The following is a 57,671-nucleotide window of genomic DNA, read 5'->3' on the forward strand; positions in this document are numbered from 1 at the left end:
TGGCTCATGATGTCCCTCTGGGATGCGCTCCGGATGAATATGATGATCTCATATCAGGAACTTGTTCGCACCTTCCCTAACCCACTGGGTCGCCAGAAAAACTTAAAGCGTGAGCGAATGGCTAAATTGAGCACAGCTGAATTGTCCGTGACGCTATTCTTATCCGCGGAAGGAATATCCAGTATGTTAAGCCACCACATAGACTCACGGTCGGTGGCGACAATATTTTTATCAACGGCTTTTTTTATTCTGAGTGATTGCCCATTGCCTGCGTCAACGCGGGCAATGGGTGGAGAAATAATAAATGGAGTGGAAATTTCTTCCGGTAACTTTTCTGGATTTCCCTCATCCAACCATACCTGGGCTAACGATGGATAGTTTCCCGTATTCGTCATTTGTATCGTGATTTCTGCGGAATCTTCAGAGTAAATAAATCGGGTGCCATTGACAATGATATTATTTGCATGTGCGGTAGAGAGAGCAAATAGAGCTAATAAATAAATGAAAATTTTCATGAAGCCTCTATTAAAATAAATGCTATAGCGCAAGGCAGCTATAGCATTGTGTATTTAGAGATAAGTAATGCTATAGTTTGCCTGAGCGCTTACCGGTCCCGGTTGAACATATGATGAACCACTATTTTCACGTGGTATAATGTAACCCACGCTGAATTTATAAGTTAAAGTCGGGCTATCATTGCCATGTAGGAGATAATCTTTCTCAGGCTCAAATCGGTCATTCTTATTACTCAGGTTAATATTTTTTTCACGATTATCCTTAAGGACTAGCGCTACGTTTTGGGCTCCACCCCTTGTCGTATTTTTGAGATATCCATCGTGAGTTAGAGGGGAATTAACATTCCAGGCTAATTTGGGAACTATTTTTTCATTAATATAACAACCCTTCACTTTAATACTGAATTGCTGGAGTTGTGTTGCATGTAATTTGCTAACTACTGTATTGAGAACTGGGTTTAATTTTACCTGTTTATCTTTATCACCTGCTTCAATTATGCACGAATTGGAATAGACATGACCGGAAAAATTAACAACGCCTTTTTGATCCCTGTTGGGACCATGTCCAAAATCTGCCATAGCGGAAGGAATTGCGATGGCACAGCTAATTAAACTTATAATGGATAGTTTACTCATAATGCGCTCCTCATTTAGAGATAGATCGTCCCTATTATCAGTAACATTGTCTGGGCTCCTTTTTTCTTGCGCCCTGTAAGGCTGTCGCCCGCTATCAATTATGTTAGATAAATTATTGTTGTACATCGTAGATTGGACGTATTTTACTCATCCTATAATATTAATAATGATCATTAACTATGAGTATTAATGAATTATTATTATCTATAAGCAGATTGTGATTGAGATAGTTCTCAACTCTAAGGTTAAATAAAAACACTTGGAATACAATATGTTATGTTTGTATTGTTATGCTTCTTTAAATGCTATAAAGAAAAATCGAATCCTGCGCTCGGAAAAAGCGAATGATCGAATTGCACAATTAGCTAAATTCTTATAATTCAATCAGATTATCTTTAATCTTAAGTAGTGACTTGTTATTGGCTTGGCATGCAATAACGATAAGGAATATTGTCAATCATCATTTGAATGAAGGCTACATATGCTTAACATGGACAGTAAGATAATACTCATTAGCAACCAATCAATACAGACGCAACTCTTGCTGGATTATCTCAATAAGCAAAACGATATCTTGGTTGATTTTGTTAACATTAGCAGACCAGACATGTCATTTATCGTTGAGGGAAGTATCATCCTCTATGATATACAGGCATCAAGCCGTAAATTAAAAAATGTCTGGTCAAAATTACTCAATGACAGCGCATATAGTTTGCGCGTTTATATTATTAACTGCCTGCGGTCGCTCCCACTCTATGAGAGCATGCTATGGCCAAATTTTGAGTCGATCGTACCAAATAATTGCTCTACAGAATATTTGTTAGAACTCCTTAAAGAGGGGCTAAAAACCTCCCGTCCACCACGCTCACTGTCACCGCTGCCAGAGTATGTAAACCTCACGCCATCAGATAATAACTACGGCATTTTAACCGAAAGAGAATATGAAATTTTAACTGAGTTGTCGAAAGGTGCGTCTAATGTAGAAATTGCTAACGCATTTTTTATTAGTGAAAATACAGTGAGAACGCATATTTATAATATCTTTAAAAAGATATCTGTGAATAACCGAACACAGGCAGCCTGCTGGGCCAATTTGCATCTAAGAAGCCTGGCTCTCGATCAACTGCCGCGGAAGGAAATGTAAGCCGTACTACTGGCGCAAAGTTTTGAAGCTTACTTTGCGCCAGCATGTCATCGTGCCGTTACTCAGTCTTTTTTCGCAGCGTTTGCAAAGAAGATATCAGACTGAATGTCTTTAGTGCGGATGGTAAAGAGCTGATTAGTCAGATCTTCCGTCAGCTTCTCGGCATCGGCCATGATGCGCAAGTTGAAGTCATTCAGCATCTTATCTGCGGCAGGTTTATCGGTTTTTGCCATCTTCAGATATTTTGCTTCGACCTCTTTTTGCTCCTTCGCCACTTTATCTTCCCATGCTTTGTAGGCTTTTTTGACGATTGGCGCGAGCTTCGGATAATCGGTCATCGTCAGCGTCTGTAACTTACGGTATTTCCAGTAAATGGACTGATCGTCCGCTTTATCGGTACCCATCGTATAGTTTGCCGGATACGCTTTCAGGCCGCTGTAGTACGGAACAAACGCGGTGAGGTCGGCCATACCCAGACCAATGTAGGTCGTTTCACCAATCTCTTTTGGCAACCACGGACGGACCTGCATCACGTGTGCTTCATAGGTGCGGAAGACGCTAACCGGACGCCATGGCTCTTTGCCGTTCAGACCGTTGGTGTACGGGTCATGGCTGGTGCCTTCGTAATGGTTACGCAGCACGGCCTTCACATCATCCAGCGTCATCTTCTTCTCTGGCGTCATGAACACCGGGAATTCGCGCCCTTTGGCCATATCCTGATTTACGGAAGGATTGAACTCTTTCTGGATGGTCCATACGCGAGGATCGTTATACGTGCGGTCACGCTCATCATCACGAGTATAGGCTTTGGAGAAGTTGAATTTGCCATCTTTTGCCGGTTCGTACAGACCTTTTTCGGTCGCAAATTGAATCAGGTTTTTTGACGCCATCATGTCTGGGTTTTTAGGGTCGTAATCCTGTAAGCGGCCCTGATTACCGGTGGCAAAATACTGGTTATTCGGCAGGCGCTGCGCCATCCACTGGTGACCGCTGCCGGTTTCCAGGTACCAGATTTCGTTATCGTCGACGACGGCCACGCCAAAACCTTCCCCAGCGCCGGCGGTCTCAACGATATGACCCAGTAACGCCACGGCTTCACGCGCGGTTTTGCTCTGGGACAACAGAATATCCGGGATATCATCTTCGGTGATCCCTTTATCTTCAACGTAGGGGTCGGCAGCCAGCGCTTTTGCTGAGGCAAAAATAGATTCTGTACCGCTCACGCCAACGCCCAATTCGTTAAATCCGGTCGCGCCGTGCAGTTGGGTTTTCCAGTTTGGAACGGTGGTATAACGCAGAGAGTTTTTGGGTAGCGGCCAGGTAAAGTCATTCGCGCCATTATGTGCTTTGGTGCTGTATATCCCGGTCTGATTCTGCTTGGCCGGATGAATGACAAAATGCTGCGCTTTCAGGGCATCGCTGTCAGCGCTACGGGCTACCAGCATGGAGCCGTCCGCTGATGCTTCATTACCGACCAATAGGGTCGTACAAGCAAAACCTGATGAAACAACGGCCAAATTTATAGAAAGTGCAATCAGGCACTTTTTAAAAGTAAACATTACGTATCCCTCATATGTACGCCAAAAATACACCGGAAACACACCGTTTCCTGAAATGCGATAACGCCTGAACGCTCAGACATTGCTCGCGAGAGAGATAAACGCCCCTGTCCACGTCTTCTCCAAATATCCATCCGTAGGTTGAAGTCTTCTGGGCAAAATAAAACGCCCATTTCGCTTAATTATTGCGCAATGGATATCGTGGTATTCAGGATGTTTCCTGATTCGGGATGAAGAATAGCAATGGGATATGAGTGGATTCAGTGACCCATGTCGCGTAAGTCGATGATGGCAAATATGAATTCTATTGAAGGGGGCGTGCTTTTTGTATCCGGATATGACGTTACCTTTTGCGGCAATACAGCGAGGGGACATTTGAGCTGGCAAAAATCCATGCGCCCTTATACTCCTCCATAACCAGGCTCAGGTTTCGTCCGCTTTGACGGTAAAATCCGGGTAATGTGTTGTTAATATCAGCTTCATCGGCGCTATCAGCGAAGGTTTTGACCACCTGCATTGCCTGTAGCACTCGGGCTTCGTGCTGCCGGGTATAACTGAAATAGATGTTCCTGCTAATGTCTGAGGTATTACGTCCGTACAGTTTTCCGGTAATGGTCGCTAGCCCTGCATCTTTGTACATCCGAAATGAAACCGTACCTGCAAAGCGGTTGCTGCCAATATTCCATTCGACATTTCCAACGCAATTTAGCTGCTTTTCGGCATAGCGTGAATGCCATAGCCATCCGCCTGAGCCGAGCAATGTCGCCACGCCGATTACGATTAAAATAAGGTGGTGTATTTTTTTCATTGCCCGCGCATCCAGTAATAATGGGTAGTACAAAACGCGTACGCATCTACCCGTGCATCTTTATCACAAACAAATGCCACGATCCTCTCCGCTTTACGGTAGCCAGAAAGGAAAACATGCTTGTTGTTTTCACAGAGAGAAGGGTGCAGTTGCATCAGATTGAAATAATTTTCCTGATCGTGATCATTCAGTGAGTAATAAATTTTACAGTTTTGCCGAGATGGGACCTGCATAGAAACAGAAATGAATTTACTAAACGGCATAACAGGACGTGTCTGATACCACACCAGCCAGATAATCAATGTGGCAATAACGATGCCAGCGCTAAATATAATATTCCACCAGGGGACCCGCGTCGTTTGTTGTGTCGCGGGAGTAATTATCTTTGGGGGCGCGTATTCCTCTATTAGCGGTGACTGGAAAACTTCACTCTGAGGATGCGTTATCGCCTCTACCTGCGTATTTCCATTTAATCTGAGTCCGCGTCGTGAAATAGTTTTCACCGTATCACGTGGCAGACCCACATCCGCCAGCGCGTTACGTAGCGTCAGAATAGCCTGGTAAAATGTGTTGGTTGTGGTCACATTATTTCTCTCACCCCAACCCACTTTTATCAATGTGTTCTGCGAAACAATGTCACTTGCGTGAGTAATTAAATAGAGAAAGCAAAGCGAAGCTGGGAGCTGAAGTTGTATTGCGCGCCCGGTCTGACGATTGACCAGACTTTTGCTGTCAGGATTAAATTCGACCAACTGATTGATAAGGTACAATTGCCCAGCCCTCAGTAACTATAACGTATCACCGCATGTGCCTACACATACCTTAAATTTTACATCCAAATCGTGAATATGCCTCACTCTTTGTACGTGATCGAAGATAAGAATTTCACTTAAGGATTAAAAATGCTTTAAATACAATGTGTTACGTGTGTAAATTCTTAGGTGAGTATTAACTAATGTTAAATAATGAGAATTCATTACAGTTTTATCTGAATTCTCATTATATTTATCAACAGCACTTCAAGGGGGATTGAGTTATCAGAATTGTGTAATTTATAAGTACCCCTTTCATTGGTTAATTTTTAGCAAATAGTGCTGTTTTAATGTTTATTCTGGGATTTGGATTTATGCATAAAATTCCTAATACCCAGACTGTTATTCTGAGATAAAGCAGAAAAAAGCTTAGCGCAATCGCATTGCTTACAGCCTATTCATAATAGCGTATCAGGAGTTTATTACATTTTTTAAGTGTCACTGTTATTAACTGACAAGGAATGTCATACGTGTCGGATTGACACATTTATTTACCAATGAAATATTTATGGAAAAATAACAGGAGTCATTTTTGATGAAGAGATCACCATCACAGAGTGTTCGTTGCATAAGCTGTGAATTATCCTGTCAATTATTTCCGGATACTGTGGTACGCGCCAACTACTGTCACCGAGCCACTTTTGCGATCTGGCCAGAGGGAAATAGTTTTCTGCAAAAAGGAATTATTGAAAAACTTCTCCTTAATAATCAAAATCATTTGTCGCGTGGGTTTATTTTTGTGGACTTTTCCTTCCCAAACTTGCGCCTGTTCGCCGATCCGCAATGGGTTGACCGGCTGGCCTACAGCGGTATGTATATTGTGTTGATAGCGGACAGGAATCTCGCGCCGTTAGCCAACTACTGGCTGTCGAAAAGCAATAAAATACAAGGGATTATATATTCCGATGATGATGATGAAGTTCAGCATCAGAAAATTCGCCGATTATTTACCGGCCACCTTGCGAACAGTAAACGCGGACGCTCACTCAACTATACAGAAATGATATTACTGAAGCGGTTTGTGTCAGGGAAAAGTATTCAGCAAATTACCAAAATAGATAATATAGATATTAAGAAAATATATGTCTACAAGCTCAGGCTTGAAGATAAATTAGGCCATAGCATTCATCAAATACTGTCGAATATTTTATAACGCATTTTTGATTCTTACTATTTTCACATCTTTGCGATGTGGTGGACGCCCTACGCCCGAAAGCAGGAGGCTATTATGAAAAAACCTAAGCATTACTCACGCATTGCGATAGCGGTATCAACCGCGTTAACGTCAATGGTATTTTCAACCCACGCGGCCTGGATTGATATTGATAGTCTTCCTGCCAGTGGATTGGTGAGCAGTCTTTCGCCGGAGTTGCAGGCTTTATTTCCTGCACAGACGAATGACAGTTTCAAAAAAAACAGCGATACGCCGAATTATGTTTATCAGTGGAGTGCCGGTACCATTCCCGTTTATGGTCATGGATTAACGCTGAATGGGCCAGGAGGAGAAGCCTTCGAACACACCATTACCGTTATTCAGAACAGCGCGACGGGTAGCCCGGGCGTTATTTTCGGTGACGACCTTACGATTCGCACACAGTCAAAGAATGCCGCTAATAATGGTAAAGATGTTGACGGTATCCGCACGCACGGGGCTAATACGCCGGATAATCCAGTCTTTATTATCACCGGGGATCGCACCAGTATTTATGTGGACGGCCAGGATGGTGATGGTATTAACGCCGGATACAACGCCATCGGTCAGGGTGGGATAGGCTCAGCAAACATCTACGTCGGCGACGATCTGTATATTCAAACCACCGGTAACCAGGGACGTGGCATCACCGCCAACGCGTTTAGAGACGCAACGCTTGCCAAAAATACGATTATTGTCGGCGATCGTGCCCACATTGTGACTACCGGTAACAGCTCAGAGGGAATCCGCTCCGGACAGAGCGGGTCCTCAATCCGCCTTGGCAATGACGCCACCATCGAGACATCGGGCACTTCCTCAATAGGGGTCTACGCCGCCTCATCTTCCAAAACGGAACTGGGCAATAACGCCACTATTTCGGTGAGCGGAGCCAGCGCCCATGCGGTCTATTCCTATAATGCGACGGTGAATCTGGGTGATAATGCGACGATTCGTGTTAACAGCATCGATAAAGTTTACTCATTCAGCAAGGCCCCACGCGGCCTGTATGCGATTTCACGCGGCACGGTAAATCTCGGTGGCGGCGCTACTATTGCTATGGCGGGCAATCACAGCAATGAAAGCTATGCCATCAGTACAGAAACGGGCGGCATCGTCGACGGTTCTGCTGGCGGGCGTTTCCTTATCGACGGCGATCTTCACGCCGCCGGTGCTACTGCCGCAAACAACACCCAGCCGCAGCAAAACAGTACCATCAAACTCAATATGACTGACAACTCGTTGTGGAGTGGGGCGTCATACGTCACCAGCGCCACTGCCGGGACGGGGGTTATCTCGCTGCAAATGAGCGATGCGACCTGGAACATGACCAACAGCTCAACGCTCACCGACCTGACGCTGAACGGCGGGTCAGTGGTGAACTTTGGGCATGCTGACGGCGAACCGTGGCAGACGCTTACTATCAATGAAGATTTTACCGGCAACGGCGGAAAACTCGTTTTCAATACCGTCCTGAATGACGATGCCTCTGAAACCGACAAGCTGAAAGTGCTCGGCAACACCGCGGGTAACGCATTTGTGGCAGTGAACAATATTGGCGGAACCGGGGCGCAGACCGTTGAAGGTATTGAGATCATCGAAGTGGCCGGTAATTCTGACGGTACTTTTGAGAAAGCGGGCCGTATTGTTGCCGGTGCGTACGACTATAACGTGGTGCAAAAGGGCAGCAACTGGTATCTGACGAGCTTTATTCCTGCTCCGCCGGATCCGGAAGAGCCGGACCCCGTCGATCCGGACCCGGTTGACCCTATTGACCCAGATCCCGTTGACCCGGACCCGGTTGACCCTATTGACCCAGGTCCTGTTGACCCAGACCCGGTCGATCCTGTCGACCCGATTATCCCTGAGCCGGAAGAACCTGTTGCGCCCCCTGTCACTGAGCAGCAGTACCGCCCGGAAGCAGGCAGTTATCTGGCGAACAACTACGCTGCTAACACGCTGTTCATGACCCGACTCCACGATCGTCTGGGGGAAACGCAGTACGTCGATATGCTGACGGGCGAGAAAAAAGTCACCAGTCTGTGGATGCGTAACGTCGGGGCACATACCCGCTTCAAAGACGGTAGCGGGCAGTTGAAAACCCAAAGCAACAGCTATGTCCTGCAGTTAGGCGGTGACCTGGCGCAGTGGAGTAGCGACGGTCTCGACCGCTGGCACCTCGGCGCGATGGCTGGTTATGCCAACAGCCAGAACCGCACGCAGTCCAGTCTGACCGGCTACCATTCACGTGGTCAGGTCACCGGTTACAGCGTGGGGCTGTACGGCACCTGGTATGCCAATGACGCTGACAAGACCGGCACTTATGTAGACACCTGGATGCTGTACAACTGGTTTGATAACAAGGTGATGGGTCAGGAGCAGGCGACGGAGAAATATAAATCCAGCGGGATCACCGCTTCTGTTGAAGCCGGTTACAGCTTCAAACTGGGTGAAAACGAGCGCAACAGCTATTGGCTGCAACCGAAAGCTCAGGTGGTGTGGATGGACGTGCAGGCCGACAGCCACCGCGAAGCGAACGGCACCCGCGTGAAGGACAACACCGATGGCAACCTGATGACCCGTCTGGGGGTAAAAGCCTTTATCAACGGTCACAACGCCATCGACGACGGTAAATCTCGTGAGTTCCAGCCGTTTGTTGAAGCCAACTGGATCCACAACACGCAGACGACTCGCGTGAAGATGGACGATGTGAGCAACGACATGCGTGGCACCAAGAACATTGGTGAGCTGAAAGTCGGCGTTGAAGGTCAAATCACTCCGCGCCTCAACGTGTGGAGCAACGTGGCCCAACAGGTTGGTGACAAAGGCTACAGCGATACTCGCGGTATGCTGGGCGTGAAATATAACTTCTGACGTAGTTGCAGGTAATGGAAAAGCCGCTGATTAATGGGTCAGCGGCTTTATTTTTTGTGGGGGGAGGCCGGATAAGCGTTAGCGCTATCCGGCATCTGGTAAATCTGTAATTAACGCTTACAGGCTCAGTCGTACTTCACTGGAGAGTCGCCAGTGTGCTCTCAATTCTGTTCAGCTTCTGATTTGCCTCTTTCAGCTCATCCTGCAGGCGTTGCTCCTGCTCGCCATAGACCATCAGGACGATACAGCCATTCATCACTTTTACGGTAATCTGTTGGCCGGTATCAAACCCCGCTTCGCGTAGCCACTTGCCAGAAAGAATAATTTTTGGTGTGGATTTGTCGAAAACATTCGGGCGATATCCCACAATTACCGAACGCTCGGTTCCGGTTTGGTCGGTGTCTGGGGTAGAATGCGAATCAGCCATAATCAACTCCTTGATAGTTGGTGAGGTTAGACGCTCCGGCTGTGTTCCCGCACAACGGAGCGTTGCTGGTGTAGAAGGCTTTTAGGTGGCCTCCTATGTGGTTAAGATAGTTGGATAGGTGGCCCCATGTCAATCATATCGCGCGAAAAAAAACCAAAAGGCGGCGGTCAGTCACCGCAGTTCAAAATGCGTATTGATCCGGCATTGAAGGAGCAACTTGATGCTGTGGCGGCGGAGGAAGGGGTAAGTCTCGCCAGTTGGTTGAAGGAACTGGCGAGGGAGGCGCTAAGGGTAAAAGGAATTAAGCCCAAGGCCTAGCTATTAGTTGCATCTACGTCCTCTGTGCATTCGTGAGGCTCCTCAGTTCTTACACTCGTATTATTAAACGGAATATTTGTAATATTCATTGGTAATGAACTTTTACCTGATAGAATTTTCTCTAACCCTTTTAGAATATTAGCCTGTGTGGTTTCTAAATCGCCATGAGCAATTGGTCTGTAGCAATCTCTTTGTAATTGTACCTTATCAAAGTCATAATTCATTGCTTGAGCAATTGCATATAATAACTCAGTGAATAAATCTTCCGACTTTGATATCCATATATTAATGTCGGGATATTCGTTTGCTTTATTTAGATGATTGTTGTAGCTTTTCCAAGCATGAGTTACAGCTTGTTCTTTGCTAGTCTGGTACTTTGTTTTTATTAATGGTATTTTTCTACCATAAAACTCTATATCAATCATGTTGAGAGCTTGAACATGGTCTCTGTGTAGTTTTTGGGCCCGTGTTGACATAAGAGTTCTGAAAATATGTAAGCGATTTCTTTTTTTCTCGCGAAATTGTTCTAATATTTTTTGGATTTGTACTGCTAATATAGGACCGACAATTACGGATGCTGTCATTATGACATCTTTATTTTCCATGCCGAGAAACATACTCATTCTTTTCCCTTTTAAAATTAATAATCACTATAGATATAGTATAAAATTTAGAATAATTAACAAGAGAGTTGCGGCATAGTACTTTGTGAATTTTGGCGGAGATCACAAGAGTCGCATTTTATTGTTAACCTATTGATTTAATAAAAATGTTTTGTGTTGGATAAATGAGTAACCCCCATAAGTACCCCCAAATGATTTTCCTTGTGGGGTTTGGGGGCGTTCTGAGCTACTTTTTAGGCTCTGTTTTCCACTGTAGCAAAGCGGCAATATCCTTCTCGCCTTCGGCTTCTTTTAAGCGGCGCTGCTGCTCAGCAAACTGACTATATTCCGCCTGGGCTTTTTCATCGGCCATTTTCTTACTGACCGTACCGGTACCTTGCAGAACCTCACGGTCGTTAAATTGCAGGAACTGATCCAGCTTATCCTGCCAGTCGCGCAGAAATACCTGCTGACGGCGGCGGGCCTGATCTTCGGCAAAATCCAGCCACATGTTAACCACGCGGTTAAGTTCGCTGACCTCATCCTGGCTGAGATAGTTTTTCGCCACCGTCACATCACCTTTACGCACTTCTTCACCTTTATAGCTGGTCAGCCCCATATGCGGCTGGCTGGCGTCAGCTCGTCGATGAATGAGTTCAGCAGCGGTATGACCGGTACAGGCGAAATGCAGCTTATTCTGAATAGTTTGAAAAAACTGTGTGGTTTCTTTCAGCGATGGTTGATAGTCTGCCGCTAATGCAAAGATCTCCCGAACTCGTAAATAAACCCGGCGCTCGCTGGCGCGAATATCGCGGATGCGTTCGAGCATCTCATCGAAATAGTCAGGTACAGCCGATGAACCAACAGGCGGATTTTTCAGCCGCTCATCGTCCATTACAAAACCTTTTATCAGGTATTGCTGGAGCGTCTGGGTTGCCCACTGGCGGAATTGGGTGCCGCGAGGGGAACGAACGCGATAACCGACAGCAAGTATTGCTTCGAGGTTATAGTGATCTATCTCTCTGGAAACCTGACGTTTTCCTTCCTGGCGAACTATCCGGAATTTCCGGATAGTTGAGTTTTGACCAAGTTCCCCTTCAGAAAAAATGTTGATTAAATGCTCGTTAATGGTACGAACATCTTTATCGTACAGATCAGCCATTGATGCCTGGGATAACCAGATTGTGTCTGATTCAAAGCGACATTCAACACGCACACTCCCGTCATCACTGGCAAACATAATAAATTCGCCTGTTGGGGATTGTGATAGGTGTTTATCTGTCATGTCGCCTCCGTTTTAACCAGACCTATAACGCTACAATCAACGTAGTATGCCAGAGATCGATCCTGGATAAAGAAAGCTAAAAAGAGATGTGATTTAAGAAGATCTTACTTGAGGAACTTTGGCGGAAGATCACAGGAGTCGAACCTGCCCGGGAACGCTGGCGTCCCCAACTGGATTTGAAGTCCAGCCACCTCACCGGAGATGACGATCTTCCGCGCCTCGATTGCTACATGGAGGCGGGGCGCATTATAGCTACTTCCAAACGTTTCCACACCCCCTCACTCACTTTTTTAACTTCCGTTTCTCTATACCATGACCAGTTTCAAATAAATCCCCGCAAAATCCATTACTTACACTTAGACACATTTTTAGACGCTACGCTGATCACAGAAAACAAGAATCGTAATTTGATAACGAGATATCGGAATACCCGCGCTCACAGGGATGGTTTACAAGAACTGTAACCGGTATCAGGGCGTGTGAAAGTGCTAACAAGGATGCGTAATGAAAAGTGAAATTCTGTCTGTTAAAGAGAAGATTGGCTACGGAATGGGCGATGCTGCTAGCCACATTATCTTCGATAACGTCATGTTATATATGATGTTCTTCTATACCGATATTTTTGGTATCCCAGCCGGATTTGTCGGCACCATGTTCTTACTGGCCCGCGCGCTGGATGCCATCTCAGACCCTTGTATGGGGTTGCTGGCTGACCGTACCCGTTCGCGCTGGGGGAAATTCCGACCATGGGTGCTGTTTGGCGCACTTCCGTTTGGTCTGGTTTGCGTGCTGGCCTACAGCACGCCGGATCTCAGCCTGAACGGCAAAATGATTTATGCCGCAATCACCTACACGCTGCTGACCCTGCTTTATACCGTGGTCAATATTCCCTACTGCGCGCTGGGCGGCGTGATCACTAATGACCCAACGCAGCGTATCTCCCTGCAATCATGGCGCTTTGTGCTGGCGACGGCGGGCGGCATGCTCTCCACCGTGCTGATGATGCCGCTGGTGAATCTGATTGGTGGCGAGGATAAAGCGTTCGGCTTTCAAGGTGGGATTGCGGTGCTCTCCGTGGTGGCGTTCCTGATGCTGGCGTTCTGCTTCTTCACTACCAAAGAACGCGTGGAAGCGCCGCCGAGCACCACCTCTATGCGTGAAGACCTGCGCGACATCTGGCAAAACGACCAATGGCGCATCGTCGGCCTGCTGACCATCCTCAATATTCTGGCCGTCTGCGTTCGTGGCGGGGCGATGATGTATTACGTCACCTGGATTTTGGGTAAGCCGGAGGTGTTTGTCGCCTTTCTCACCGCCTATTGCGTCGGCAACCTGATCGGCTCTGCGCTGGCAAAACCGCTGACCGACTGGAAATGCAAAGTCAGCGTCTTCTGGTGGACCAACGCTGCGCTGGCGGTAGCGAGCCTGGCGATGTTCTTTGTGCCGATGCACGCCAGCATCACCATGTTTATCTTTATTTTTGTCATTGGTGTATTGCACCAGCTCGTTACGCCAATCCAGTGGGTAATGATGTCCGACACCGTTGATTACGGCGAATGGTGCAACGGTAAACGCCTGACGGGGATCAGCTTTGCGGGCACGTTGTTCGTGCTCAAGCTGGGTCTGGCGCTCGGCGGGGCGCTGATCGGCTGGATGCTGGCGGGCGGGGGCTACGACGCCGCCGCGAAAACCCAGAACAGCGCCACCATTAACATCATCATCGCCCTGTTCACCATTGTCCCGGCGATTTGTTACCTGCTGAGTGCCGTGATTGCCAAACGCTTCTATACCCTGAAAACGCCGTATCTGACGGAAATTATGAGTCAGTTGGCTCAGGGCGCGCGCCGCAACCAGCAGGATTTCACGACGAAAGAATTACAGAACTAAGGAACTGACGATGAAAATTAGCGATGGAAACTGGCTGACCCAACCTGGACTGAATTTAATACACCCAATTCAGGTGTTCGACGTTGAACAGCAGGGTAACGAGATGATTGTCTACGTTGCGCCGCGCGACGTGCGTGAACGTACCTGGCAACTGGATACCCCACTCTTCACCCTACGCTTTTTCTCGCCGCAGGAAGGGGTGGTGGGCGTACGTATGGAGCACTTCCAGGGCGCGCTGGATACCGGCCCGCATTACCCGCTGAACGTGTTGCAGGACGTCAATGTTGAGATGCGAAACACCGCTGAATTTGCCGAACTGAAGAGCGGCAATCTGAGCGTTCGGGTGACCAAAGGTGAGTTCTGGTTGCTGGATTTCCTGCGTAATGGTGAACGTATTACCGGCAGTCAGCTAAAGAATAGCGGTTACGTGCAGGATACCCACAGCGGGCGTAACTATATGTTTGAGCGTCTGGATTTGGGCGTGGGGGAAACGGTGTACGGGCTGGGGGAGCGTTTTACCGCGTTGGTACGTAACGGTCAGACGGTGGAAACCTGGAACCGCGATGGGGGTACCAGTACCGAACAGTCTTACAAGAACATCCCGTTTTATCTCACCAACCGCGGCTACGGTGTGCTGGTGAACCATCCGCAGTGCGTGTCGTTTGAAATCGGCTCTGAGAAAGTGTCGAAAGTGCAGTTCAGCGTTGAAAGCGAGTTTCTGGAATATTTCGTCATCGACGGCCCAACGCCGAAGGCGGTGCTGGATCGCTATACCCGCTTTACAGGCCGTCCGGCGCTGCCGCCAGCCTGGTCGTTCGGTCTGTGGCTAACCACATCGTTCACCACCAATTACGACGAAGCGACGGTGAACAGCTTTATCGACGGCATGGCCGAGCGCAATCTGCCACTGCACGTCTTTCACTTCGACTGTTTCTGGATGAAGGCCTTCCAGTGGTGCGACTTTGAGTGGGACCCGGTGACCTTCCCGGACCCGGAAGGCATGATCCGCCGCCTGAAAGAGAAAGGGCTGAAGGTGTGCGTATGGATAAACCCCTACATCGGTCAGAAATCCCCGCTGTTCAATGAACTGAAAGCGAAAGGGTATCTGCTCAAGCGCCCGGACGGTTCCCTGTGGCAATGGGATAAATGGCAGCCGGGCCTGGCGATTTATGACTTCACTAATCCACAAGCCTGCGAGTGGTATGCCAACAAGCTGAAAGGTCTGGTGGATATCGGCGTTGACTGCTTCAAAACTGACTTTGGCGAACGCATCCCCACGGATGTGCAGTGGTTTGACGGTGCCGATCCGCAGAAGATGCACAACCATTATGCGTACATCTACAACGAACTGGTGTGGAACGTGCTGAAAGAAACCGTCGGTGAAGAAGAGGCGGTGCTGTTCGCCCGTTCGGCCTCCGTGGGCGCACAGCAGTTTCCGGTGCACTGGGGCGGCGACTGCTACGCCAACTATGAATCGATGGCGGAAAGCCTGCGCGGTGGCTTGTCTATTGGCCTGTCCGGCTTTGGCTTCTGGAGCCACGATATCGGCGGCTTTGAGAATACCGCTCCGGCGCACGTCTACAAGCGCTGGTGTGCGTTTGGGCTGCTCTCCAGCCACAGCCGCCTGCATGGCAGTAAATCCTACCGTGTGCCATGGGCGTACGATGACGAATCCTGCGATGTGGTGCGCTACTTCACCGAACAGAAATGCCGCATGATGCCGTACCTGTATCGTGAAGCAGCGCGCGCTAATGCGCAGGGCACCCCGATGATGCGCGCGATGATGCTGGAGTTCCCGGACGATCCGGCGTGTGATTATCTCGACCGCCAGTACATGCTGGGCGATAGCGTGATGGTCGCGCCGGTGTTTAGCGAGGCGGGCGATGTGCAGTTCTACCTGCCGGAAGGACGCTGGACGCATCTGTGGCGTAATGATGAGGTGCCTGGTAGCCGCTGGCATAAGCAGCAGCATGACTTCCTGAGTCTGCCGGTTTATGTGCGTGACAATACCCTGCTGGCGCTGGGCAGCAATAACCAGAAGCCGGACTACGCCTGGCACGAAGGGACAGCGTTCCAGCTGTTCCATCTGCAGGAGGGGCGGGAAGCACTCTGTGAAGTTCCGGCTGCTGACGGCTCGGTTATCTTCACGCTGAAGGCGACGCGTGTAGGTAATACCATCACTGTGAAAGGGAATGGTGAGGCACGTAACTGGACGTTGTGCCTGCGAAATATTCAGAAAATTGGCGGCATTAAATGCGGGTCGCATATGGGCAGCGAGCTGGGTGTAGTTATTACTCCACAGGGCAGTGAGCTGACGATTACCTTGTAAGCATGTGTCGACGTGGTGCCGGATGCGTCTTATCCGGCCCACACCGCGAGCAGCGTTCCAGATCTGAAAATCAAAAACATCCCGACTTAAATTTTTACCTCACCATATTTGCGAGCGCTATCACTCTGATTCCCGCGAAAAATGTGATCTGCGCCGTAAATATCTCACTATTTCCTCTTTTTGTCTTATTTCTGTCCGGAATACAGGACACGATTTAGTATTGTTGGCGCATCGTAGTCCTCTTATATTTATCATCACGGATTACACGTGGAGCATAAATGCTTCTTTATTACCTAAATAATTCGAGTTGCAGGAAGGCGGCGACGCAGCGAATCCCCTGAGCGTACATAAGTACGTGACAGGGGTGAGCGAGGAAAGCCAACGCACATGCAGCTTGAAGTATGACGGGTATAGATATTTAATCTGGTATGTAATAAGGGTAAATAATGCAAATGATTACCTCGCGACAAAACAGATTATTAAAGTTTCTTCTGTCCCGGAAGGAATATGTTACGCTGCTAAAAATTGCCGAATATTTATCTGTTTCAGAGAAGACCGTCCAGCGCGATCTGCGGTTACTGGAACAATGGTTATCGGAATGGAAAATATCTATCGATAAACGTGCCGGTGCGGGCGTGATATTAAGTGCCGATAACATTACTGACCTTTTATATCTGGATCAGTTATTAGGGTCGGAGGGTGATGATGCTGACGGCATGATGAATAATTCACGGCGGGTTAAGATAGCCTCGCAATTATTAAGTGAAACGCCGCATGAAACATCGATCAATAAATTATCCGAACGTTATTTTATTAGTAGTGCATCGATTGTTAACGATCTGAAAGTGATTGAATCCTGGATTACCCCGCTGGGCCTGTCGCTGATTCGCAGCCAGAGCGGCACACACATTGAAGGCAGCGAGAGCGGCGTGCGCCAGGCGCTGGCGTCGCTGATTAACGGTGTGATTAACCATAATGAACCTGGAAGCGTGATTTATTCACGACTTGATCCGGGCAGTTATAAAGCGTTAGTGCATTACTTCGGCGAAGAAGACGTTTTATTTGTCCAGACGCTGTTGCAGGAAATGGAGAACGATCTGTGCTGGTCGCTGGGCGAGCCTTATTACGTCAATATCTTTACTCATATTCTGATCATGATGTACCGCATTACGCGGGGCAATGCGCTACCGAGAAAAGAAGAAAGCATCACGTCATGTGATGAGAACATCTTTTCCATTGCCAGTCGCATGATTCAGCATATCGAAAAACGCATTGCCCACCCGCTGCCGGAAGACGAAGTCTGGTTTATTTATCAATATATTATCTCCTCCGGTATGGTGATTGAAGAGCATAACGATGTGAGCGTAATTGGCCATTTGCACTCCAGCGACGAAGCACGCTTGATTACCCATCGGCTGATTGCCACCTTCGCCGAAATGGTTGACTGCGATCTTAGCCAGGACACTGCGCTGTATGACGGATTGCTGATCCATATTAAGCCGCTGATTAACCGCCTCAACTACCAGATCCGCATTCGTAATCCGTTGCTGGAGGACATTAAAGGCGAGTTGCAGGACGTCTGGCGTCTGACTCAGCGCGCGGTGAATCGGGTGTTTAGCGGCTGGGGCGAGCGGGCCGTGTCGGATGATGAGGTGGGATATTTAACCGTGCATTTTCAGGCCGCGATGGAGCGTCAGATAGCGCGTAAACGTGTGCTGCTGGTCTGCTCAACCGGCATCGGCACCTCTCACTTACTCAAAAGCCGCATTCTGCGCGCCTTTCCGGACTGGACCATCGTCGGCGTGGTGTCGGCAGGCAGCTTGCCCTCCGTCCTGACGGACGATATTGAACTGGTGGTATCGACGATCAATTTACCTGCCGTTGCCATGCCGGTCGTGTATGTCACCGCCTTCTTCAATGATGCGGATATTAAGCGGGTAACAGAAACGGTTATTACGGAAAAATTACATCGGGCGACGTCGCTGGTCGTTGAAAATTAATGTCTGAACTCCATGAGGTATGATTTATGGACATCACGAAAATACTCAATACAAATCGCGTTATTTTGGATATGAAGGCCACAAACAAAACGGAGGTTATTGAGGAACTGACGGATATTCTGCAAAAAGATGGGGCAATTAGCTGCCGGGAAACGTTTATTCAGGATGTCTGGCAGCGTGAATCAGAAGGCTCGACCGGATTCGAAAATCATATTGCGATTCCGCACGGGAAATCCTCGGCGGTGGTCAATACCACGCTGGCGATTGGGCGTACCCGCCAGGATATTCCCTGGGAAACCCTGGACGGCAGCAACGTGCGCTGCATCATTCTGTTTGCCGTACGCCTTGAAGATCAAAACACTACCCATATTCGTCTGCTTTCGCAGGTTGCTGGCGCGTTGGCGGATGACGACATTATTGAACAACTGTTAGTCGAAAGCAGTCCACAGAAAATTATTGAGCTTTTTAGCCAATATGCTGAATCCAATGTCTGCTAAATAAAACGTGGAGCATGTTATGAATATTGTTTGTGTTGCCGCCTGTACGGCGGGTATTGCGCACACCTATATTGCCCGTGAGAAGTTAATTAAAGGTGCTAAAGCGCTTGGTCATAATATAAGAGTAGAAACCCAGGGGACTATCGGCACGGAAAACGAACTGCTGACAGAGGACATTTCTGCTGCTGATGTCGTGATTCTCGCTGTGGATGTAAAAATAAAAGGGGAGGAACGATTTTTAAATAAACGTATTGTGCGAGTGAAAACTGAAATTGTCATAAAGTCGCCCATTCAGTTTCTTGAAAAGGTCGAAAAATCATTAGTTAATAATAACCAGTAGCGATCCCCATTCTGGAGGGATTTCACATGAGTGAAAATAAAATTCCGCTATCTCAGGAAATAAAAAGACATTTATTAACGGGGATTTCGTGGATGATCCCGTTAATTGTTGCCGCCGGGATCTGTATTGCTCTCGGGCAAATACTTGGCGGCACTAACGTGGGTGAAAAAACAGGAACCATACCCTGGATGCTCAACCAGATTGGCGGCTGGGGGATGGGGTTAATCGTACCGCTGATTAGCGCGGCGATTGCGTACTCTATTGCTGACCGCCCCGGATTCGCACCGGGTCTGATTGTCGGCTTTGTCTGCGGTGAAATTCATACCGGTTTTATCGGCGGGATGCTGGGCGGTTTTCTGGTCGGTTATACCGTCCTGCTGCTCAAGCGCTATATCCGTTTGCCGCAGTCGATGCAGGGGTTGATGCCCATCATGGTGCTGCCGGTACTGAGTACCGTCATTGGTGGCCTGTTGATGATGACGCTCATTGGCAAACCGATAGCCTGGCTGCAGGACGCGTTGATTCATCTGCTGGAGTCCATGCAGGGCGGGTCACGCTTTTTAATGGGGGCCATCCTTGGCGCAATGGCGACGTTCGACTTTGGCGGGCCGGTGAATAAAACCATGTCGCTATTTGCTGACGGCATGTTAGTCAGCGGCGTGTACGGTCCGGAAGCGGTGAAGTTTGTCGGTTCGATAATCCCTCCGTTCGGCATTACGCTCTCCTTTTTGCTGACGCGTCACAAGTACACCCGTGCGGAGCGCGAGGCGCTGAAAGCGGCATTCCCGATGGGGATCTGCATGATTACCGAAGGGGTCATTCCCATTGCGGCGCGCGACCTGCTGCGCGTGGTGGGGTCCTGCGTAGTGGCCTCGGCGATAGCGGGCGGTCTGATTATGGTGTGGGGCGTCGAAAGCCCGGTACCGCACGGCGGCATGTTCGTGGTCCCGCTCTTTACGCATCCGCTGCTGTTTTGCCTGGCGCTGGGGATCGGCACGGTGATTTGCGGCGTCATGCTGTCGTTGTGGAAGAAACCGGTGACCGAACGTGACGAAGAGTTTGATGAACTTAGCGATCAAAAGCTGAAAGACGAAGAGATCACCTTCACCCTGGAATAACCGGAGGCCGTATGTTTGCCGATATGAAAAGCATGGTGACGAAAGCCTGGCGCGAGCAGTACGCGCTGCTGGCCATCAACTGTATGAATCTGGAAAGCGCCCGTGCGGCGGTGCGGGTGGCTGAGAAACACCGTGCGCCCATCATTCTGAATCTGTATCAGGGGCATCTGGGCCATTTTCCTGCACCGATAGCGGTGGCGGTCGTCAAAACGCTGGCAGAGGAAGCGTCGGTACCGGTCGCGCTGGCGCTGGATCATGGAAAGGACCCAGTGCGCATTCGCCAGGCTTTTCGCGCCGGATTCAGCGGGTTAATGATCGACGCCTCCGCCTTTGCGCTGGAGGAGAACATTCGCCAGACCCGGGCGGTGGTTGAGCTCGCGACCAGCGTTTCTCTGTGCGTGGAAGGTGAGCTGGGGCATCTGGCCGACGCCCCGCGCTATGATCACGCAGCTAACGCTGATTTGATGACCCAGGCCGCCGATGTGGAGCCCTTTATCCAACAGACCGGTATCGATTTACTGGCGGTCTCGGTCGGCACGGCACATGGCATGTACGCGCCCGGTGTCATACCCGCCATTGATTTCCAGCGACTGGAGGAAATTGCCCGTTTATCAACGGTGCCGCTGGCGCTGCATGGCGGCAGCGGGACGCCGTTTGACCAGCTACAGCGCTGCCCGACGTTTGGCGTCGCCAAGATAAACGTTGGCGCGGCGGTTTTCGAGGCCGGAAAGGCTGCTCTGCTGCATACCCTGTGTCGCGACACATCCGGTGAACTCGTTGATGCCCTGGCCCTGATGGAGCAGGCCTGCGAGGAAGCCATTATTCCGTACCTGCAGGCCAGCGGCGCTATCGACAAAGCCTGATTCATTTTCTGTAACGCCTTCTATGCCTCTGCGACGACGCACTGGCAGGGCTTTCTACACCCTGAAACTGGAGAATTAACATGTTAGTTTCGATGAAAGAATTACTGCAACCTACCCGTCAGCACGGTTTCGCCATCGGCGCATTCAACGTGGCGGACAGCTGCTTTGTACGTGCAGTAGTGGAAGAAGCGGAAGCAACCAATACCCCGGCGATTATCTCCATTCACCCCAGCGAACATGATTTTGTAGGCGATGCGTTTTTTAGCTACGTCCGTGATATCACTCTGCGCAGCCCGGTTCCCTTTACTCTGCATCTGGACCACGGCGCTTCGGTCGAGCATGTCCTGCGGGCGATTCAGTGTGGGTTTACCTCGGTGATGATTGATGGCTCGCTGTTGCCGTATGAAGAGAACGTGGCGCTGACCCGCGAAGTGGTCAAGCTGGCGCATGCGGTAGGCGTTTCGGTGGAAGGGGAACTGGGTACGATTGGTCAAACCGGGACGTCAGTGGAAGGTGGCGTATCGAAGGTCACTTATACCGATCCTGATCAGGCACAGGATTTTATCGCCCGTACCGGCGCGGACACGCTGGCGGTGGCGATTGGAACCGCACACGGCATCTACCCGAAAGGGATGCAGCCAGAGCTGCAAATGCACATCCTGCGCGAGATTGCCGGGCGAGTAGACATTCCGCTGGTGCTGCACGGAGGTTCCGCGAACCCGGATGCGGAAATTGCCGAATCCGTTACGCTGGGCGTTGGCAAAATCAACATTTCCAGCGATATGAAATACGCTTACTTCCAGAAAGTCCGCGAAATCCTGGCGAAAGAAACCTGGTGGGACCCGAACGTTATTTACCCGGAAGCCATTAGCGCCGCGCGGGATGTGATCCGTCACAAAATGAAACTGTTCGGCTCAACCGGCAAAGCGTCACTTTACTAACCGCATACAGGCGGGGTGACCCGCCTTTTTCGCAACAAGGAAAAGTGGAATGAAGCGTTCACACATTAATTATGCCGTCGATAAAGCGCATGCCATCGCCGAGACTTTTCGGGTTTGCCTGCCTGACTTTGCGTATTTTACGGCTGATGCCTGGCGGCAACAGGATCACACTCTGTGGCGTGAAGTGCTCGATCTCCAACTGGGCTGGGATATAACCGACTTTGGGCGCGGAGATTTTGCGCAAACGGGGCTGACGTTACTGACGTTGCGCAATGGTCAGTTAGGGTCAGCCAGCTACCCCAAACCGTACGCCGAAAAGATGCTGCAGATTCAGCAGGATCAGCAGACGCCATGGCATTTTCATCGCCATAAAATGGAAGATATCGTTAACCGCGGCGGCGGTGATTTATGTATGCAGTTGGCGTGGGCTACGCCTGATGACGGGTATGATGCCCGGCGCATTGTTGAGGTTAGCGTCGATGGTCAGCGGCGTTCCGTTGACGCTGGCGAGACGCTGGTATTGAAACCGGGGCAGGGGGTATGCCTGCCGCCGCGGTTGTATCATCGCTTTTGGGCGGAGAAAGCGTTCGTGCTGGGCTGGGAGATCTCGATGGTCAATGACGACCTGCATGATAATCACTTCCTTGAGCCAGGCGGTCGCTTCCCGGCGATAGAAGAGGACGAGCCGGTGAAGTGGCTGTTGTGCAGTGAATATGCGCGCTTACAGCGATAATCGGCGACCCGGCAGGCAAAGCGCCGCCGGGCCGTCAGATTTTACTGCGCAGCGGGTGGGGCGGTAACTTCACTACCGGATACCACGCCCGCCTGCATGGTTTGCGTTACCTGCTGTTTCTCCACGTTCACCGCATGCAACTGGCCGCTGACCGTTGGCTTGAGTGGCGCATCGGCTTGAATATTGCCGCTGGCGGTAAGCTGGATGTTACCGTCGCCGGAAAGCGGCAGTGCGGGCCATCCCCACTGCTGCAGAATCGTCATTGGCACGCCGCGCCCGTTCAGGCTGACCTGAGTTTGACGCTGAGGCAACTGTGAAATACTGGCAGTGGCCTCCAGCAACCCTTTTTCCGTATAGGCGCTTAGTTCGCTGATATTGATGGTGCTGCTGTTCGCCGTCAGCGCCAGCGAAGGACGACGCACGTCGGTGCGGTTAAAGGTGCCGGCAGCGGCGTTGAGGTTAGCGCTCCCGCTCCAGATCCCCCACTGATTGTTCTGCACCAGCCCGAGGTTAGCACCGTAGCCGTCCAGCGCGGTGAGCTGCCATGGGAAGCTCGGGTCGATATCAATCACCAGATTACGGCTGGCGCTGAATTTCTTCAGCGTCAGGCTGGCTAGCCAGCCTGGTAGAGGTTTCATCCACAGCTGTTTCCAGTTTTCCGGCAGCGTGTACTCCAGACCGGCAATGGCAGCATCATCGAGGACCAGCGCTTTGTTGTTGCGCTGCCAGTTTCCGGATGTTCTGACCATTCCCCCTTCCCAGCGGGTGGTGAACTGACGCAGCGCTATGCCCTGCGGCGAGAACTCGGCGTTCATAATCGGATCGAAAAAGTGCAGAGAGCCGTAGATAAACTCGCTGGCGTTCATCGACAGTTTTCCTTCCTGAGTTTGCCAGTCGTCCTTGCTGAAGGTCATGTTGCGCAAGCTCAGATCGAGATCCGTCACCGCCCAGTCAGGGCCTTGCAGACGGGCATCTGTTACTTCCAGACGACCAATTTGCAGGGAAGGAATAGTGCTTAACGGAGCAAAAAACTCGGCCAGCGATTTATCGCTTTGCAGCCGAATATCGTTCAGGCGCAGATTCTCCACTACCCAACTACCGTCGGCATTGCGTTGTGCCACGCCGGTTAATGCGCCACGCGCCACGTCTGCGCCAATATTGCTCAGCGTCACACGGTCATGGTCAATACTGCCTTCAATCAATACGTTGGTCGTGGGGACGTCGTTCAGAGTCAACGAACTGGCGCTGAGCAGAATTTGCGCTTTACTCCCGAGAATTTTACCCGCCTCAGGACTCCAGGGAATGACTCCGCCGTTAACGCGCTGCGCGCTCAGGGTCCACTCGCTACCGGGACTGTTAAGCGCCATATCTTGCAATTGCAGGCGATCGGCCTGGAACGGCAGCGGCGCAGTTTGCTGGGAAAGATTCAGCGTGCCGTTTTGCAAAAGAATGGTGTCTACGTGCAGCGGGTCGGTGATTTGGCGGCTGCTCAGTCCAATATCGACCGTTTTGGCGACCAGCGTTGCGGGCTGACCATCCCGGCCAAAGGTGACGTTTTCCAGCAGAATATGGGAAGGAGAAGAAAACCGGTGATCGATGGCATCAAATGCCAGATGGTAGCTGCTGTTCTGCGAAACCCAGGCGCTGACGTGCTCTGCGCCCCAGCGGGTTTGCAGTAGAAAATATAAGCCGAGGATCGCCACTGCAAGGGCGATCAGCACGTAAAGAAGCAGCTTTCCAATAAATTTCATGGTCTTCCATCCCGCGAAGTGCACATAGTCAAGTTATGCACGATTTAGGCGCAATGCTCAAGGCGGGAATGGTGAAAGAGCGTTACAGCGGCGTTGATTCAGAACCAACGCCGCATTTTGCTTATTGCTTCTCTGGTGGGAACACCAGATTCAGAACGATAGCGGTAATACCGCCTGCGGCAATGCCGGAAGAGAGCAGGTTTTTCACCCAGTCCGGAGCGAACTGCAGGATCAGCGGCTGCTGGGAAACGCCGAGGCCGACGGCCAGCGACAGCGCGATAATCAGAATTGCGCGGCGGTTCAGCGGTTCGCGGGATACGATACGCACGCCGGATGCCGCGATAGTACCGAACATCACCAGCGTTGCGCCGCCGAGTACCGGCTCAGGAATATGCTGTACAAAACCGCTGACCGCCGGGAACAGGCCCAACGCGATCAGCATCAGCGCAACCACAAAACCAACGTAGCGGCTGGCAACACCTGTTAACTGAATAACCCCGTTGTTTTGTCCAAAGCAGGAGTTCGGGAAGGTGTTGAATACGGCTGAAACAAACGAGTTCAGACCGTTCGCCAGTACGCCGCCTTTCAGGCGTTTCATGTACAGCGGACCAGAAACGGGCTGCTCGGAGACATCGGAGGTGGCCGTAATATCACCGATGGTTTCCAGCGAGGTAATCATAAACACTAGCATCAGCGGCAGCAGTAAGCTCCAGTCGATACCCAGGCCATAATACAACGGCGTTGGCACCATCAGCAGGTCCTGACTTACCGGCGCGGTATTTTGCGGCAGCATATCCATAAACCACGCCAACAGGTAACCTGCCGCCATCGCAATCACCAGTGACGCAACGCGCAGGTACGGGTTGCGCTGGCGGTTAAGCAGGATAATCAGCGCCAGCACGACGCCAGCCAGCAGTAAATTCTTTGGTGCGCCAAAGGTGTTGTCGCTCATTGCCGCATAGCCGCCGCCAATCGACGTCAGACCTACCTGAATCAGTGACAGGCCGATAATCATCACCACCACGCCTGAGACCAGCGGGGTAATGATACGACGCGCCAGATGCAGTACGCGTGAGATAACCATCTCAGTGCAGCTTGCCAGCATCAGTGTACCGAACAGCGCCGCCATCATGGTTGGGACATCTGCACCACCGGTTTTTAGCGCTGTACCGCCCATAATCAGTGGCGCAACAAAGTTAAAGCTGGTGCCCTGAATGGATAATAGCCCTGAGCCGACCGGCCCCCAGGCTTTGATCTGAATGATAGAAGCCACGCCGGAAGCGAACAGCGACATACTGATTATGTGTTGAGTATCCTGAGCCGGTAAACCGAGCGCCTGGCAAATTAACAGCGCTGGGGTGATTACCGCGACGAACATGGCCAGCAGGTGCTGACAGGCGGCAAACAGGGTCTGGGCTAGTGGGGGGCGATCTTCAAGACGGTAAATCAGTTCACTGTTGTGAGTCTGCGCAACCGGTTGCGCATTTGTTGACTCTACGGCGTTAACGGACATCAGAGGCAATCCCATGGTGGAAAAGCGGTGATTTTATCTGACCATGGCGGAAATGCAAACGTTTGCTACCAGGTGTTCTTAATATTTAAAACGGATAAACAAACATTTTTATATAACTTTTCATGATTTTCTGCTTAAAATCCACACCGAAAACTCAATAAGAGCTAAAAATCGGTCTGGAATGCATCGTGCGTGATTGTGCTAAACGCACTAATGGAGTTGTAAATGTTTTATCTCGATACGTTATCAACGCTGGTTGCGGCAACCCTTGTGTTGCTGCTGGGACGTAAGCTCGTCCAGTCTGTTTCCTTCCTGAAAAAATACACCATTCCCGAACCTGTAGCTGGCGGATTGCTGGTAGCGATTGCGCTGCTGGTACTGAAAAAAAGCATGGGTTGGGAAGTGAACTTCGATATGACCCTGCGCGATCCGCTGATGCTGGCATTCTTCGCCACTATCGGCCTGAACGCCAATATCGCCAGCCTGCGCGCGGGTGGCCGTGTGGTGGGTATCTTTCTGATTGTGGTTGTTGGCCTGCTGCTGATGCAAAACGCCATCGGTATTGGTATGGCGACCCTGCTGGGTCTGGATCCGCTGATGGGTCTGATCGCCGGTTCGATAACCCTCTCTGGCGGGCATGGAACCGGGGCCGCATGGAGCAAACTGTTTATTGAGCGCTATGGTTTCGCTAATGCGACGGAAGTGGCGATGGCTTGCGCAACGTTTGGCCTGGTGCTGGGCGGATTGATTGGCGGCCCGGTGGCCCGCTATCTGGTCAAACACTCTACCACGCCAGACGGCATGCCGGACGATCAGGCTGTGCCTACCGCATTTGAAAAGCCGGATGTCGGACGCATAATCACTTCGCTGGTGCTGATTGAAACCATTGCGCTGATCGCTATCTGTCTGACGGTGGGTAAAATCGTTGCACAAATGCTGGTCGGAACGGTGCTGGAACTGCCGACTTTCGTCTGCGTGCTGTTTGTTGGGGTGATCCTCAGTAACGGCCTGGCGTTAATGGGTTTTTATCGGGTGTTCGAGCGCGCGGTTTCGGTGTTGGGTAACGTTAGCCTGTCGCTGTTCCTGGCGATGGCGCTAATGAGTCTGAAGCTGTGGGAGCTGGCTTCTCTGGCCCTGCCGATGCTGGCAATCCTGGTTGTGCAGACCATTTTCATGGCGCTGTACGCGATATTCGTCACCTGGCGCATGATGGGTAAGAACTACGATGCCGCCGTGCTGGCAGCCGGACACTGCGGTTTTGGCCTCGGTGCGACACCCACGGCGATTGCCAACATGCAGGCAATTACAGAACGTTTTGGACCATCCCATATGGCGTTTCTGGTGGTGCCGATGGTGGGGGCGTTCTTTATCGATATCGTCAATGCGCTGGTGATTAAGCTGTATCTGCTGCTGCCGATTTTTGCGCAATAATGTCTGTGCGGCGGAGTCACATCCGCCGCCGCTATGAATCGACTATGCGTTGGAGTAGCGCTCGGTTTCCGGCATCCAGCGTTCAATCAGCGCCACAGCCTGTTGCGGGTAACGTTCGTGAATATGACGGGCAATGCGCTGAACTTCCGGGATAATCGCCTGATCGCGCAGCAAATCTGCGACTTTGAATTCTGCCGTTCCGGTCTGGCGCGTACCCAACAGCTCGCCGGGCCCGCGGATCTCTAAATCTTTTTGCGCGATCACGAATCCGTCGTTGCTGTCGCGCAGAACTTGCAGGCGTTTTTGCGCGGTTTTTGACAGCGGCGATTTGTAGAGCAGGACGCAGTGGGAGGCCACCGCGCCACGACCTACGCGACCACGTAGCTGGTGCAACTGCGCCAGGCCCAAGCGCTCCGGGTTTTCAATAATCATCAGGCTTGCATTAGGTACGTCTACGCCCACTTCAATCACCGTGGTGGCAACCAGCAGCTGCAGTTCGCCCTGCTTAAACGCCGCCATTACCGACTGCTTCTCTGCGGGCTTCATACGGCCGTGTACCAGGCCAATATTCAGTTCTGGCAGCACCAGTTTAAGCTCTTCCCACGTGGCTTCAGCGGCCTGAGCTTCTAACAAATCAGACTCCTCAATCAGCGTACAGACCCAGTACGCCTGGCGCCCTTCATGGGTACAAGCGTTGCGCACGCGGTCAATAATATCGCTGCGGCGGGTATCCGGAATCGCCACCGTGGTGACCGGCGTACGCCCCGGAGGGAGTTCGTCAATGACCGACGTGTCGAGATCGGCATAGGCGGTCATCGCCAGCGTACGCGGGATTGGGGTGGCGGTCATGATTAGCTGGTGTGGATGGAAACCCTGCTGCTGACCTTTCTCCCACAGCGCCAGGCGCTGATGTACGCCAAAACGGTGCTGTTCGTCGATGATAACCAGCGCCAGTCCGTTGAACTGCACCTGTTCCTGGAAAATTGCGTGCGTGCCGACAATCATCTGCACCTCACCGCTGGCGATAGCTTCCTGCTGTGCCAGGCGCGCTTTGCCTTTCTGTTTACCTGCCAGCCAGCCAACTTCAATACCCAGTGGCGCGAACCAGTTGCGGAAGTTATTGGCGTGCTGTTCAGCCAGCAGTTCGGTAGGGGCCATCAGTGCAACTTGCTTACCATGTGCGATGGCACGTAGGGCGGCCAGCGCCGCAACCAGCGTCTTACCTGAGCCGACATCGCCCTGTACCAGACGCATCATGGGGACATCCAGTGCCATATCGCGTTCGATCTCAGCGGTAACGCGGGCCTGGGCGCCGGTGGGTTTAAACGGCAGAGCCGCCAGCAGCTTATCTTTCAGCGCGTTGTTTGCGATCAGCGGCTGGGCGTGGAAACGTTGCGCCCCGGCGCGTAGTGCCAGCATGCTGAGGTTATGCGCCAGCAATTCTTCCAGAATCAGACGTCGCTGTGCTGGATGCTGACCGGTTTCCAGATCGCTCAACTGCAGTGACGGCGGTGGACGGTGCAATGTGCGCAGAGCTTCTGGCAGGCTCATCATACCTTGCAACAACTCTGGCGGCAGCAGTTCGGCAATGGCGCAGGTATCGAGCAGGTCCAGAGCTTGATCGGTCAGTTTGCGCAGCGTGGCCTGCTTCACGCCTTCGGTGGTTGGATACACCGGCGTGAGCGTTTCCTGCAATTCCGGCGTGCTGAGATCGCCCTGCACGCGATACTCCGGGTGGATCATCTCTGCGCCGTATTTTCCGCGTTTGGCTTCGCCATAGGCCAGCACCCGGCGACCGGTGGCGAGACTATTTTTCATTGCGGCGCTGAAGTTGAAAAAGCGCATGGTGAGAATGCCGGAGCCATCACTGATCTGACAGGTCATCATCCGGCGTCCGCCGAAGGTGATATTGCAGTTCAGCACTTCGCCTTCTACGGTGGCGTAAACGCCCGGCAGCAGTTCGCCAATCGGGTACAGGTGCGTGCGGTCTTCGTAACGCAGAGGGAGGTGGAGCAGAAGGTCCTGCACGGTGTGCAGGCCAATTTTCGCCAGTTTACTGCTTTGCGCTGCGCCAACGCCGGTCAGAGAATTGAGTGGGATGGCATCCAGTAAACGGCCTTTCATCGCGTTTATCTCGCAGATTGCATAGTGGCCCACCATGTTGCATCGGCTTCAATTTCGCCCTGCGTGTTTACGTGGGGGTAGGGAAGACCTTTGCGCTTAGCGACATTCGCCAGCACCGGATAACCGCCTTCAAACAGCAAACGCTGCTGCTCATCTTGCGCAAGCATGCTGTTTTCTCGTTGGTACATGCCGGCGTTTTGCCGCTGGCGCTGTGCTTCGTACAGAATCAGCGCGGAGGCGACCGAAACGTTCAGCGACTGCACCATGCCAGTCATGGGAATGATGATGTCCTGATCCGCCAGATCCAACGCTTCCTGAGTGATGCCGGTTTTCTCCTGGCCCATCAGGATGCAGGTGGGGCGCGTGTAATCAATCTCGCGAAAATCCACGGCTTTATCTGACAGATGTGTTGCCAGAACCTGCATGCCCTGGCTTTTTAAATGTGTGACCGCATCGCCAATAGTGCGGTGAGTCTTCACCTGTACCCAACTGTTGCTGCCTGCGGCAGAAGAGGCCATGGTGCGCATACGGCTACCAGGCCAGACGGCGTGGACTTCATGCACGCCGACCGCGTCTGCAGTACGAATGATTGCAGAAACGTTATGAGGTTTGTGGACCTGCTCCATGCAGACGGTCAGATCGGGCTGACGACGTGCGAGCATCTCGCAAATACGTGCATAACGTTGAGTATTCATAAAACGTGTTCTAGTTACGGTTACGGGTGACTTTTATCACGTCCGGCATGACGCGGATTTTGCGCATGATATTCGCTAAGTGCACGCGATCGCGAGCGGTCAGGCGAATAAAGGCGCTATAGACGCGGCCATCTTTCTCTTCCGTATTCAGACTTTGAATGTTGGAGGTGGTCGTGTTGATTGCCGCCGTCAGGTTCGCCAGAGCACCCTGGTGGTTAAACATATCCACCTTAATCTCGGTGATGAACTCCTGCTCTGTCTCTTTATCCCATTCCACCGCCATAAACTTCTCTGGCTCTTTTTGATAGCCACGAATGTTACGGCAGGATTCATGGTGAATCACCAGACCTTTACCCGGACTGACGTGGGCAATGATTGGATCGCCAGGAATCGGACGACAGCATTTCGCGAAGGTGATCAGCACGCCATCTGCGCCTTTGATCGGCAGATGACCGTGACCAGATTGCGCTGGCACGTTTGCCGTTGCTTCGCCCTGCTGGAGGTTTTTCGCTACTACCACGCTCATGGCGTTACCCAGACCGATTTCCGCGAGCAGATCGTCAAGCGTGGCGAGCTTCATGCGTTCAAGCTCACGCTGGATGCTCTCTGGCGGGATCTCAGCCAGTTTACGGCTACCGCCTAAGGCATGGTTGAGCAGTCGACGACCCAGACTGACGGAATCATCGCGCTTGAGGTTTTTCAGCAGTTGGCGAATTTTTGCGCGCGCTTTCGAACTGACGACGAAGTTGAGCCACGCTGCATTCGGACGGGCGCCCGGAGCGGTAATAATCTCAACGGTCTGGCCACTAAAGAGCGGCTGCGAAAGCGGGTAAGGTTGTCTGTCGACGCGTGCGCCGACGCAGGCGTGACCGATATCGGTGTGCACGGCGTAGGCGAAGTCGACAGGCGTTGCACCGGCAGGCAGTTCGACAATGCGCCCTTCCGGTGTGAAAACATAAATCTCATCCGGGAAGAGATCAGATTTGACGCTTTCAATAAATTCAAACGAGCTACCGGCGCTCTGCTGCAGTTCCAGCAGGCTTTGCATCCAGCGTTGAGCGCGGATTTGTGCGGTGGTGCTGCTTTCGCCGCCGTGCTCTTTGTAAGCCCAGTGCGCTGCTACACCCATTTCTGCCATCTGGTCCATGTCTTCGGTACGAATCTGTACTTCAACCGGGACGCCGTGAGGGCCGATCATTGAGGTGTGCAAAGACTGATATCCGTTCGCTTTCGGAATGGCGATATAGTCTTTCACGCGACCAGGACGAGGTTTGTACAAGCTGTGCATCTGGCCGAGTACGCGATAACAGGTATCGGAATCATGAACGATAACGCGAAAAGCGTAGATATCCATGATGGAGTGAAAACGCTGCTCTTTGAGCACCATTTTGCAGTAAATAGAGTACAGGTGCTTCTCGCGGCCACTTACGCGACACGGAATACCTGCCTCTTGCAAACGCCCTTCGATTTCCGAGAGGATTTTTTGGATCATCTCTTTGCGGTTGCCACGAGCGGCTTTAACCACTTCTTTAATCACGCGATAGCGGTTCGGGTACAGCGCTTCAAAACCCAGCTCTTCCAGCTCGGTTTTAATGTGATGAATACCTAAACGGTGTGCCAGCGGACTATAGATTTCGAGGGTTTCACGGGCGATGCGGCGACGCTTGTCCGGGCGTAATGAGCCCAGCGTGCGCATGTTGTGGGTACGGTCAGCGAGTTTGATGAGAATGACGCGGATATCCTGCACCATCGCCATAATCATCTTGCGAAAGTTTTCAGCTTGCGCCTCTTTCTTGTCGCGAAACTTAAGCTTATCAAGTTTCGACACCCCTTCTACCAGTTCAGCAACGCTTTTACCAAAAAGCTGTTCCATGTCCTGGTAGGTGGCAGGGGTATCTTCAATCACGTCATGCAGCAGCGCAGCCATCAGCGTTTCATAGTCGAGTTTCATCTCGGCCAGAATGCAGGCTACCGCTACCGGGTGCGTGATATAGGGTTCACCGCTTGAACGTGTCTGGCCCTCGTGAGCGTCACGTGCAACGAGATACGCCTGCCGAAGACGCTTAATCTGGTCTTCCGGCAGGTAGTTTTGAATCAGTTGATTCAGGCTTTCAAACAGATACAAGGGCGACCCGCTTTGTGATTAACGACGACCTTCAGCAATAGCGGTAACGGCTTGTAATTCAGCGGCTTCCTGCTCTTGCTGTTCCTGGCGCTCACGCACGTCGAGGATCTGGTTGTTGATCAGACCTTCTTCGATTTCGCGCAGCGCGATAACGGTAGTTTTATCGTTTTCTTCCGGTACGAGCGGATCCTTTCCGCCTACCTGCATCTGACGAGCGCGACGCGCGGCGACCAGTACCAGGTCAAAACGGTTACCAATTTTCTCTACAGCGTCCTGAACAGTTACGCGTGCCATACTTAAAATGCTCCACAGGTGAAGAAATGACTGGGCATGATACTGAATGTGGGTTCAGTCTGCCAACAGTTTGCTGATTAAAGCGTCATGACGCTGCTTTTGGCGGCTCATGCGCAGACGTTCGGCGCGAATGATAGTTTTCAAATCGCCCAGGGCGGTATCGAAATCATCATTCACAATAAGATAATCATATTCGGCGTAATGGCTCATTTCTGCAACAGCTTGCGCCATACGTTTTGCGATCACGTCTTCGCTATCCTGACCGCGGCCACGAAGACGGCGATCCAGCTCAATCTTAGATGGCGGCAAAATAAAAATACTGCGCGCATGCGGCATTTTTTGACGAATCTGCTGCGCACCTTGCCAGTCGATATCTAAAAAGACGTCTACGCCGGATGCTAATACTTGCTCAATGGTCTCACGCGAGGTGCCGTAGTAATTACCGAAAACCTCAGCGTGTTCCAGGAACGCGTCTCTGCCAATCATGGTTCTGAATTCGTCATGGTTCACAAAAAAATAGTGTTCACCGTGCACTTCCCCCGGGCGCGGTGCGCGCGTGGTGTGCGAAACAGAAACCTGGGTGTCATACAACGGTTGGGTCTTTAATAAAGCCTGAATCAGGCTGGATTTACCCGCGCCACTGGGGGCAGAAACAATATAAAGCGTGCCTTGAGCCATGAGTATCTTAATGTATGTGATTGTCGAAAGAGAGCCTACATACGGGCTTATTATACACGTAGCCGCTATGTGACGTAGCCCTTGTCACACTTTTTGCGCATGTTTATTGCGTTTTGCGTACCAGTTTCCTGTTTTATCCGCGATTTGCAGCAATTCGTGCAAATGTCAGGAACGTTGCGCGCAGGATGAGTTTTTGCCGCTCTGTTTCCATTTCAATTCGCGTTATATCTGCCGGGAAACGTACTGTTCAGCGGAGATAGCATGGGATTATGGAAATGCATAGGGCTGGTTTTGCTAATGTGGTATCTACCCTCATGGGCGGTATGCCCCGTCTGGTCGCCTGCCAGGGCACAAGAGGAAATTTCACGACTACAGCAGCAGATAACACAGTGGAATGACAGTTACTGGAAACAAGGGGAAAGTGTCGTAGACGACGCCGTTTATGACCAGCTCAATGCGCAGCTCATCCAGTGGCAGCGCTGTTTTGGCGATGAAGCCCCATCAGATCTATCTGCGCCCCCAATAAGTGGAACAGTCTCGCACCCCGTTCCCCATACGGGAGTTCGAAAACTTGCCGATAAGCAAGCGCTACAGCAATGGATGCATGCTCGTAGCGATCTCTGGGTGCAGCCGAAGGTGGATGGCGTGGCGGTTACGCTGGTTTATCGCAATGGAAATCTGATACGGGTGATTAGCCGTGGTAACGGTCTGAAAGGCGAAGACTGGACGCAAAAGGTTCTTCAGATCCCTTCCGTTCCACGTACTACCAGCGGGCTGCTCTCTAACAGTACGTTGCAGGGGGAGATATTTTTGCAGCAACAAGGGCATATTCAGCAGCAGAGAGGGGGAATGAACGCCCGCTCAAAGGTTGCTGGAATGATGATGCGCCAGAGCAACCCGGAAATGTTACGCTCGCTGGCTATTTTTATCTGGACCTGGCCTGATGGTCCAGTTGCCATGTCGGAAAGACTTGAGCAACTCACTGCTGCCGGGTTCAGTTTCACGCAACGATATACTCAGGCCGTGAAGAGTGCGGATGACGTCGAGAAGGTGCGCGCCAGGTGGTGGACTTCAGCGTTACCTTTTGTGACGGATGGTGTGGTGGTGCGAACGGGAAAAGAACCGCGGGCGCAATACTGGCTACCCGGACAGGGAGACTGGCTGGCAGCGTGGAAATATCCTCCCGTGGCCAGGGTATCTGAGGTGACGGGTATTCAGTTTTCCGTTGGCAAAAGCGGGAAAATTGCGGTGGTTGCATTGCTGGTCCCCGTCATGCTGGATGATAAGCGGGTGCAGCGCGTCAATATTGGCTCAGTACGGCGCTGGAATGAATGGGATATTGCGCCTGGCGATCAGATTCTGATAAGTCTGGCCGGACAGGGGATTCCCCGTATAGATGAGGTGGTCTGGCGCAGCACCCAGCGTAATAAGCCAGCACCACCTGAGGGGCGCTTCAATTCACTAACTTGTTTTTATGCCACAGCGGAGTGTCAGGAACAGTTTGTTGCCAGGCTCGTCTGGCTGGGGGCCAAAGATGTGTTAGGGCTGGAGGGTATGGGCGAGGCGGGATGGCGGGAGCTACATCAGACGTATCGCTTTGAACATATCTTTTCCTGGCTTGGATTAACGCAGGAGCAGCTACAGTCCACATTTGGCGTGAACAAAGGGGGGAAGCTGTGGCATCAGTTCAATCTGTCACGCCATCTTCCATTTACGCGCTGGGTGATTGCCATGGGAATACCGTTAACACAGGCAACGTTGAATGCCAGTCGGGATGGATCGTGGCAGCAGTTACGGGAACGCAGTGAACAAAGCTGGCGGCAACTTCCTTTCATGGGGGAGCGACGGGCACGACAGGTTATTCAGTGGCTGGAGGATAAAGAGATCACAGCGCTGAGCAACTGGTTAGCTGCTCAGCGGATCACGGGCTTTATGCCTTAATGGCCTTCATGGCGATAGTAAAATACCGGCAGCCCCAACTTCAGGCGCAGCGCCAGCAGTCGGGCGGTAAAGCCAAAGAGCAGGGTAGAGATCACCACCACATCGTGGCTGGAGACATAATGTTGCAGCACGATATACAGCACGGCAGCGGCAAATGAAACGCCGGCATACAATTCTTTCTGGAATACTAACGGGATGCGTTTGCAGAACATGTCACGTAATACACCACCAAAGACTCCGGTAGTGACCGCCGCGACCACGGCAATAATCGGTCCATGACCCATATCCAGCGCCACCTGGGCGCCAATAATAGAAAAGACCACCAGGCCCAGCGCATCCAGGACGAGGAATATTTTACGCAGATAGGGCATGACGGGGGCAATAATGGTGGTGAGTACCGCAGCGGTCGCCACGATAATGACGTATTCAGGGTGCTTTACCCAGCCGAGCGGATAGTGGCCGAGAAGAATGTCGCGTACCGAGCCGCCGCCAATGGCCGTCGCGGTGGCAATGATAATGACGCCAAATGTATCCATACGACGACGCCCAGCCGCAAGCGCACCGGTCATGGCTTCGGCAGTAATACCAATTAAATATAAAACGTGTAACAGCATGTATTCCCCCTGATTTGCTGGGGCTAAGGTTAACGATTTGTGCGCATTGTCACGATTGAGATTTTCTAAGGTGAAGCTATTTTAATAACTACAGCTAATGTGATTTTGCTGTAAATGCGTTATGGCATGCGCTTTACTTTATGAATGGTGACAATAAATGATGAGAAAATATAATTCGAACTGGATGGGTCACAACCGAAGTGTTGGGAAAAACACGTAGCCCCGTCGTTTATGGGTGGGCTACGTATCATATTTCACCCAAACTATCACCCTCGACCAATGGATAAATTGACACTCCGGTTCGTATTTCAGTCATACCTTGAATGTTGCAGCGAGAGATTAGTAGGTGTGGTATGTGCTTTGGTGCGCTGCAAAAATGATATTTCTTAGAACCACTACACTCCAGATGTCATTGGGGAAGTTATTCTGAGTAAAGTCTGATATTCAGCGGCTTCTATTCTGAAAAATGACTTCCTCAGCTATCGCTTCTATGTGGATGGGTGCATTTACAGCAAAATCTTCAGCATTTAGTGCGTTGGAATGCTAGGTATGAGCGTAAGAGAAGAAATTCAGGATGGCAGAGAGGCTGGAAATTTAAGAAGCGGGATAATATACACCGAAGTTTTGGGGTGGATAGATATGGGACATGCTCGAGGAGATGATGTCAGAAAGTTACTCTCGGATATGCACCAAGGCGAGCATTCATGAGAACAGTGATACCTTACAGCGATTTTAGTTCTGGTAACGTTAAAATAGTTTCCAGAGATGGAACGGTCGTTAACTGGTAAAAAAGGGAAACATATGAAACAGGCAGTCATAATAGTGCTGATGGTAATAGCTATATGCAGCTCTTATTTCTGGCCTAATATTAAAATGAGACTTGCAGGTAACGCACAATATACAGAGTTTGATAAAGCCAAATATGATTATTACACTCCCCAAGTTTTAAAAAAAATGCCGAGAATATCCCAAGTGTATGACTTTAATTATACGAACATTTCTGGTCCTAAGGCTGATGTATGGAGTGTGACGTTCCATGATACCAGGGATACGGGGAGGATTAGTAAGTATCTCTCAATGGCGGGCTATGAAAAACAGGTAAAATGCGATGTTGAGGCAGAATGCTGGCGCCTCAGGGGATCCGATGAAGTACTGACAGTCGTGAATATGAACAGCAGTAATGCTGTTCGGGTTGATATTCTGAAGAGTATTTATAACGACAAATATATGCCAGATAAATAAGTATTCAATTTTATATCAATTAGCACTTACTGGCGGTACGGATAGCCTGCATTGAGCAGGCTATCTAGTACGTTACGATAGCATAGGCATGGTACGCAAAATTACTCGATATTCTGAATCTGCTCGCGCATTTGCTCGATCAATACCTTCAGTTCAATTGCGGAATTAGTCACCTCGGCATTGATAGACTTGGATGCAAGAGTGTTCGACTCACGGTTGAATTCCTGCATCATGAAGTCCAGACGACGGCCAACAGCCTCTTTTTTCTTCAGAATGTTGTAGGTTTCTTTGACGTGGGCTTCCAGACGATCTAACTCTTCTGCTACATCGATGCGCTGCGCCATCAGCACCAGTTCTTGCTCAAGGTGGTTATTCTCCAGTTGCACCTGGGCGTCTTCCAGTTTGGCTACCAGACGCTCACGCTGCCATTGCAGAATTTCCGGCATATGTGCACGCACTTTAGCGACTTCAGTGCTGACGCCTTCCAGACGCTGCTCGATCAGCGCTTTCAGCGCCTGACCTTCGGTTTCACGCGCGACGATGAAGTCATCCAGCGTACCGTCAAGCGCGGCGAGGATTTCAGCGGCAATGGCGTCCAGATCTTGCTCCTGGGCAGCCATTACGCCTGGCCAGCGCAGGATATCAACTGGGTTAATTTCACCTTCATCACTCTGCATTTTGACCCAGTTAGCAGCGCTAACGAGCTGTTTAGCGAGCTTTTCATTTAGAATCAGCTCGCCCTGGGCGCTGGCATCAGGCTCAAAACGCAGCGTACACTCGACTTTACCGCGCGTCAGACGCGTGCGTATGCGTTCGCGGACAACGGGTTCAAGACTACGGAACTGTTCCGGCAGGCGAAAATAAGTTTCCAGATAACGCTGGTTTACCGAGCGCATTTCCCAGGTAGCGCTACCCCATTCACCCTTGATTTCACGCCGGGCGTAGGCGGTCATGCTGCGGATCATAGACGTTCCTGTTTTTAAAGATGAGATGGGAGGATTATAGCCATCCACGTCTTGTCAGGATAGGAATAACAGTCGGAAGTCCGTATAATGCGCAGCCACATTCGTTTCAAGCCGGAGATTTTATCATGCGTCCAGCAGGTCGTAGTGCCAACCAGGTGCGTCCCGTCACCCTGACCCGTAATTATACAAAACACGCTGAAGGCTCCGTGCTGGTCGAATTTGGTGATACCAAAGTGCTATGTACCGCCTCTATTGATGAAGGCGTACCGCGTTTTCTGAAAGGTCAGGGCCAGGGCTGGATCACCGCAGAATATGGCATGCTGCCACGCGCCACGCACACCCGTAACGCCCGTGAAGCGGCGAAAGGTAAGCAGGGCGGTCGTACCATGGAAATCCAGCGTCTGATCGCTCGTGCGCTGCGCGCCGCCGTTGATCTGAAGACGCTCGGTGAATTCACTATTACGCTGGACTGCGATGTTATTCAGGCAGATGGCGGTACGCGCACTGCATCAATTACCGGCGCATGTGTGGCGTTGGCTGATGCGCTGAACAAGCTGGTTGCGAGCGGTAAACTGAAAACTAACCCGATGAAAGGGATGGTCGCCGCGGTTTCCGTGGGCATTGTGAACGGTGAAGCGCTCTGTGACCTCGAATACGTTGAGGACTCTGCCGCAGAAACCGACATGAACGTGGTGATGACTGAAGACGGACGCATTATAGAGGTGCAGGGTACGGCAGAAGGCGAGCCGTTCAGCCATGAAGAACTTCTCACCCTACTGGCGTTAGCCCGAGGGGGAATCGAATCCATTGTAACGACGCAGAAGGCGGCGTTAGAAAATTGATTTTAAAGGCGACTGATGAGTCGCCTTTTTTTTGTCTGTAATAAAGTGAGATGAGGAGCGAATCCATGAAACCGTATCAGCGCCAGTTTATTGAGTTTGCGCTTAGCAAGCAGGTACTAAAGTTTGGCGAGTTTACGCTGAAATCCGGGCGTAAAAGCCCCTATTTCTTCAACGCCGGGCTGTTTAATACCGGGCGCTGCCTGGCACTGTTAGGCCGTTTTTATGCCGAAGCGCTGATGGATTCCGGTATTGAGTTCGATTTGCTGTTTGGTCCGGCCTACAAAGGTATCCCGATTGCGACCACCACGGCTGTTGCGCTGGCGGAACACCACGATAAAGATTTGCCGTACTGCTTTAACCGTAAAGAGGCGAAGACCCACGGTGAAGGCGGTAATCTGGTAGGTAGCGCACTTGAGGGGCGTGTAATGCTGGTGGATGATGTTATCACTGCAGGTACGGCTATTCGTGAGTCGATGGAAATTATTCAGGCTAACGGCGCTACGCTGGCGGGGGTACTGATTTCTCTCGACCGTCAGGAACGCGGTCGCGGCGAGATTTCAGCGATTCAGGAAGTGGAACGCGATTATGGCTGCAAGGTGATTTCTATCATTACCCTGAAAGATCTGATTGCATATCTGGAAGAAAAACCAGAAATGGCAGAACACCTGGCCGCAGTACGGGCGTATCGCGAAGCGTACGGCGTATAAGAACTGCCGGATGGCGCTGCGCTTATCCAGCCTACGCACCGCAGGGTTCGTAGGCAAAATAGGCGAGGTCGCCATCCAACAACTGTGTTACTGCAATTGAGCGGCAACCAACGGCCAGCGGATGTCGAAATCATCCGTTGGACGGTATTTAAATTCGCTACGTACAAACCGGGACAGCATACCTTCGCAGAAAGCCAGTAACTGGCTGGCCAGCAGCGTTTCATCCACGGTGTAGCCTTCACCTTCACGCATTCTTTTTTCTCGCAGAACCTGGCGTAACTGCGCCTCAATTCGCTCAAAAAGCTGGTTAATACGGCCTTGCAGACGGTCTTGCTCGAACATCAACGCGTGTCCGGTCAGAATTCGCGTCAGGCCAGGATTACGTTCACCGAACCCTAAAATCAGCAGTACGATCAGACGCAATCGCGCGTTAGTGTCCTTTTCATCTTTCAAAATCAGATTGATACGGGTAATCAGACTATCTTCGATAAACTCAATCAGGCTATCGAACATGCGGGTCTTGCTGGGAAAATGGCGATACAAGGCCGCTTCGGAAACGCCCACAGAGGCCGCCAGTTTAGCTGTCGTGATGCGTTGGCTACCATCGCTGGACTCAAGCATCAGTGCCAGAGACTGAAGTATTTCTTCGCGACGATTCCTTTTCGCAGTTTGCTTTTCTACCATGTTACAAAATACCCCTGAAAATAAGCTCTTGCCAGGCAGGCATCCACACAGCGACCGCAAACGGGTGTTTGCGGTGTGTTATTGCGTTATTACGCTGTGAGATACTTTTCTGCGGGTTACTTGCGCCCGGAATGGCCGAAGCCACCTTCGCCACGATCGGTGGCTTCAAACTCTTCCACCAAATTAAATTCAGCCTGGACGACCGGTACAAATACCATCTGCGCGATACGTTCGCCCGGTTCAATAGTAAAGTTGTCCTGACCACGGTTCCAGATTGAAACCATCAGCTGGCCCTGGTAGTCGGAATCAATCAAACCGACCAGATTGCCCAGTACGATCCCGTGCTTATGGCCCAGCCCGGAGCGCGGGAGCATCACCGCCGCAAGAGAAGGATCGGCAATGTGGATAGCTAACCCGGTTGGCACCAGCGTTGTTGCGCCAGGCGCCAGTTCTACGGCGTCATCAAGACAGGCACGCAGGTCAAGTCCGGCAGAACCAGAAGTGGCGTACGTCGGGAGCGGAAATTGTTGCCCTACGCGCGGGTCCAGAATCTTAACGTCGATTTTTTTCATCATAACGGGTCACGATCTCGTCGAGTAATAATTGGCCCAGGAGTTCTTTGCGCTCAAGCGGTAAGACTTTATCTCCATCCTGCCAAAAAAGGTGTAATGCGTTGCTGTCGCTGTTAAATCCTTGAGTAGACAGCGAAACGTCGTTCGCACAGATCACATCAAGGTTTTTGCGGATGCGTTTTTGCCGGGCATATTCTTCCACATTATTTGTTTCGGCGGCAAACCCAACGACAAAAGGACGATTAGCATCCAGTGCGGCAACACCAGCGATGATGTCCGGGTTTTTGACCATTTTTACTGTTAATTCATCACCCTGCGTTGCCTGTTTTTTGATTTTTTCACTGGCGACAGTTTCAGCGCGATAATCAGCGACTGCGGCGCAGCCGATAAAAATATGCTGTTGTTGCACCGCAGATTGCACGGCGGCTTCCATTTCCAGCGCGGTCATCACATCAATGCGCTGGACAAAAGGCGGTGTAGGTAACGAAACCGGACCTGATACCAGCGTGACGTTTGCCCCGCGTTTTGCGGCAGCGGCCGCGATAGCAAATCCCATTTTCCCGGAGCTGTGGTTGGAAATATAACGCACGGGATCAAGCGGTTCACGCGTCGGGCCTGCTGTAATCATGATGTTGAGATGTTGCAGATCTTTGACAGGTGAAAAATGTTCTGCCGCCATATCCACAATTGTTAACGGATCCAGCATACGTCCAGGACCGACATCACCACATGCCTGACTACCGCTGTCAGGACCCCAAATGAGCAAACCGCGCGAGGCAAGAATGCCCAGATTGTGTTGGGTAGCGGCGGCGCGGTACATCTGCTGGTTCATAGCCGGCAGCACGGCAACAGGCGCTGGCGTTGCCAGACAGATCGTAGACACCAGATCGTTGGCCATACCTGCGGCAACGCGGGCAATCAGATCTGCCGTCGCTGGGGCCAGTATAACCAAATCGGCCCATTTCCCCAGTTCAATATGGCCCATCGCGGCTTCGGCTGCGGGGTCAAGCAGGCTGTCGGAAACGGGATAGCCCGAAACCGCCTGTAAGCTCAGAGGAGTAATAAACGCTTTTGCTGCTTCGGTCATCGCCACGCGGACGTCTGCGCCGCGTTCCCGTAAACGACGCACCAGCTCAGGGGTTTTGTACGCCGCAATCCCGCCACTGACGCCAAGTACGATTTTTTTACCGGCCAGGCTCATCATGATCTTTCCTGTTGGGTTTCACCAGAAGGTGGATATTTTATCACAATCCGCAATGTGTCGTGCTTTTGCCCGCGCTCCAGTTTGCGAGGCTCTACGAAGAAGTGAAAACAGAGCGTCGATTCGCCGCTGGCGTTATGCCACTATGCGGACGCGAAAGGAGGGGAAAAGCATGGAAAATACAGGACGTATAATGCCTCGGGAAAAGCTGTTGGCGCAGGGGGCCAGTTCGCTGACCGACGTAGAGCTACTGGCTCTTTTTCTACGCACCGGGATACTGGGTAAAGATGTGCTTACGCTGGCGAAAGAGATGCTTCAGCATTTTGATTCGTTGTATGGCCTGTTGTCTGCTGATTACATGGATTTCAGCTATGTTCAGGGCATCGGTATCGCGAAGTACGCACAGTTGAAGGGAATAGTGGAGCTGGCAAGGCGCTACTACAACGTACAGGTGATAGAGGAGCGTGCGATACTTAGCCCGGAAATGGCGCGTGAATTTCTGCAAAGCCAGCTTTCGCAAGAGGAACGCGAGATCTTTTATGTGATCTTTATGGATTCTCAACATCGCGTGATTAAACACCGTAAACTTTTTTCCGGAACGCTAAGCCACGTTGAAGTGCATCCGCGAGAAATTGTCCGCGAAGCGATAAAAATGAATGCTTCTGCGGTGATCCTTGCACATAATCACCCTTCGGGGTGTGCAGAGCCGAGCAAAGCAGATAAACTCATCACCGAGCGTGTTGTGAAATGCTGTCAGTTCATGGATATCCGGGTGCTTGATCATCTGGTCATTGGGCGCGGAGAGTACGTTTCTTTTGCGGAACGCGGTTGGATTTAACGCACTTTACGCGATCCATCGGGATCTTTGTCTGTTCGGGACTTGAGCACATCGCTGACTCAGCGTATACTACGCCACCTTTGAGAATCTCGGGTTTGGCATTTGGGCCTGGCAATCGAGAGTTCGCAAATACGCAAAATCATTCTTGTTGCGTCCAATGACGAGGCAACGATGAAAGATTTAGTGTATTGAACTGCGATAACCGGGCTGAGAAGCCTGACGAGGCGCCAATACCCCATACGAAGCTCGAGCTAATTTGATTTTTGGAGAATAGACATGTCCCGAGTCTGCCAAGTTACTGGCAAGCGTCCGGTGACCGGTAACAACCGTTCCCACGCACTGAACGCGACTAAACGCCGTTTCCTGCCTAACCTGCACTCTCACCGTTTTTGGGTTGAGAGCGAGAAGCGTTTTGTCACCCTGCGTGTATCTGCTAAAGGTATGCGTGTTATTGATAAGAAAGGCATCGAAACAGTTCTGTCTGAACTGCGTGCCCGTGGCGAAAAGTACTAAGTACTAAGAGGAAATAAATCATGGCTAAAGGTATTCGTGAGAAAATCAAGCTGGTTTCTTCTGCTGGTACTGGTCACTTCTATACCACCACGAAGAACAAACGTACTAAGCCGGAAAAACTGGAGCTGAAAAAGTTCGATCCAGTTGTTCGTCAGCACGTTTTATACAAAGAAGCGAAAATCAAATAATTTCCGCTTTGATGTAAAGAAAAACCCTGCCTCGGCGGGGTTTTTTGTTTTCTGGCCGTCCCCATATTAATGAAATCTGATACACCGCCGGAGATACTATGCCTGAATTACCTGAAGTCGAAACCAGCCGCCGCGGTATTGAGCCGCATCTGGTGGGGGCAACGATTATGCACGCGACTGTGCGTAACGGTCGTTTGCGTTGGCCAGTATCAGAGGAAATCTATCGTCTGAGTGATAAACCTGTCCTGAGCGTACAGCGGCGCGCGAAATACCTGCTGCTGGAGCTATCAGATGGCTGGGTAATCATTCACCTGGGGATGTCGGGTAGTTTGCGTATCCTTTCTGAAGAGCTTCCGGCAGAAAAACATGACCACGTCGACTTAGTGATGAGTAACGGCAAAGTCCTGCGCTATACCGATCCGCGTCGTTTTGGCGCCTGGCTGTGGACTAAAGAGCTGGATGGGCATAATGTCCTCGCCCATCTTGGCCCTGAGCCTCTGAGCGACGATTTCAATGCTGGTTATCTGCAGCAGAAATGTGCGAAGAAGAAAACTGCGATTAAACCCTGGCTGATGGATAACAAGCTGGTCGTGGGGGTGGGAAACATCTATGCCAGCGAGTCGCTGTTTGCGGCTGGTATCCATCCTGACCGTCTGGCGTCATCTTTGTCGCAGGATGAGTGCGAACTGCTGGTGCGCGTTATCAAGGCGGTTTTGCTGCGTTCTATCGAGCAGGGCGGGACCACGCTGAAGGACTTTCTGCAAAGTGACGGTAAGCCGGGCTATTTTGCCCAGGAGTTGCAGGTCTATGGGAGAGAAGGTGAACCCTGTCGCGTATGCGGCGCGCCAATCATTGCGACAAAACACGCTCAGCGCACAACGTTTTATTGCCGTCGCTGTCAGAAATAACACCATTATCGGCCGGACGTAGCGAATGCCTCATCCGGCCAGACGCATTACTTCAGTTTACTCAATAATGCCTGATGAACGTTTTCCGGCAGAAAGTGCGCTACGTCACCCTGGTGGCGGGCAACTTCTTTCACCAGTGAAGATGAGATAAATGACCACTCTTTAGACGGCATCAGAAAGACGCTTTCCAGTTGTGGCATCAGATGACGGTTCATATGGGCCAGCTGCATTTCATACTCAAAATCGGCTACCGCACGCAGGCCACGGATCAGAATGTTAGCTTGATTATCGCGGGCAAAGTTTGCCATCAGGTCGCTGAATCCCAGAACCTCCACATTACCGAGATGCGCCGTTGCCTGTTGTGCCAGCTCAACGCGCTCTTCCAGAGTAAACATCGGTTTTTTACTGGGACTTGCGGCAATTGCCAGGATTACGTGATCGAACATGCTTGTCGCTCTTGTCACGATATCGATGTGGCCGTTAGTAATGGGATCAAAGGTTCCTGGATAAATCGCCAGTTTTTGCATGACTTGCCTCAATGCGTTTTGGGTGGCAGATAAGGTTCCAGCAGCTGCAGCAGACGCTGAAGCGCGCCCTGATTTTGATACAGAACTTCAACTGCGTGACGGCCATAAAAATTACGATAATCTGCATCGGTCAGTAAAGAAGAGACCTCTTTCACCAGCGTAGTTGCGTCGGTGACGGTGATCAATCCGCTTGCCTGTTCGAGGCGGGCGCAAATATCTTTAAAATTAAAAGTATGTGGCCCCATCAGTACCGGAATGGCGTGCGCCGCGGCTTCCAGTGGGTTGTGTCCACCGCGTTCAACCAGCGAACCGCCAACAAAAGCAAGGTCGGCAATGCCGTACAGCAACATCAACTCGCCCATGGTGTCGCCGATTACGACCTGGGTTCCTGATGACGGAACTTCGCCTGAAGAACGTGTCGTATAGCTTAGCCCAGCCTGGCGTACGAGGTTAATGGCATCCGGGAACCGTTCAGGATGTCTGGGTACCAGAATCAGTAAAAGATTAGGGAACTGGTTTAATAACGCCTGATGGGCGGCAATGATAATGCTTTCTTCGCCGTCGTGCGTGCTGGTTGCAATCCATACCGGGCGGTGAGGTGCCCATTGACGGCGCAATGTAATCGCTTTTGCGGCCAGCTGCGGCGTGACGGAAATATCAAACTTCAGGCTACCGGTAACGGTGACCTGATTGCTTCTGGCACCAAGCGTGATAAAACGAGCGCCATCTTCTTCGTTCTGGGCGGCAATCAACGTAATTCGGCGCAGTAGCCTGCCAACAAATTTACCTAATTTAGCGTAGCCAGCAGCTGAGCGAGCGGAAAGACGTGCATTGGCAATGACCAGCGGAATATGGCGCTTATGCAGTGCCGCGATCAGATTCGGCCACAGCTCGGTTTCCATAATTAGCACCAGCTTGGGGTCAACTTTATTCAGGAAACGGTTTAGGGCATCCGGTAAATCGTATGGCAGATAAATATGCTGAACGTCAGGGCCAAAAGCGGATTGTACGCGCTCGGAACCGGTTGGCGTCATGGTGGTGACCGTGATCGGCAAGTCGGGGTAACGATGTCGCAGAGCGCGGACTAATGGGATAGCTGCCAGCGTTTCGCCTACGGAAACCGAATGAAGCATGATACCGCCTGGTTTTAGCGGACGGCGGTAAAAGCCGTAGCGTTCACCCCAGCGTTTACGGTAGGCCGGAGCCTTACGTCCGCGCACCCAAAGCCGTACCCAGATCAAAGGCTGAATAAGGTAGAAAAGGGCGGTGTAAAGCAATTCGAGCATAATGGTAGCTGACTTATGAATGTGCTGGGGATTCTATGTATTTAGCTGTGGCTTTACCAATACTTTTCCTATTTTTAAATTAAATAGCGTCCCTCGCGGGGGATGTCCAGGGTACCAGCATCTTTTGCATCTTTACGTTTTCTGTTGATATTTTCCGGTTTAGTCGAGATAGAGGGCTAAAAATCAAAAGGTCTGAACATCTTAATTCATTGATTTATATGTTTTAAAATCATTGGCTGTGCAAGAATTATTCGAGTCGGAACATGGCGAAAGAAGTGATACACTAGCGCGTAAAAAATCAGTGCGATATCAGTAATCAGGTAGCTGTTGAGCCTGGGGCGGTAGCGTGCTTTTTTCTGCTTAACTTTACCGGACACTCACGATAAAAGAGCCGCTTGTGGATAAGCCAATTAATAGAATTCTGGTCATAAAAATGCGTTTTCACGGAGATATGTTGTTAACAACTCCGGTCATTAGTACGCTAAAGCAGAACTATCCTGATGCGAAAATCGACGTGCTTCTCTATCAGGATACCATCCCAATTTTGTCGGAAAACCCAGAAATTAATGCCCTTTATGGTATTAAAAATAAAAAGACAAAAGTAACTGATAAAATTACTAATTTTCTGCACCTGATCGGAACGTTGCGCGCGAATGGGTATGATTTAGTTGTAAACCTTACCGATCAGTGGATGGTTGCGATACTGATGCGGTTACTGAACGCGCCAATCAAAATCTCTCAAGATTATGCACATCGGCAATCTTCTTTTTGGAAAAATAGTTTTACATGTCTGGCTCCGCTTAGCGGTGAAAATGTGGTGGAAAGCAATCTGTCTGTGCTGGCCCCGTTGAAACTTAAATCGACTGTTACGCATACAACAATGAGCTATCCTCCGGATAGCTGGGAACGTATGCGCACAGAATTAAATCGGGCTGGAGTTGGTGATGAATACGTTGTAATTCAACCAACGGCACGCCAACGCTTCAAGTGCTGGAATAACGAAAAGTTTTCACAGGTAATTGACGCCTTACACCAGCGTGGTTTGGAGGTAGTTATGACCTCAGGCCCAGGCGAAGACGATCTGGCTTGCGTGAATGAAATTGCACAAGGTTGCAAAGAAAGGCCCGTTACTGCGCTGGCGGGAAAGATGAGCTTCCCCGAGCTAGGAGCGGTCATCGATCATGCGCAGTTGTTTATTGGGGTGGACTCTGCTCCGGGACACATTGCTGCTGCGGTTGATACACCATTGATATGCCTGTTTGGCGCAACGGATCATAATTTTTGGCGACCATGGTCAAAGCAGATGATTCAATTTTGGGCTGGTGATTACCGTCCGATGCCTCCACGCGAACAGCGCGATCGCAATGAAATGTATCTTTCGGTGATACCCGCTGACGATGTTATTGCTGCTATCGATAAATTATTACCGGGTAGACTTGTGCCGCCACAAGCGGGGAGTCCCGTATGATTGTTGCTTTCTGTTTGTATAAATACTTCCCATTCGGTGGGTTACAGCGTGATTTTATGCGCATTGCGCAAACTGTAGCGGCACGTGGTCACCATGTTCGTGTCTATACGCAGTCCTGGGAAGGTGAGTGTCCTGACGTTTTTGAATTGGTTCTTGTACCGGTCAAGTCCCGGACAAACCATGGTCGCAATGCGGAGTATTATTCCTGGGTCCAGGCACATTTACTTCAGCACCCTGTCGATCGGGTAGTTGGTTTTAATAAAATGCCAGGGCTGGATCTCTACTATGCTGCTGACGTTTGCTATGCCGAGAAAGTGGCACAAGAAAAAGGTTTCCTCTATCGGTTAACTTCACGATATCGGCACTATGCAGCGTTTGAACGCGCGACGTTTGAGCAGGGTAAACCGACGCAGCTATTAATGCTAACTGATAAGCAGACTGCTGATTTTCAGAAACACTATCAGACAGAAGCTCAACGATTTCATATTCTTCCTCCAGGGATTTATCCAGACAGGAAGTATAGCCAGCAGATTCCGAATAGCCGTGAAGTTTATCGCCAGAAAAACGGTATAACAGAGCAACAAAATCTATTATTGCAGGTAGGCTCTGATTTCACTCGTAAAGGTGTGGATCGTTCAATACGTGCACTGGCCTCGTTACCAGAAACGCTTCGAACTAATACGCTACTGTATGTTGTTGGACAAGACAGACCGAGAAAATTTGAGGCGCTGGCGGAAAAACTTGGCGTACGCAGTAATGTCCATTTCTACTCTGGCCGTAATGATGTTGCAGAATTAATGGCTGCGGCTGATATATTGATGCATCCAGCTTATCAGGAGGCGGCAGGTATTGTTTTACTAGAAGCAATCACTGCCGGGCTGCCGGTGTTGACCACAGCCGTATGCGGTTACGCGCATTATATTGTTGATGCTAATTGTGGTATGGCAATTACAGAACCATTCCGGCAAGAAACGCTGAATGAAGCCTTACGTAAAGCGCTGGTAGAGCCTTCATTGCGTTCGGAATGGAGGGCAAATGCACGACACTATGCGGATACGCAAGATTTATACAGCCTACCGGAGAAAGCAGCGGATATGATTACGGGTGGTTTAGATGGTTGAATTAAAAGAACCGTTAGCCACACTATGGCGCGGGAAAGATGCATTTGAAGAAGTTAAAAATTTACAAGGTGAAGTATTCAGAGAACTGGAGACTCGCCGTACTCTACGATTTGAACTAACGGGTAAAAGCTATTTTTTAAAATGGCACAGAGGCACTTCTCTGAAAGAGATTGTTAAAAACCTACTTTCATTACGCATGCCAGTATTAGGTGCTGATAGAGAATGGAATGCCATTCATCGCCTGAGTCAGTTAGGTGTGGATACAATGACAGGCGTGGGATTTGGTGAGAAAGGGTTGAATCCACTGACTAAAACCTCGTTTATTATTACTGAGGATCTCACACCAACTATCAGCTTAGAAGATTACTGTGCTGATTGGGCCACAAATTCTCCCGATGTGAAAGTGAAGCGTATAATTATTGATCGTGTTGCCACCATGGTGCGTAAGATGCATGCTGGTGGTATCAATCATCGCGATTGCTATATTTGCCACTTTTTATTACATCTGCCTTTTTCAGGGCATGAGGACGATCTCAAGATTTCAGTGATTGATTTGCACCGTGCTCAGATTCGGTCGACTGTTCCCCGACGCTGGCGCGATAAGGACTTAATCGGTCTCTATTTTTCGTCCATGAACATTGGATTAACCCAGCGTGATATTTATAGATTTCTACGCATCTATTGCGAGTTGCCGTTGAAAAGCATCCTAAGTCAGGAGGCTGATTTGTTCAAGGAAGCTCAGGTTAAAGCTAATAAAATACGCGAAAGAACAATCCGTAAATCTCTGTGATTAATTTATCCTGAACTATTTGAAATGCATCATGTGAGAACATGGTCTATTTCTCAAAAATTGGTAAGAGTCAAATGTCTCAATTTAGCGATAAAGAAGTTATCCTTTCTGTTTTTGAGTACGATTTTCGGGAAAATGCTTCTGCAGACTGTTTTAATATCGGTTATGGTATTGACAGGAATTTTTTATTTGGCTGCGGTGTATCAATAGCCTCTGTATTATTGTCGAATAAAAAAATCGATTTCACATTTCATATATTTACTGATTATTTCGATGAGAGTGATAAAGCCAGATTCGCCGATCTTGCTAAACAATATCAATCCTGTATCAAAGTTTACCTAATTGATTGCAATAAATTAAAAGACTTACCTAGTACAAAAAACTGGACTTATGCAACATACTTCCGTTTTGTTATTGCAGATTATTTCTATAATAAAATAGATAAATTATTATACCTGGATGCTGATATTGCTTGCCAGGGTAGTGTACGAGAACTGGTCGATTATAAGTTTTCCGCAGATGAGATCGCTGTCGTTGTAACGGAAAGAGATTCCGAATGGTGGCATAATCGTTCTGTAACGCTGGCCACTCCAGAATTAATCACCGGATACTTTAATGCTGGATTCTTACTTATCAACATCAACGCATGGCACAGTAATAATATCTCTTCCCGAGCCATCGAAATGTTGCGAGTTCCAGAATGGGTGGAAAGAATAACTCATCTTGATCAAGATGTCCTTAATGTATTGTTAGCCGGAAAAGTAACTTTTATCAATGGTAAATACAATACACGCTTTAGCATTAATTATGAACTGAAAGATAAAGTAGTCAATCCTGTGAATAATGAAACTGTCTTCATTCATTATGTGGGACCGACAAAACCCTGGCATGAGTGGTCCAACTATCCGGTATCGAAGAGTTTTTTAGTTGCGAAAGAGGCCTCGCCCTGGCATTCAGTAGCGCTTCTCAAACCGACCAATAGCAATCAATTCAGATATTGTGCAAAGCATAAATTTAAACAAGGGTTATACGTTCAGGGACTGTGTAACTACTTTAATTATTATCTGACCAAGTTGAAAGGTTAACTGCTGGCTAAGTACATTGTTGAAATAATCAACGACAATGCATATCTTAGCCGCTGGAAAATATAGCTGAAATAATTAAAGGTAATTAACTTGGACTTCAAAAGATTAACTAACTTCAAAGATATTATTGAGTTAGACAGACGTGTTACACCATGTGATGATCGTGACACTTTTAATATCTCATGGGGAATCGATAAAAATTACCAAACTGGTGCGGCAATTTCTATTGCCTCAATCCTTGAAAATAATAAAGAGAGTAATATTAATTTTACTTTTCATATTATTGCGGATTATTTAGATCAAGAATATATTGTACTTTTGACACAACTAGCAGAACAGTATAAAACAGTTATTAAGCTATATCATATTGATTCTGAACCGCTGGTGTCACTACCTAAAACAAATATATGGCCAGTGTCAATATACTATCGCTTGCTTTCATTTGATTATTTTTCTGAACGATTAGAACGACTGCTATATCTTGATGCTGATATTACGTGTAAAGGCTCTTTAGAGGATCTTGCTGCACTGAAATTTGATGGGGAATATGGTGCGGTTGTAGTAGATGTTGATTCAATGCAGGATAAAAGTGCAGAGCGTCTACATAATCCTGAGTTTAAAGGCAACTACTTTAACTCGGGTGTCATGTATATAAACTTGCAGCAATGGCTTAACTCTAATTTAACGAAAAAATTCTTCGAACTATTGTCAGATGAAAGTATAGTTTCCAGAGTAAAATATCCTGACCAGGATATTTTAAATATCATGTTTTTGCATCATGCGGTATTATTACCGAGGAAATATAACTCAATTTATTCATTGAAGTCTGAGTTTGAGATTAAAAATAAAAATTACTATAAATCAGTGATTAATGAAGAGACAGTATTTATTCATTATACTGGTGTAACAAAACCATGGCACGAGTGGGCTGACTATTCCTCAGCACAATTTTTCCGCACAGTATATGAGAAGTCACCATGGAAGAATCAGCCTTATCAAGTTGCAAAACAAAAGCACGAATATAGAGAAGAATATAAACACCTTCTTTATCAAAATAAAATAATTCCTGGCCTGATCGCAGCAATTAAATATAAAACAATGTAATGGTGATCTTTATGATTGATAAAATCATATTTACTGTAACACCTATTTATTCTATTCCACCACGTGGTGCCGCAGCAGTTGAGACCTGGATGTATCAGGTTGCCCAAAGAACCAAATTCCCTAATCGTATTGTCTGTATAAAGAATGAAGGATATTCTGATTATTCTTACGTAAACGAAAGATGTAGTATTCATCGTATTGGATTTAGCTCGGTATATAAGCGTATTTTCCAAAAGTGGACTCGGCTGGATCCGTTACCTTATTCAAAGCGTATACTGAAAGTTGCCGAAAAGTTTGAGATAACCGATCAAAGTGTGATTGTTGTCCATAACAGTATGAAGCTATATCGACAAATTCGTTCGCAAGCTCCTCAGGCTAAAGTTGTGATTCATATGCATAATGCGTTTGAACCTAAGTTGCTTGATAAAAAAGTTAAGATGATCGTACCAAGTTTGTTTTTGAAGAACTATTATCAATCTTATCTTCCTGAAGCTGATATTGTTATTGTGCCTAATGGTATTGACCTGGATATCTATCAATCGTCATATGAATCAATATCAAAAAATAAATTAAATATTTCCCCTGAAAGCAAGGTGGTATTTTTTGCTGGACGTATAGTCCCTGATAAAGGCGTTCTCTTACTTCTGCAGGCTTTTGAAAAGTTGCTGCATGAGAACAAAAATCTGAAGCTTGTGGTTGTTGGTGATCACATGGAAGTAAGTAAGAACGATAAAGGTGATTATCAGCGTGAAGTTCGGGAAATAGCTGAGCGCCTCAAACCACATTGTATTATGTTAGGTAGTATCTCACCCGAGAAAATGCACTATTACTATCCACTGGCAGATATAGTTGTGATTCCTTCTCAATTTCAGGAGCCATTTTGTATGGTGGCTATTGAGGCTATGGGCGCTGGAAGACCTGTATTAGTCAGTACTCGAGGCGGCATGGTTGAGTTTGTTAAAGATAAAATTACAGGCTATCACCTTACAGAGCCGATGACTGCAGAAACTATTGTTCAGGATATTACCAGGGTAATGGCGGAAAGTAGTTTAGCGGATACCGCCCAACGAGGTCAGCAATATGTCTTTGGAAACTATAGTTGGTCTGCGGTTACACAACGGTTTGAAGAGGTTATTTGTAACTGGTTCGAGTGATAAAAAGGCTACATAAAGTAGCCTTTTTTTACTATTTTATTTATTCTTCAGCGCTAACAGAAAACCTGCAAAAATACCCAACAGATCTAACTCAATCTGCTCAACGTTGCCGCGTATAATAAAATAACCGAAAAATGAAAGTAAAATTATTATATAAGCATTGTATGGGGAATAGTAATTCTCCCTGAATGCATGCGTAACACATTCTCTCACAATGCTAGTGTACACCAGTATTAAACCCACAAGTCCAAGTAATCCTGTACCAAACCATACAAAAAGAATAAGGTTGTGTGGTCCAATTGACTCGCGGAATGTCCAGTTTGGATAATCAACAACACGCTTGTTGTATACAGTTTTATAAGCGTTATTACCAAAACCATAACCAATAACTGGATTTTCTAAGATTAGGTCAAACGCACTTCCTTGCGTACCGTTAGTATAGCGATATGAACTGTCAGTTTGCTGCAATTTAAAGGTCAGTTTTTCTGACATATCTTTGTGTGAAAATATAGCTGTCAGAGCAACAATAGCTACGAGGATTCCTACAGTAAGCAATCGCCATTGTTTGTACATGATTATCCATGTAAGAGCAATAATAAATACAGATAACCATGCGCCACGGGACAATGTTCCAAGAATTAAAAAGGTGTATATCGCCCCTAACAACAGGAATAATATACGGTATTTCGCTGATTTAACGAGCCATAGATTCAGAAGCACTGGGAATAAAAACACCATTGCATCTGAAATTCCGCGATGTTGGTAATTAGTAAAAGGCATGATTCCTTGCTGATAGTCCTGATAATAAAGGACAAGTTCTGAAAGGCATCGCAAACTAAGAGCTGTAAGGAACGAGAAGAATATCAACTTTGAAATGGTTTCTTTGCTTTCTTCTCTTAGTAATACAGGGATCGCAATAGTGCATAATAAGACATTTTCAACAACTGAGTTGTTTATCTCTTTCAGGCTAGCTTTTAGTTCAGGAGTGAACACTAAAGAGACGAAGGTAGCGATTACAAGAAATGATATACTTGCAAAAACAAATGTTTTAAAAATAGGAATATAATGTCGAGGATTCTTACATAAATAAACAATCGTTGTGATAGTCATCAGTATGACAATCAAATGTTTATAACGCGTAATACCACCTAAGAAATAGGTGGCGACAAACAGAAATATAAGTCCTCTATTCCAGTTTATCTTCCAGTTTTTTTTCTCATCTAAAAAAAACTTTGTTAAAGCCATCATTTCTCCGACACTTACAGACAATTATTTAAAAAATCGCAATTAATTGATTTCAATACGGTCGAAGAACGTAAGTCTGAAAGATTTTCACTTCCTGAGCGACATACCACTTGATTCTTCCCATACCCACCAATCAATCCTGGGTCCGTTGGACCGTACAACGTAATATTTGGGCGATCCAGTGCAGCGGTTAAATGACTCAGGCCTGTATCAACCGACACCACAAATTTTGCCCCCGCCAGTACGCGAGCGACCTCTCCCAAAGTCATCCGTGGAAGAACATCAACATAAGAAAAACCATTTGCCAGCCTACGGGCTCGTGCTTCTTCATGAGGAGCACCCCATGGCAGTTTAATACGTATGCCAGCGTTATTTAACAAGCCAATTAGCTCCCGCCAGTTGGCTTCTGGCCAGTGCTTATCATCACGCGTTGTGGCATGCAGAAATACGGCATACTGGCCCGCATCAGCATTACGTTCTTTCAGAAAATGCTGAGCGATAGCATAATCACCCTGCGACTGGGGCCTGGAATATCCCAGACTTTTAGCGAACAATTCACGCGTACGTTCTACCGCGTGCTGCTGTTTGGCAATGTGATGTTTGCGATTATAAAACAGGCTCGCCAATGGTTCGCGCGCCGTGCTCCAGTCCATACCATGCTTGATGCCACGTGCCAGACGCGTAACCAACGCCGCGCTTTTTACCAGACCCTGCGCATCAATTATCGCGTCATACTGCTGTAAACGCACCGCATCGCGAAAGGCTTTACGCTCGGCTTTAATCGGCGCTGAAAACCAGTCTTTACGCCAGCGGCGGATCGCCACTGGAATAACCCGGTCAACGGCTGCATGCCAGGATGGGATCTGCGCGAAGCCTTCTTCCACTACCCAATCAAATTGAATATCCGGCATGACCTGCTGCGCATCGGTTAATGCCGGTAACGTATGCAGTACATCGCCCATAGACGATGTTTTAACGATCAATACCCGCATCCGTCAGGCTTCCTCTTGTAACAACAGGTCGTTGAGTTCTTCCAGCACGCGCTGGGGTGTGATGTCAATCAGGCTCTGATGATAGCCTTCTGCTGCATCTCCCTTGCGTACTTTGTGATAGCCCGTAATCAAGCGAATCACGCGCGCCTTGTGTGAAAGCGGCGGAGTAAAATCCGGGCTGCTGGGGCCATATAACGCTACCAGAGGTCGATTCAACGCTGCGGCAACGTGCATTAATCCAGAGTCGTTGGTGACCACCGCTTTGCAGGCGGCGAGCAGAATGACGGCCTGCTCCAGCTGTGTTTCGCCCGCCAGATTACGGCACCAGGCCTGCTGATCAACGCTCAGCGTCGCCAGGATCTCATTTCCGGCGTCATGGTCTTTTGCAGAGCCAAAAAGCACAATCTGATGGCCTTCATCGATCAGTTGCTTCGCCAGGTCTGCGTAGTGGTAATGTGGCCAGCGTTTCGCTGGACCAAATTCCGCACCAGGGCAAAAGCCGATGATGGGGCGTTCGGCAGAAAGGGAAAACTGGCGACAGGTCAGGGACTTTTCACCTTCACTTACTTGCAACTGCGGCCATAGCAGAGGCTGCGGCAAATCTTTAGCTGACAGCATTACGCCTTTATCATAGGCCAGGGCTACATAGCGTTCGACCATCAGCGGCCAGGCATCTTTATCCAGCACGCGCGCATCGTTTAGCAGGCCGTAGCGCATTTCACCACGCCAACCGGTACGATGGGGAATGCCAGCAAAGAACGGTACCAGCGCGGATTTAAACGAGTTAGGCAGCACATAGGCGCGGTCATAGCGTTTTTCACGCAGGCTATGACCGAGTTTACGCCGCTCGCCGATCTCCAGCGCGCCGTGTCCCAGCGGCATGGCGATAGCTTCGTTAACTTCAGGCATGCGCGACAATAACGGACGGCACCATGCAGGTGCCATCACGTCGATTATCGCCTGGGGATAGCGCGCCTTAAGCGTGCGATAGAGACTTTGCGACATCATCATGTCGCCCACCCAGGACGGGCCTACCACCAAAATTTTCATACTTACGCGTCGCGGTTCAGCCAGGCCATATATTCCGTTACACCTTCAGCAACGGTTTTAAACGGCTTGTCATAGCCCGCAGCGCGCAGATTAGTCAGATCGGCCTGGGTAAACGCCTGATAGCGACCTTTCAGTTTTTCCGGGAATGGGATGTACTCAATGCTGCCTTTTTTGTGGTACGCAAGCGTTGCATCGGCAACGGCCTGGAAAGATTCCGCACGACCGGTACCAAGGTTAAAGATGCCGGAAACCCCGTTTTCCAGGAACCACAGGTTCACCGCAGCCACATCGCCTACGTAAACGAAATCACGCTTGAAGTTTTCACTGCCTTCGAACAGTTTTGGTGTTTCGCCATTGTTGAGCTGGGTGTTGAGGTGGAAAGCGACGCTCGCCATGCTGCCTTTATGGCCTTCACGCGGTCCGTAGACGTTGAAATAGCGGAAGCCAACAATCTGAGAATTGGCTTCTGGCAGGATCTGACGAACGTACTCGTCGAACAGGAATTTTGAGTAGCCGTAAACATTCAGCGGTTTCTCATATTCACGGGATTCGATGAAATCAGAAGTACGACCGCCGTAGGTGGCGGCAGAGGACGCATACAGGAACGGAATTTCACGCTCCAGGCAGTAGTGCAACAGCTCTTTGGAGTATTGATAGTTGTTATCCATCATATACTTGCCGTCCCACTCGGTGGTGGAGGAACATGCGCCTTCGTGGAAGATCGCTTCGATATCGCCGAAATCTTCTCCGGCCATAATCTGGATCAGGAAGTCTTCCTTGTCCATGTAGTCAGCAATATTCAGATCCACCAGGTTAACAAACTTGGTGCCATCTTTCAGGTTGTCCACCACCAGGATGTCGGTGATGCCTTTATCATTCAATGACTTGACGATGTTGCTGCCGATAAAGCCCGCGCCGCCGGTAACGATGATCATAAATGTAACCTTCGAATTTTGGAGTCAGAGACAATCTCAGACACTAATGTCTGTAATCATACCATCACATCGGCATCCCTTCAGCCTCTTAAGTAAGATGGTGGGTCGGTAGAAGGCCTATAAACACCAGTATAATAATGCTTATTTAATGGTTATTAAGTCTATTAAATTAATCTTAAATGTACTTAGTTTTTTTATATCCATCTATGTA

General features: G+C 49.5%; 55 protein-coding genes and 1 tRNA gene (1 of these 56 only partly in view). 28 read left to right on the top strand and 28 right to left on the bottom strand.

Annotated elements, in window-relative coordinates:
- The 3 genes in view from GPJ68_RS00270 to GPJ68_RS00280 are tightly spaced (at most 54 nt apart) and all read right to left on the bottom strand, a layout consistent with a single transcriptional unit that may run on beyond the window.
- Nucleotides 1–8, bottom strand: the start of a protein-coding gene (locus GPJ68_RS00270) for an IS5-like element ISKpn26 family transposase (RefSeq protein WP_000019445.1). The gene continues 973 nt to the left of window position 1, outside the view; only the first 8 of its 981 coding nucleotides appear in the window; its start codon is at nt 6–8; its stop codon lies off the left edge, out of view.
- A gap of 45 nt (nt 9–53) precedes the next feature.
- On the bottom strand, nt 54–515 hold the full coding sequence (locus tag GPJ68_RS00275) for a molecular chaperone (protein ID WP_255489348.1): 462 nt from the start codon (nt 513–515) through the stop codon (nt 54–56).
- A gap of 54 nt (nt 516–569) precedes the next feature.
- Entirely contained in the window at nt 570–1,151 is a 582-nt protein-coding gene (locus GPJ68_RS00280) for a fimbrial protein (RefSeq protein WP_104651908.1), read from the bottom strand.
- A gap of 481 nt (nt 1,152–1,632) precedes the next feature.
- On the opposite strand from GPJ68_RS00280, the gene GPJ68_RS00285 reads away from it, so the two are divergent.
- Nucleotides 1,633–2,295: a LuxR C-terminal-related transcriptional regulator gene (locus GPJ68_RS00285; protein ID WP_016157786.1), complete on the top strand. Its 663-nt coding sequence runs from the start codon at nt 1,633–1,635 to the stop codon at nt 2,293–2,295.
- Nucleotides 2,296–2,357: 62 nt separating this feature from the next.
- Here GPJ68_RS00285 and GPJ68_RS00290 read toward each other — a convergent pair whose 3' ends face one another.
- From GPJ68_RS00290 to GPJ68_RS00300, 3 genes are all read right to left on the bottom strand, one after another.
- On the bottom strand, nt 2,358–3,854 hold the full coding sequence (locus GPJ68_RS00290) for a C69 family dipeptidase (RefSeq protein WP_047415734.1): 1,497 nt from the start codon (nt 3,852–3,854) through the stop codon (nt 2,358–2,360).
- Nucleotides 3,855–4,197: 343 nt separating this feature from the next.
- Nucleotides 4,198–4,662 (bottom strand): hypothetical protein, encoded by a 465-nt coding sequence (locus tag GPJ68_RS00295; RefSeq protein WP_016155024.1) that lies wholly within the window; start codon nt 4,660–4,662, stop codon nt 4,198–4,200.
- On the bottom strand, nt 4,659–5,432 hold the full coding sequence (locus GPJ68_RS00300; protein WP_016157784.1) for a winged helix-turn-helix domain-containing protein: 774 nt from the start codon (nt 5,430–5,432) through the stop codon (nt 4,659–4,661). The genes GPJ68_RS00295 and GPJ68_RS00300 overlap by 4 nt, the downstream gene beginning before the upstream one ends.
- A gap of 577 nt (nt 5,433–6,009) precedes the next feature.
- Between GPJ68_RS00300 and GPJ68_RS00305 the strand changes: the two genes are divergently transcribed.
- Together GPJ68_RS00305 and misL are read left to right on the top strand one after the other, a co-directional pair.
- A complete protein-coding gene (locus GPJ68_RS00305; protein WP_016155022.1) occupies nt 6,010–6,627 on the top strand; it encodes a helix-turn-helix transcriptional regulator in 618 nt (205 codons plus the stop codon).
- 75 nt (nt 6,628–6,702) lie between these two features.
- Nucleotides 6,703–9,537 (top strand): intestinal colonization autotransporter adhesin MisL, encoded by a 2,835-nt coding sequence (gene misL, locus GPJ68_RS00310; protein ID WP_104652414.1) that lies wholly within the window; start codon nt 6,703–6,705, stop codon nt 9,535–9,537.
- 136 nt (nt 9,538–9,673) lie between these two features.
- Here the strand turns inward: misL and GPJ68_RS00315 are convergent, their stop codons facing one another.
- Nucleotides 9,674–9,964, bottom strand: a complete 291-nt coding sequence (locus GPJ68_RS00315; protein ID WP_016157781.1) for a SymE family type I addiction module toxin — start codon at nt 9,962–9,964, stop codon at nt 9,674–9,676.
- 126 nt (nt 9,965–10,090) lie between these two features.
- Between GPJ68_RS00315 and GPJ68_RS00320 the strand changes: the two genes are divergently transcribed.
- The gene (locus GPJ68_RS00320; protein ID WP_104652416.1) at nt 10,091–10,282 is read left to right on the top strand and encodes a toxin-antitoxin system HicB family antitoxin; all 192 of its coding nucleotides are present in this window, start codon (nt 10,091–10,093) and stop codon (nt 10,280–10,282) included.
- On the opposite strand, the gene GPJ68_RS00325 is transcribed toward GPJ68_RS00320, so the two are convergent.
- The 3 genes from GPJ68_RS00325 to GPJ68_RS00335 form a co-directional block, all read right to left on the bottom strand.
- Nucleotides 10,279–10,905, bottom strand: a complete 627-nt coding sequence (locus tag GPJ68_RS00325) for a DUF6680 family protein (RefSeq protein WP_104652417.1) — start codon at nt 10,903–10,905, stop codon at nt 10,279–10,281. The genes GPJ68_RS00320 and GPJ68_RS00325 overlap by 4 nt on opposite strands.
- A 226-nt stretch (nt 10,906–11,131) precedes the next feature.
- Nucleotides 11,132–12,169, bottom strand: coding sequence for a virulence RhuM family protein (locus GPJ68_RS00330; RefSeq protein ID WP_172860720.1), 1,038 nt, complete (start codon nt 12,167–12,169; stop codon nt 11,132–11,134).
- A 119-nt stretch (nt 12,170–12,288) separates the two neighbouring features.
- Nucleotides 12,289–12,383, bottom strand: a tRNA-Sec gene (locus tag GPJ68_RS00335).
- A gap of 290 nt (nt 12,384–12,673) precedes the next feature.
- Between GPJ68_RS00335 and GPJ68_RS00340 the strand changes: the two genes are divergently transcribed.
- The 9 genes from GPJ68_RS00340 (at nt 12,674) to GPJ68_RS00380 (ending at nt 22,877) form a co-directional block, all read left to right on the top strand.
- The gene (locus GPJ68_RS00340; protein ID WP_016157778.1) at nt 12,674–14,056 is read left to right on the top strand and encodes a glycoside-pentoside-hexuronide family transporter; all 1,383 of its coding nucleotides are present in this window, start codon (nt 12,674–12,676) and stop codon (nt 14,054–14,056) included.
- Nucleotides 14,057–14,066: 10 nt separating this feature from the next.
- Nucleotides 14,067–16,385 carry an alpha-xylosidase gene (yicI, locus tag GPJ68_RS00345; protein WP_180837063.1) on the top strand — a complete coding sequence of 773 codons (2,319 nt, stop codon included), beginning with the start codon at nt 14,067–14,069 and terminating at the stop codon, nt 16,383–16,385.
- A gap of 446 nt (nt 16,386–16,831) precedes the next feature.
- The gene (locus tag GPJ68_RS00350; RefSeq protein ID WP_172860725.1) at nt 16,832–18,385 is read left to right on the top strand and encodes a transcription antiterminator; all 1,554 of its coding nucleotides are present in this window, start codon (nt 16,832–16,834) and stop codon (nt 18,383–18,385) included.
- Nucleotides 18,386–18,411: 26 nt separating this feature from the next.
- Entirely contained in the window at nt 18,412–18,882 is a 471-nt protein-coding gene (locus GPJ68_RS00355) for a PTS sugar transporter subunit IIA (protein ID WP_003842172.1), read from the top strand.
- Between the two features lie 19 nt (nt 18,883–18,901).
- The gene (locus GPJ68_RS00360) at nt 18,902–19,222 is read left to right on the top strand and encodes a PTS fructose transporter subunit IIB (protein WP_016155014.1); all 321 of its coding nucleotides are present in this window, start codon (nt 18,902–18,904) and stop codon (nt 19,220–19,222) included.
- Nucleotides 19,223–19,248: 26 nt separating this feature from the next.
- Nucleotides 19,249–20,340 (top strand): PTS fructose transporter subunit IIC, encoded by a 1,092-nt coding sequence (locus GPJ68_RS00365; protein WP_016157774.1) that lies wholly within the window; start codon nt 19,249–19,251, stop codon nt 20,338–20,340.
- Between the two features lie 11 nt (nt 20,341–20,351).
- The gene (locus GPJ68_RS00370) at nt 20,352–21,203 is read left to right on the top strand and encodes a class II fructose-bisphosphate aldolase (protein WP_047415757.1); all 852 of its coding nucleotides are present in this window, start codon (nt 20,352–20,354) and stop codon (nt 21,201–21,203) included.
- 80 nt (nt 21,204–21,283) lie between these two features.
- Nucleotides 21,284–22,144, top strand: a complete 861-nt coding sequence (locus GPJ68_RS00375; RefSeq protein WP_016155012.1) for a ketose-bisphosphate aldolase — start codon at nt 21,284–21,286, stop codon at nt 22,142–22,144.
- A 49-nt stretch (nt 22,145–22,193) separates the two neighbouring features.
- A complete protein-coding gene (locus GPJ68_RS00380) occupies nt 22,194–22,877 on the top strand; it encodes a D-lyxose/D-mannose family sugar isomerase (protein ID WP_016155011.1) in 684 nt (227 codons plus the stop codon).
- Between the two features lie 41 nt (nt 22,878–22,918).
- On the opposite strand, the gene GPJ68_RS00385 is transcribed toward GPJ68_RS00380, so the two are convergent.
- The gene (locus GPJ68_RS00385; RefSeq protein WP_104651733.1) at nt 22,919–24,628 is read right to left on the bottom strand and encodes an AsmA family protein; all 1,710 of its coding nucleotides are present in this window, start codon (nt 24,626–24,628) and stop codon (nt 22,919–22,921) included.
- A gap of 121 nt (nt 24,629–24,749) precedes the next feature.
- Nucleotides 24,750–26,141: a xanthine/proton symporter XanP gene (gene xanP / locus GPJ68_RS00390; RefSeq protein ID WP_003024026.1), complete on the bottom strand. Its 1,392-nt coding sequence runs from the start codon at nt 26,139–26,141 to the stop codon at nt 24,750–24,752.
- A 225-nt stretch (nt 26,142–26,366) separates the two neighbouring features.
- Between xanP and gltS the strand changes: the two genes are divergently transcribed.
- Nucleotides 26,367–27,572: a sodium/glutamate symporter gene (gene gltS / locus GPJ68_RS00395; protein WP_016155009.1), complete on the top strand. Its 1,206-nt coding sequence runs from the start codon at nt 26,367–26,369 to the stop codon at nt 27,570–27,572.
- Between the two features lie 42 nt (nt 27,573–27,614).
- On the opposite strand, the gene recG is transcribed toward gltS, so the two are convergent.
- From recG to gmk, 5 genes are read right to left on the bottom strand one after another with little or no spacing between them, the layout of a single operon-like run.
- A complete protein-coding gene (recG, locus tag GPJ68_RS00400) occupies nt 27,615–29,696 on the bottom strand; it encodes an ATP-dependent DNA helicase RecG (protein ID WP_016155008.1) in 2,082 nt (693 codons plus the stop codon).
- Between the two features lie 5 nt (nt 29,697–29,701).
- Complete coding sequence (trmH, locus tag GPJ68_RS00405) at nt 29,702–30,391, bottom strand: tRNA (guanosine(18)-2'-O)-methyltransferase TrmH (RefSeq protein ID WP_047415767.1); 690 nt, start codon at nt 30,389–30,391, stop codon at nt 29,702–29,704.
- A gap of 10 nt (nt 30,392–30,401) precedes the next feature.
- Nucleotides 30,402–32,516: a bifunctional GTP diphosphokinase/guanosine-3',5'-bis pyrophosphate 3'-pyrophosphohydrolase gene (gene spoT / locus GPJ68_RS00410; RefSeq protein ID WP_003024038.1), complete on the bottom strand. Its 2,115-nt coding sequence runs from the start codon at nt 32,514–32,516 to the stop codon at nt 30,402–30,404.
- An 18-nt stretch (nt 32,517–32,534) separates the two neighbouring features.
- Nucleotides 32,535–32,810 carry a DNA-directed RNA polymerase subunit omega gene (rpoZ, locus tag GPJ68_RS00415; protein WP_000135058.1) on the bottom strand — a complete coding sequence of 92 codons (276 nt, stop codon included), beginning with the start codon at nt 32,808–32,810 and terminating at the stop codon, nt 32,535–32,537.
- A gap of 54 nt (nt 32,811–32,864) precedes the next feature.
- Nucleotides 32,865–33,488, bottom strand: a complete 624-nt coding sequence (gene gmk, locus GPJ68_RS00420) for a guanylate kinase (RefSeq protein ID WP_019078035.1) — start codon at nt 33,486–33,488, stop codon at nt 32,865–32,867.
- A gap of 261 nt (nt 33,489–33,749) precedes the next feature.
- On the opposite strand from gmk, the gene ligB reads away from it, so the two are divergent.
- Nucleotides 33,750–35,429: an NAD-dependent DNA ligase LigB gene (gene ligB, locus GPJ68_RS00425; protein WP_104651734.1), complete on the top strand. Its 1,680-nt coding sequence runs from the start codon at nt 33,750–33,752 to the stop codon at nt 35,427–35,429.
- On the opposite strand, the gene GPJ68_RS00430 is transcribed toward ligB, so the two are convergent.
- On the bottom strand, nt 35,426–36,043 hold the full coding sequence (locus GPJ68_RS00430) for a trimeric intracellular cation channel family protein (RefSeq protein WP_003024049.1): 618 nt from the start codon (nt 36,041–36,043) through the stop codon (nt 35,426–35,428). The two genes, ligB and GPJ68_RS00430, sit on opposite strands and share 4 nt — an antisense overlap.
- Nucleotides 36,044–36,844: 801 nt before the next feature.
- Here GPJ68_RS00430 and GPJ68_RS25015 point away from each other — a divergent pair.
- Nucleotides 36,845–37,285 (top strand): hypothetical protein, encoded by a 441-nt coding sequence (locus tag GPJ68_RS25015; protein WP_019078037.1) that lies wholly within the window; start codon nt 36,845–36,847, stop codon nt 37,283–37,285.
- A 101-nt stretch (nt 37,286–37,386) separates the two neighbouring features.
- Here GPJ68_RS25015 and GPJ68_RS00440 read toward each other — a convergent pair whose 3' ends face one another.
- A complete protein-coding gene (locus GPJ68_RS00440; RefSeq protein ID WP_180837065.1) occupies nt 37,387–38,250 on the bottom strand; it encodes a YicC/YloC family endoribonuclease in 864 nt (287 codons plus the stop codon).
- Between the two features lie 125 nt (nt 38,251–38,375).
- Between GPJ68_RS00440 and rph the strand changes: the two genes are divergently transcribed.
- A complete protein-coding gene (gene rph, locus GPJ68_RS00445; RefSeq protein ID WP_016154991.1) occupies nt 38,376–39,092 on the top strand; it encodes a ribonuclease PH in 717 nt (238 codons plus the stop codon).
- Nucleotides 39,093–39,157: 65 nt separating this feature from the next.
- Nucleotides 39,158–39,799 (top strand): orotate phosphoribosyltransferase, encoded by a 642-nt coding sequence (gene pyrE, locus GPJ68_RS00450; RefSeq protein WP_016157763.1) that lies wholly within the window; start codon nt 39,158–39,160, stop codon nt 39,797–39,799.
- Nucleotides 39,800–39,886: 87 nt separating this feature from the next.
- Here pyrE and slmA read toward each other — a convergent pair whose 3' ends face one another.
- The 3 genes from slmA to coaBC all read right to left on the bottom strand — a co-directional run bounded on the left by slmA (nt 39,887) and on the right by coaBC (nt 42,256).
- Nucleotides 39,887–40,483 carry a nucleoid occlusion factor SlmA gene (gene slmA, locus GPJ68_RS00455; RefSeq protein WP_016154989.1) on the bottom strand — a complete coding sequence of 199 codons (597 nt, stop codon included), beginning with the start codon at nt 40,481–40,483 and terminating at the stop codon, nt 39,887–39,889.
- Nucleotides 40,484–40,599: 116 nt separating this feature from the next.
- Nucleotides 40,600–41,058: a dUTP diphosphatase gene (gene dut / locus GPJ68_RS00460; RefSeq protein ID WP_016154988.1), complete on the bottom strand. Its 459-nt coding sequence runs from the start codon at nt 41,056–41,058 to the stop codon at nt 40,600–40,602.
- Nucleotides 41,036–42,256 (bottom strand): bifunctional phosphopantothenoylcysteine decarboxylase/phosphopantothenate--cysteine ligase CoaBC, encoded by a 1,221-nt coding sequence (gene coaBC, locus GPJ68_RS00465; protein ID WP_088583168.1) that lies wholly within the window; start codon nt 42,254–42,256, stop codon nt 41,036–41,038. The genes dut and coaBC overlap by 23 nt, the downstream gene beginning before the upstream one ends.
- A gap of 172 nt (nt 42,257–42,428) precedes the next feature.
- Between coaBC and radC the strand changes: the two genes are divergently transcribed.
- From radC to mutM, 4 genes are all read left to right on the top strand, one after another.
- Nucleotides 42,429–43,094, top strand: coding sequence for a DNA repair protein RadC (gene radC / locus GPJ68_RS00470; protein WP_016154986.1), 666 nt, complete (start codon nt 42,429–42,431; stop codon nt 43,092–43,094).
- 276 nt (nt 43,095–43,370) lie between these two features.
- Nucleotides 43,371–43,607, top strand: a complete 237-nt coding sequence (gene rpmB, locus GPJ68_RS00475) for a 50S ribosomal protein L28 (protein WP_003024071.1) — start codon at nt 43,371–43,373, stop codon at nt 43,605–43,607.
- Between the two features lie 20 nt (nt 43,608–43,627).
- Nucleotides 43,628–43,795 carry a 50S ribosomal protein L33 gene (rpmG, locus tag GPJ68_RS00480; RefSeq protein ID WP_003024094.1) on the top strand — a complete coding sequence of 56 codons (168 nt, stop codon included), beginning with the start codon at nt 43,628–43,630 and terminating at the stop codon, nt 43,793–43,795.
- Nucleotides 43,796–43,893: 98 nt separating this feature from the next.
- Complete coding sequence (gene mutM / locus GPJ68_RS00485; RefSeq protein ID WP_019078041.1) at nt 43,894–44,703, top strand: bifunctional DNA-formamidopyrimidine glycosylase/DNA-(apurinic or apyrimidinic site) lyase; 810 nt, start codon at nt 43,894–43,896, stop codon at nt 44,701–44,703.
- A 47-nt stretch (nt 44,704–44,750) separates the two neighbouring features.
- Here the strand turns inward: mutM and coaD are convergent, their stop codons facing one another.
- Both coaD and waaA read right to left on the bottom strand, forming a co-directional pair.
- Nucleotides 44,751–45,230, bottom strand: a complete 480-nt coding sequence (coaD, locus tag GPJ68_RS00490) for a pantetheine-phosphate adenylyltransferase (RefSeq protein ID WP_180837067.1) — start codon at nt 45,228–45,230, stop codon at nt 44,751–44,753.
- Nucleotides 45,231–45,238: 8 nt separating this feature from the next.
- Entirely contained in the window at nt 45,239–46,516 is a 1,278-nt protein-coding gene (gene waaA / locus GPJ68_RS00495) for a lipid IV(A) 3-deoxy-D-manno-octulosonic acid transferase (RefSeq protein WP_016154983.1), read from the bottom strand.
- Between the two features lie 397 nt (nt 46,517–46,913).
- On the opposite strand from waaA, the gene rfaQ reads away from it, so the two are divergent.
- The 6 genes from rfaQ (at nt 46,914) to GPJ68_RS00525 (ending at nt 53,238) form a co-directional block, all read left to right on the top strand.
- Entirely contained in the window at nt 46,914–47,984 is a 1,071-nt protein-coding gene (rfaQ, locus tag GPJ68_RS00500; protein WP_072034359.1) for a lipopolysaccharide core heptosyltransferase RfaQ, read from the top strand.
- A complete protein-coding gene (locus tag GPJ68_RS00505) occupies nt 47,981–49,105 on the top strand; it encodes a glycosyltransferase family 4 protein (protein WP_075848007.1) in 1,125 nt (374 codons plus the stop codon). Before rfaQ ends, GPJ68_RS00505 begins: the two co-directional genes overlap by 4 nt.
- Entirely contained in the window at nt 49,098–49,895 is a 798-nt protein-coding gene (gene rfaP / locus GPJ68_RS00510) for a lipopolysaccharide core heptose(I) kinase RfaP (protein WP_019078045.1), read from the top strand. The genes GPJ68_RS00505 and rfaP overlap by 8 nt, the downstream gene beginning before the upstream one ends.
- A gap of 74 nt (nt 49,896–49,969) precedes the next feature.
- Nucleotides 49,970–50,980 (top strand): lipopolysaccharide 3-alpha-galactosyltransferase, encoded by a 1,011-nt coding sequence (gene waaO / locus GPJ68_RS00515; RefSeq protein WP_032932027.1) that lies wholly within the window; start codon nt 49,970–49,972, stop codon nt 50,978–50,980.
- 90 nt (nt 50,981–51,070) lie between these two features.
- Nucleotides 51,071–52,084: a glycosyltransferase gene (locus tag GPJ68_RS00520; protein WP_104651735.1), complete on the top strand. Its 1,014-nt coding sequence runs from the start codon at nt 51,071–51,073 to the stop codon at nt 52,082–52,084.
- A gap of 11 nt (nt 52,085–52,095) precedes the next feature.
- Complete coding sequence (locus GPJ68_RS00525) at nt 52,096–53,238, top strand: lipopolysaccharide N-acetylglucosaminyltransferase (protein ID WP_172452818.1); 1,143 nt, start codon at nt 52,096–52,098, stop codon at nt 53,236–53,238.
- A gap of 36 nt (nt 53,239–53,274) precedes the next feature.
- Here GPJ68_RS00525 and rfaL read toward each other — a convergent pair whose 3' ends face one another.
- From rfaL to rfaD, 4 genes are read right to left on the bottom strand one after another with little or no spacing between them, the layout of a single operon-like run.
- Nucleotides 53,275–54,483 (bottom strand): O-antigen ligase RfaL, encoded by a 1,209-nt coding sequence (gene rfaL, locus GPJ68_RS00530; RefSeq protein ID WP_104651737.1) that lies wholly within the window; start codon nt 54,481–54,483, stop codon nt 53,275–53,277.
- Between the two features lie 14 nt (nt 54,484–54,497).
- The gene (rfaC, locus tag GPJ68_RS00535) at nt 54,498–55,475 is read right to left on the bottom strand and encodes a lipopolysaccharide heptosyltransferase RfaC (protein ID WP_104651738.1); all 978 of its coding nucleotides are present in this window, start codon (nt 55,473–55,475) and stop codon (nt 54,498–54,500) included.
- Nucleotides 55,476–55,478: 3 nt separating this feature from the next.
- Entirely contained in the window at nt 55,479–56,525 is a 1,047-nt protein-coding gene (gene rfaF / locus GPJ68_RS00540; RefSeq protein WP_016154975.1) for an ADP-heptose--LPS heptosyltransferase RfaF, read from the bottom strand.
- Between the two features lie 2 nt (nt 56,526–56,527).
- The gene (gene rfaD / locus GPJ68_RS00545) at nt 56,528–57,460 is read right to left on the bottom strand and encodes an ADP-glyceromanno-heptose 6-epimerase (protein ID WP_003827312.1); all 933 of its coding nucleotides are present in this window, start codon (nt 57,458–57,460) and stop codon (nt 56,528–56,530) included.
- Between the last annotated feature and the right edge of the window lie 211 nt (nt 57,461–57,671).

Origin of the sequence: Citrobacter sp. 172116965 (genome assembly GCF_013458095.1) — a bacterium.
GTDB classification, from domain to species: Bacteria; Pseudomonadota; Gammaproteobacteria; order Enterobacterales; family Enterobacteriaceae; genus Citrobacter; species Citrobacter braakii.

Coding starts and splice junctions, on each gene's coding strand:
- GPJ68_RS00275 (WP_255489348.1), bottom strand. CDS start 515: ATGAAAATTTTCATTTATTTATTAGCTCTATTTGCTCTCTCTACCGCA.
- GPJ68_RS00280 (WP_104651908.1), bottom strand. CDS start 1,151: ATGAGTAAACTATCCATTATAAGTTTAATTAGCTGTGCCATCGCAATT.
- GPJ68_RS00285 (WP_016157786.1), top strand. CDS start 1,633: ATGCTTAACATGGACAGTAAGATAATACTCATTAGCAACCAATCAATA.
- GPJ68_RS00290 (WP_047415734.1), bottom strand. CDS start 3,854: ATGTTTACTTTTAAAAAGTGCCTGATTGCACTTTCTATAAATTTGGCC.
- GPJ68_RS00295 (WP_016155024.1), bottom strand. CDS start 4,662: ATGAAAAAAATACACCACCTTATTTTAATCGTAATCGGCGTGGCGACA.
- GPJ68_RS00305 (WP_016155022.1), top strand. CDS start 6,010: ATGAAGAGATCACCATCACAGAGTGTTCGTTGCATAAGCTGTGAATTA.
- misL (WP_104652414.1), top strand. CDS start 6,703: ATGAAAAAACCTAAGCATTACTCACGCATTGCGATAGCGGTATCAACC.
- GPJ68_RS00315 (WP_016157781.1), bottom strand. CDS start 9,964: ATGGCTGATTCGCATTCTACCCCAGACACCGACCAAACCGGAACCGAG.
- GPJ68_RS00320 (WP_104652416.1), top strand. CDS start 10,091: ATGTCAATCATATCGCGCGAAAAAAAACCAAAAGGCGGCGGTCAGTCA.
- GPJ68_RS00325 (WP_104652417.1), bottom strand. CDS start 10,905: ATGAGTATGTTTCTCGGCATGGAAAATAAAGATGTCATAATGACAGCA.
- GPJ68_RS00330 (WP_172860720.1), bottom strand. CDS start 12,169: ATGACAGATAAACACCTATCACAATCCCCAACAGGCGAATTTATTATG.
- GPJ68_RS00340 (WP_016157778.1), top strand. CDS start 12,674: ATGAAAAGTGAAATTCTGTCTGTTAAAGAGAAGATTGGCTACGGAATG.
- yicI (WP_180837063.1), top strand. CDS start 14,067: ATGAAAATTAGCGATGGAAACTGGCTGACCCAACCTGGACTGAATTTA.
- GPJ68_RS00350 (WP_172860725.1), top strand. CDS start 16,832: ATGCAAATGATTACCTCGCGACAAAACAGATTATTAAAGTTTCTTCTG.
- GPJ68_RS00355 (WP_003842172.1), top strand. CDS start 18,412: ATGGACATCACGAAAATACTCAATACAAATCGCGTTATTTTGGATATG.
- GPJ68_RS00360 (WP_016155014.1), top strand. CDS start 18,902: ATGAATATTGTTTGTGTTGCCGCCTGTACGGCGGGTATTGCGCACACC.
- GPJ68_RS00365 (WP_016157774.1), top strand. CDS start 19,249: ATGAGTGAAAATAAAATTCCGCTATCTCAGGAAATAAAAAGACATTTA.
- GPJ68_RS00370 (WP_047415757.1), top strand. CDS start 20,352: ATGTTTGCCGATATGAAAAGCATGGTGACGAAAGCCTGGCGCGAGCAG.
- GPJ68_RS00375 (WP_016155012.1), top strand. CDS start 21,284: ATGTTAGTTTCGATGAAAGAATTACTGCAACCTACCCGTCAGCACGGT.
- GPJ68_RS00380 (WP_016155011.1), top strand. CDS start 22,194: ATGAAGCGTTCACACATTAATTATGCCGTCGATAAAGCGCATGCCATC.
- GPJ68_RS00385 (WP_104651733.1), bottom strand. CDS start 24,628: ATGAAATTTATTGGAAAGCTGCTTCTTTACGTGCTGATCGCCCTTGCA.
- xanP (WP_003024026.1), bottom strand. CDS start 26,141: ATGTCCGTTAACGCCGTAGAGTCAACAAATGCGCAACCGGTTGCGCAG.
- gltS (WP_016155009.1), top strand. CDS start 26,367: ATGTTTTATCTCGATACGTTATCAACGCTGGTTGCGGCAACCCTTGTG.
- recG (WP_016155008.1), bottom strand. CDS start 29,696: ATGAAAGGCCGTTTACTGGATGCCATCCCACTCAATTCTCTGACCGGC.
- trmH (WP_047415767.1), bottom strand. CDS start 30,391: ATGAATACTCAACGTTATGCACGTATTTGCGAGATGCTCGCACGTCGT.
- rpoZ (WP_000135058.1), bottom strand. CDS start 32,810: ATGGCACGCGTAACTGTTCAGGACGCTGTAGAGAAAATTGGTAACCGT.
- gmk (WP_019078035.1), bottom strand. CDS start 33,488: ATGGCTCAAGGCACGCTTTATATTGTTTCTGCCCCCAGTGGCGCGGGT.
- ligB (WP_104651734.1), top strand. CDS start 33,750: ATGGGATTATGGAAATGCATAGGGCTGGTTTTGCTAATGTGGTATCTA.
- GPJ68_RS00430 (WP_003024049.1), bottom strand. CDS start 36,043: ATGCTGTTACACGTTTTATATTTAATTGGTATTACTGCCGAAGCCATG.
- GPJ68_RS25015 (WP_019078037.1), top strand. CDS start 36,845: ATGAAACAGGCAGTCATAATAGTGCTGATGGTAATAGCTATATGCAGC.
- GPJ68_RS00440 (WP_180837065.1), bottom strand. CDS start 38,250: ATGATCCGCAGCATGACCGCCTACGCCCGGCGTGAAATCAAGGGTGAA.
- rph (WP_016154991.1), top strand. CDS start 38,376: ATGCGTCCAGCAGGTCGTAGTGCCAACCAGGTGCGTCCCGTCACCCTG.
- pyrE (WP_016157763.1), top strand. CDS start 39,158: ATGAAACCGTATCAGCGCCAGTTTATTGAGTTTGCGCTTAGCAAGCAG.
- slmA (WP_016154989.1), bottom strand. CDS start 40,483: ATGGTAGAAAAGCAAACTGCGAAAAGGAATCGTCGCGAAGAAATACTT.
- dut (WP_016154988.1), bottom strand. CDS start 41,058: ATGATGAAAAAAATCGACGTTAAGATTCTGGACCCGCGCGTAGGGCAA.
- coaBC (WP_088583168.1), bottom strand. CDS start 42,256: ATGAGCCTGGCCGGTAAAAAAATCGTACTTGGCGTCAGTGGCGGGATT.
- radC (WP_016154986.1), top strand. CDS start 42,429: ATGGAAAATACAGGACGTATAATGCCTCGGGAAAAGCTGTTGGCGCAG.
- rpmB (WP_003024071.1), top strand. CDS start 43,371: ATGTCCCGAGTCTGCCAAGTTACTGGCAAGCGTCCGGTGACCGGTAAC.
- rpmG (WP_003024094.1), top strand. CDS start 43,628: ATGGCTAAAGGTATTCGTGAGAAAATCAAGCTGGTTTCTTCTGCTGGT.
- mutM (WP_019078041.1), top strand. CDS start 43,894: ATGCCTGAATTACCTGAAGTCGAAACCAGCCGCCGCGGTATTGAGCCG.
- coaD (WP_180837067.1), bottom strand. CDS start 45,230: ATGCAAAAACTGGCGATTTATCCAGGAACCTTTGATCCCATTACTAAC.
- waaA (WP_016154983.1), bottom strand. CDS start 46,516: ATGCTCGAATTGCTTTACACCGCCCTTTTCTACCTTATTCAGCCTTTG.
- GPJ68_RS00505 (WP_075848007.1), top strand. CDS start 47,981: ATGATTGTTGCTTTCTGTTTGTATAAATACTTCCCATTCGGTGGGTTA.
- rfaP (WP_019078045.1), top strand. CDS start 49,098: ATGGTTGAATTAAAAGAACCGTTAGCCACACTATGGCGCGGGAAAGAT.
- waaO (WP_032932027.1), top strand. CDS start 49,970: ATGTCTCAATTTAGCGATAAAGAAGTTATCCTTTCTGTTTTTGAGTAC.
- GPJ68_RS00525 (WP_172452818.1), top strand. CDS start 52,096: ATGATTGATAAAATCATATTTACTGTAACACCTATTTATTCTATTCCA.
- rfaL (WP_104651737.1), bottom strand. CDS start 54,483: ATGGCTTTAACAAAGTTTTTTTTAGATGAGAAAAAAAACTGGAAGATA.
- rfaC (WP_104651738.1), bottom strand. CDS start 55,475: ATGCGGGTATTGATCGTTAAAACATCGTCTATGGGCGATGTACTGCAT.
- rfaF (WP_016154975.1), bottom strand. CDS start 56,525: ATGAAAATTTTGGTGGTAGGCCCGTCCTGGGTGGGCGACATGATGATG.
- rfaD (WP_003827312.1), bottom strand. CDS start 57,460: ATGATCATCGTTACCGGCGGCGCGGGCTTTATCGGCAGCAACATCGTC.